The organism is Thermofilaceae archaeon, from assembly GCA_038731975.1.
GTDB lineage: Archaea > Thermoproteota > Thermoprotei > Thermofilales > Thermofilaceae > JANXEW01.
Genome location: JAVYQJ010000006.1, coordinates 1 through 57,671 on the forward strand (window position 1 = coordinate 1; position 57,671 = coordinate 57,671).

52 protein-coding genes and 1 pseudogene (1 of these 53 running past the window's edge) are annotated in these 57,671 nt (G+C 61.5%); 22 read left to right on the forward strand and 31 right to left on the reverse strand.

The annotated features are described in order from the left end of the window. The first annotated feature begins 390 nt into the window (after positions 1 to 390). The 3 genes from QXF46_04325 (at position 391) to QXF46_04335 (ending at position 5,478) form a co-directional block, all read left to right on the forward strand. Positions 391 to 1,692, forward strand: coding sequence for an MATE family efflux transporter (locus QXF46_04325; GenBank protein ID MEM0226079.1), 1,302 nt, complete (start codon positions 391 to 393; stop codon positions 1,690 to 1,692). 153 nt (positions 1,693 to 1,845) lie between these two features. Continuing rightward, entirely contained in the window at positions 1,846 to 2,901 is a 1,056-nt protein-coding gene (locus QXF46_04330; GenBank protein MEM0226080.1) for a PmoA family protein, read from the forward strand. Positions 2,902 to 2,976: 75 nt separating this feature from the next. Then, positions 2,977 to 5,478 (forward strand): glycoside hydrolase family 2 protein, encoded by a 2,502-nt coding sequence (locus QXF46_04335; protein ID MEM0226081.1) that lies wholly within the window; start codon positions 2,977 to 2,979, stop codon positions 5,476 to 5,478. Between the two features lie 72 nt (positions 5,479 to 5,550). On the opposite strand, the gene speD (QXF46_04340) is transcribed toward QXF46_04335, so the two are convergent. After that, complete coding sequence (gene speD / locus QXF46_04340) at positions 5,551 to 5,955, reverse strand: adenosylmethionine decarboxylase (protein ID MEM0226082.1); 405 nt, start codon at positions 5,953 to 5,955, stop codon at positions 5,551 to 5,553. Between the two features lie 84 nt (positions 5,956 to 6,039). Between speD (QXF46_04340) and QXF46_04345 the strand changes: the two genes are divergently transcribed. Further along, complete coding sequence (locus QXF46_04345; protein MEM0226083.1) at positions 6,040 to 6,780, forward strand: ThuA domain-containing protein; 741 nt, start codon at positions 6,040 to 6,042, stop codon at positions 6,778 to 6,780. Here the strand turns inward: QXF46_04345 and QXF46_04350 are convergent. After that, on the reverse strand, positions 6,777 to 7,943 hold the full coding sequence (locus QXF46_04350) for a DUF2341 domain-containing protein (GenBank protein MEM0226084.1): 1,167 nt from the start codon (positions 7,941 to 7,943) through the stop codon (positions 6,777 to 6,779). The genes QXF46_04345 and QXF46_04350 overlap by 4 nt on opposite strands. 64 nt (positions 7,944 to 8,007) lie before the next feature. Further along, positions 8,008 to 8,922 carry a ribose-phosphate diphosphokinase gene (gene prs / locus QXF46_04355; GenBank protein ID MEM0226085.1) on the reverse strand — a complete coding sequence of 305 codons (915 nt, stop codon included), beginning with the start codon at positions 8,920 to 8,922 and terminating at the stop codon, positions 8,008 to 8,010. Positions 8,923 to 8,999: 77 nt separating this feature from the next. Here prs and QXF46_04360 point away from each other — a divergent pair, with 77 nt between their 5' ends. Further along, complete coding sequence (locus QXF46_04360; GenBank protein MEM0226086.1) at positions 9,000 to 11,378, forward strand: glycoside hydrolase family 31 protein; 2,379 nt, start codon at positions 9,000 to 9,002, stop codon at positions 11,376 to 11,378. Between the two features lie 27 nt (positions 11,379 to 11,405). Here QXF46_04360 and QXF46_04365 read toward each other — a convergent pair whose 3' ends face one another. The 3 genes from QXF46_04365 to QXF46_04375 are packed head-to-tail and all read right to left on the reverse strand — an operon-like array spanning position 11,406 to position 15,704. Continuing rightward, complete coding sequence (locus tag QXF46_04365) at positions 11,406 to 12,383, reverse strand: hypothetical protein (protein MEM0226087.1); 978 nt, start codon at positions 12,381 to 12,383, stop codon at positions 11,406 to 11,408. Between the two features lie 49 nt (positions 12,384 to 12,432). Beyond that, complete coding sequence (locus tag QXF46_04370) at positions 12,433 to 14,226, reverse strand: hypothetical protein (protein ID MEM0226088.1); 1,794 nt, start codon at positions 14,224 to 14,226, stop codon at positions 12,433 to 12,435. A gap of 5 nt (positions 14,227 to 14,231) precedes the next feature. Continuing rightward, positions 14,232 to 15,704, reverse strand: coding sequence for a radical SAM protein (locus tag QXF46_04375; protein MEM0226089.1), 1,473 nt, complete (start codon positions 15,702 to 15,704; stop codon positions 14,232 to 14,234). An 85-nt stretch (positions 15,705 to 15,789) separates the two neighbouring features. On the opposite strand from QXF46_04375, the gene QXF46_04380 reads away from it, so the two are divergent. Beyond that, positions 15,790 to 17,850 carry a DUF6785 family protein gene (locus tag QXF46_04380; protein MEM0226090.1) on the forward strand — a complete coding sequence of 687 codons (2,061 nt, stop codon included), beginning with the start codon at positions 15,790 to 15,792 and terminating at the stop codon, positions 17,848 to 17,850. Positions 17,851 to 17,911: 61 nt separating this feature from the next. Here the strand turns inward: QXF46_04380 and QXF46_04385 are convergent, their stop codons facing one another. After that, entirely contained in the window at positions 17,912 to 18,400 is a 489-nt protein-coding gene (locus QXF46_04385; GenBank protein ID MEM0226091.1) for a hypothetical protein, read from the reverse strand. A 50-nt stretch (positions 18,401 to 18,450) separates the two neighbouring features. On the opposite strand from QXF46_04385, the gene QXF46_04390 reads away from it, so the two are divergent. Then, entirely contained in the window at positions 18,451 to 20,364 is a 1,914-nt protein-coding gene (locus QXF46_04390; protein ID MEM0226092.1) for a hypothetical protein, read from the forward strand. Beyond that, positions 20,247 to 24,824, forward strand: a complete 4,578-nt coding sequence (locus tag QXF46_04395; protein ID MEM0226093.1) for an FtsX-like permease family protein — start codon at positions 20,247 to 20,249, stop codon at positions 24,822 to 24,824. Before QXF46_04390 ends, QXF46_04395 begins: the two co-directional genes overlap by 118 nt. Before the next feature lie 13 nt (positions 24,825 to 24,837). On the opposite strand, the gene QXF46_04400 is transcribed toward QXF46_04395, so the two are convergent. Further along, positions 24,838 to 25,881, reverse strand: coding sequence for a hypothetical protein (locus tag QXF46_04400; GenBank protein ID MEM0226094.1), 1,044 nt, complete (start codon positions 25,879 to 25,881; stop codon positions 24,838 to 24,840). Positions 25,882 to 26,003: 122 nt separating this feature from the next. On the opposite strand from QXF46_04400, the gene QXF46_04405 reads away from it, so the two are divergent. Then, on the forward strand, positions 26,004 to 26,279 hold the full coding sequence (locus QXF46_04405; protein ID MEM0226095.1) for a hypothetical protein: 276 nt from the start codon (positions 26,004 to 26,006) through the stop codon (positions 26,277 to 26,279). Here the strand turns inward: QXF46_04405 and QXF46_04410 are convergent. Together QXF46_04410 and QXF46_04415 are read right to left on the reverse strand one after the other, a co-directional pair. After that, positions 26,254 to 26,469 carry a hypothetical protein gene (locus QXF46_04410; protein MEM0226096.1) on the reverse strand — a complete coding sequence of 72 codons (216 nt, stop codon included), beginning with the start codon at positions 26,467 to 26,469 and terminating at the stop codon, positions 26,254 to 26,256. The genes QXF46_04405 and QXF46_04410 overlap by 26 nt on opposite strands. Then, positions 26,450 to 26,920: a phosphoribosyltransferase family protein gene (locus QXF46_04415; protein MEM0226097.1), complete on the reverse strand. Its 471-nt coding sequence runs from the start codon at positions 26,918 to 26,920 to the stop codon at positions 26,450 to 26,452. Before QXF46_04415 ends, QXF46_04410 begins: the two co-directional genes overlap by 20 nt. Before the next feature lie 59 nt (positions 26,921 to 26,979). Here QXF46_04415 and QXF46_04420 point away from each other — a divergent pair, with 59 nt between their 5' ends. Continuing rightward, positions 26,980 to 27,399: a nucleoside 2-deoxyribosyltransferase gene (locus QXF46_04420; GenBank protein ID MEM0226098.1), complete on the forward strand. Its 420-nt coding sequence runs from the start codon at positions 26,980 to 26,982 to the stop codon at positions 27,397 to 27,399. A gap of 24 nt (positions 27,400 to 27,423) precedes the next feature. Then, positions 27,424 to 28,170, forward strand: coding sequence for an AN1-type zinc finger domain-containing protein (locus QXF46_04425; protein ID MEM0226099.1), 747 nt, complete (start codon positions 27,424 to 27,426; stop codon positions 28,168 to 28,170). Here the strand turns inward: QXF46_04425 and QXF46_04430 are convergent. After that, positions 28,167 to 28,913, reverse strand: a complete 747-nt coding sequence (locus QXF46_04430) for an alpha/beta fold hydrolase (GenBank protein ID MEM0226100.1) — start codon at positions 28,911 to 28,913, stop codon at positions 28,167 to 28,169. The two genes, QXF46_04425 and QXF46_04430, sit on opposite strands and share 4 nt — an antisense overlap. A gap of 266 nt (positions 28,914 to 29,179) precedes the next feature. Between QXF46_04430 and QXF46_04435 the strand changes: the two genes are divergently transcribed. The 5 genes and pseudogenes from QXF46_04435 to QXF46_04455 all read left to right on the forward strand — a co-directional run bounded on the left by QXF46_04435 (position 29,180) and on the right by QXF46_04455 (position 33,966). After that, positions 29,180 to 30,466 carry a hypothetical protein gene (locus QXF46_04435; GenBank protein ID MEM0226101.1) on the forward strand — a complete coding sequence of 429 codons (1,287 nt, stop codon included), beginning with the start codon at positions 29,180 to 29,182 and terminating at the stop codon, positions 30,464 to 30,466. Continuing rightward, positions 30,463 to 31,902, forward strand: a pseudogene (locus QXF46_04440) (acyl-CoA reductase). The gene QXF46_04435 and the pseudogene QXF46_04440 overlap by 4 nt, the downstream one beginning before the upstream one ends. Beyond that, on the forward strand, positions 31,899 to 32,894 hold the full coding sequence (locus QXF46_04445) for an NAD-dependent epimerase/dehydratase family protein (protein MEM0226102.1): 996 nt from the start codon (positions 31,899 to 31,901) through the stop codon (positions 32,892 to 32,894). Before QXF46_04440 ends, QXF46_04445 begins: the two are co-directional and overlap by 4 nt. Positions 32,895 to 33,307: 413 nt before the next feature. Then, entirely contained in the window at positions 33,308 to 33,538 is a 231-nt protein-coding gene (locus QXF46_04450; protein ID MEM0226103.1) for a type II toxin-antitoxin system CcdA family antitoxin, read from the forward strand. A 2-nt stretch (positions 33,539 to 33,540) separates the two neighbouring features. Then, positions 33,541 to 33,966, forward strand: a complete 426-nt coding sequence (locus QXF46_04455) for a type II toxin-antitoxin system VapC family toxin (protein ID MEM0226104.1) — start codon at positions 33,541 to 33,543, stop codon at positions 33,964 to 33,966. Positions 33,967 to 34,306: 340 nt separating this feature from the next. Here QXF46_04455 and QXF46_04460 read toward each other — a convergent pair whose 3' ends face one another. The 7 genes from QXF46_04460 to QXF46_04490 all read right to left on the reverse strand — a co-directional run bounded on the left by QXF46_04460 (position 34,307) and on the right by QXF46_04490 (position 42,000). Next, entirely contained in the window at positions 34,307 to 35,047 is a 741-nt protein-coding gene (locus tag QXF46_04460) for an alpha/beta fold hydrolase (GenBank protein MEM0226105.1), read from the reverse strand. A 95-nt stretch (positions 35,048 to 35,142) separates the two neighbouring features. Then, positions 35,143 to 36,165, reverse strand: coding sequence for a hypothetical protein (locus QXF46_04465; protein MEM0226106.1), 1,023 nt, complete (start codon positions 36,163 to 36,165; stop codon positions 35,143 to 35,145). Positions 36,166 to 36,659: 494 nt separating this feature from the next. Continuing rightward, positions 36,660 to 38,312: a beta-N-acetylhexosaminidase gene (locus QXF46_04470; protein ID MEM0226107.1), complete on the reverse strand. Its 1,653-nt coding sequence runs from the start codon at positions 38,310 to 38,312 to the stop codon at positions 36,660 to 36,662. A 105-nt stretch (positions 38,313 to 38,417) separates the two neighbouring features. After that, the gene (locus QXF46_04475; GenBank protein ID MEM0226108.1) at positions 38,418 to 39,086 is read right to left on the reverse strand and encodes a ThuA domain-containing protein; all 669 of its coding nucleotides are present in this window, start codon (positions 39,084 to 39,086) and stop codon (positions 38,418 to 38,420) included. Between the two features lie 63 nt (positions 39,087 to 39,149). Beyond that, positions 39,150 to 39,713 (reverse strand): ATP cone domain-containing protein, encoded by a 564-nt coding sequence (locus QXF46_04480; protein ID MEM0226109.1) that lies wholly within the window; start codon positions 39,711 to 39,713, stop codon positions 39,150 to 39,152. A gap of 38 nt (positions 39,714 to 39,751) precedes the next feature. Beyond that, positions 39,752 to 40,489 (reverse strand): ABC transporter ATP-binding protein, encoded by a 738-nt coding sequence (locus QXF46_04485; GenBank protein MEM0226110.1) that lies wholly within the window; start codon positions 40,487 to 40,489, stop codon positions 39,752 to 39,754. Continuing rightward, entirely contained in the window at positions 40,486 to 42,000 is a 1,515-nt protein-coding gene (locus tag QXF46_04490) for an ABC transporter permease subunit (protein MEM0226111.1), read from the reverse strand. Before QXF46_04490 ends, QXF46_04485 begins: the two co-directional genes overlap by 4 nt. A gap of 53 nt (positions 42,001 to 42,053) precedes the next feature. Here QXF46_04490 and QXF46_04495 point away from each other — a divergent pair, with 53 nt between their 5' ends. After that, positions 42,054 to 42,611 carry an AAA-associated domain-containing protein gene (locus QXF46_04495; GenBank protein ID MEM0226112.1) on the forward strand — a complete coding sequence of 186 codons (558 nt, stop codon included), beginning with the start codon at positions 42,054 to 42,056 and terminating at the stop codon, positions 42,609 to 42,611. Here the strand turns inward: QXF46_04495 and QXF46_04500 are convergent. After that, positions 42,586 to 43,821, reverse strand: a complete 1,236-nt coding sequence (locus QXF46_04500; protein ID MEM0226113.1) for an Nre family DNA repair protein — start codon at positions 43,819 to 43,821, stop codon at positions 42,586 to 42,588. The genes QXF46_04495 and QXF46_04500 overlap by 26 nt on opposite strands. 50 nt (positions 43,822 to 43,871) lie before the next feature. Here QXF46_04500 and speD (QXF46_04505) point away from each other — a divergent pair, with 50 nt between their 5' ends. Continuing rightward, entirely contained in the window at positions 43,872 to 44,261 is a 390-nt protein-coding gene (gene speD / locus QXF46_04505; GenBank protein ID MEM0226114.1) for an adenosylmethionine decarboxylase, read from the forward strand. Positions 44,262 to 44,283: 22 nt separating this feature from the next. Here the strand turns inward: speD (QXF46_04505) and QXF46_04510 are convergent, their stop codons facing one another. Continuing rightward, positions 44,284 to 44,835, reverse strand: coding sequence for a TMEM165/GDT1 family protein (locus tag QXF46_04510; GenBank protein MEM0226115.1), 552 nt, complete (start codon positions 44,833 to 44,835; stop codon positions 44,284 to 44,286). Positions 44,836 to 44,885: 50 nt separating this feature from the next. Here QXF46_04510 and QXF46_04515 point away from each other — a divergent pair, with 50 nt between their 5' ends. After that, positions 44,886 to 45,656, forward strand: a complete 771-nt coding sequence (locus tag QXF46_04515; protein ID MEM0226116.1) for a sugar phosphate isomerase/epimerase — start codon at positions 44,886 to 44,888, stop codon at positions 45,654 to 45,656. Between the two features lie 38 nt (positions 45,657 to 45,694). On the opposite strand, the gene QXF46_04520 is transcribed toward QXF46_04515, so the two are convergent. From QXF46_04520 to QXF46_04545, 6 genes are all read right to left on the reverse strand, one after another. After that, positions 45,695 to 47,725 carry a transglutaminase-like domain-containing protein gene (locus QXF46_04520; GenBank protein ID MEM0226117.1) on the reverse strand — a complete coding sequence of 677 codons (2,031 nt, stop codon included), beginning with the start codon at positions 47,723 to 47,725 and terminating at the stop codon, positions 45,695 to 45,697. A 100-nt stretch (positions 47,726 to 47,825) separates the two neighbouring features. Continuing rightward, positions 47,826 to 48,473, reverse strand: a complete 648-nt coding sequence (locus tag QXF46_04525; GenBank protein ID MEM0226118.1) for an ABC transporter ATP-binding protein — start codon at positions 48,471 to 48,473, stop codon at positions 47,826 to 47,828. After that, the gene (locus tag QXF46_04530; protein MEM0226119.1) at positions 48,464 to 49,207 is read right to left on the reverse strand and encodes a hypothetical protein; all 744 of its coding nucleotides are present in this window, start codon (positions 49,205 to 49,207) and stop codon (positions 48,464 to 48,466) included. The genes QXF46_04525 and QXF46_04530 overlap by 10 nt, the downstream gene beginning before the upstream one ends. Before the next feature lie 15 nt (positions 49,208 to 49,222). Further along, the gene (locus tag QXF46_04535) at positions 49,223 to 49,720 is read right to left on the reverse strand and encodes a hypothetical protein (protein ID MEM0226120.1); all 498 of its coding nucleotides are present in this window, start codon (positions 49,718 to 49,720) and stop codon (positions 49,223 to 49,225) included. After that, positions 49,717 to 51,012, reverse strand: a complete 1,296-nt coding sequence (locus QXF46_04540; GenBank protein MEM0226121.1) for a hypothetical protein — start codon at positions 51,010 to 51,012, stop codon at positions 49,717 to 49,719. Before QXF46_04540 ends, QXF46_04535 begins: the two co-directional genes overlap by 4 nt. A gap of 61 nt (positions 51,013 to 51,073) precedes the next feature. Next, a complete protein-coding gene (locus tag QXF46_04545) occupies positions 51,074 to 51,508 on the reverse strand; it encodes a hypothetical protein (GenBank protein MEM0226122.1) in 435 nt (144 codons plus the stop codon). A 129-nt stretch (positions 51,509 to 51,637) separates the two neighbouring features. On the opposite strand from QXF46_04545, the gene QXF46_04550 reads away from it, so the two are divergent. Both QXF46_04550 and QXF46_04555 read left to right on the forward strand, forming a co-directional pair. Then, positions 51,638 to 51,925 (forward strand): acylphosphatase, encoded by a 288-nt coding sequence (locus QXF46_04550; GenBank protein ID MEM0226123.1) that lies wholly within the window; start codon positions 51,638 to 51,640, stop codon positions 51,923 to 51,925. Further along, positions 51,903 to 52,853, forward strand: a complete 951-nt coding sequence (locus tag QXF46_04555) for a hypothetical protein (protein ID MEM0226124.1) — start codon at positions 51,903 to 51,905, stop codon at positions 52,851 to 52,853. Before QXF46_04550 ends, QXF46_04555 begins: the two co-directional genes overlap by 23 nt. Here the strand turns inward: QXF46_04555 and QXF46_04560 are convergent. The 5 genes from QXF46_04560 to QXF46_04580 are packed head-to-tail and all read right to left on the reverse strand — an operon-like array spanning position 52,840 to position 56,301. Beyond that, on the reverse strand, positions 52,840 to 53,526 hold the full coding sequence (locus tag QXF46_04560) for a metal-dependent hydrolase (GenBank protein ID MEM0226125.1): 687 nt from the start codon (positions 53,524 to 53,526) through the stop codon (positions 52,840 to 52,842). The two genes, QXF46_04555 and QXF46_04560, sit on opposite strands and share 14 nt — an antisense overlap. 32 nt (positions 53,527 to 53,558) lie before the next feature. After that, the gene (locus tag QXF46_04565; GenBank protein MEM0226126.1) at positions 53,559 to 54,521 is read right to left on the reverse strand and encodes a 2-hydroxyacid dehydrogenase; all 963 of its coding nucleotides are present in this window, start codon (positions 54,519 to 54,521) and stop codon (positions 53,559 to 53,561) included. A gap of 22 nt (positions 54,522 to 54,543) precedes the next feature. Further along, positions 54,544 to 55,050 carry a ribonuclease HI gene (rnhA, locus tag QXF46_04570; protein ID MEM0226127.1) on the reverse strand — a complete coding sequence of 169 codons (507 nt, stop codon included), beginning with the start codon at positions 55,048 to 55,050 and terminating at the stop codon, positions 54,544 to 54,546. Then, positions 55,047 to 55,403, reverse strand: a complete 357-nt coding sequence (locus QXF46_04575) for a hypothetical protein (GenBank protein ID MEM0226128.1) — start codon at positions 55,401 to 55,403, stop codon at positions 55,047 to 55,049. The genes rnhA and QXF46_04575 overlap by 4 nt, the downstream gene beginning before the upstream one ends. Beyond that, positions 55,384 to 56,301: a helix-turn-helix domain-containing protein gene (locus QXF46_04580; protein ID MEM0226129.1), complete on the reverse strand. Its 918-nt coding sequence runs from the start codon at positions 56,299 to 56,301 to the stop codon at positions 55,384 to 55,386. The genes QXF46_04575 and QXF46_04580 overlap by 20 nt, the downstream gene beginning before the upstream one ends. Positions 56,302 to 56,431: 130 nt before the next feature. Here QXF46_04580 and QXF46_04585 point away from each other — a divergent pair, with 130 nt between their 5' ends. Further along, on the forward strand, positions 56,432 to 57,671 hold the 5' portion of the coding sequence (locus QXF46_04585) for a putative sugar nucleotidyl transferase (protein ID MEM0226130.1). The gene runs 47 nt beyond the window's last position; the window shows 1,240 of its 1,287 coding nt (coding positions 1-1,240); the start codon lies at positions 56,432 to 56,434; the stop codon falls past the right edge of the window.

Sequence of the window (57,671 nt, forward strand, 5' to 3'; positions counted from 1 at the left end):
ACGTGGCTTCCGCTTCTTTAACGGCTTCAAGAACCCTATCAACTTCTCTTCTAGCACCCTCCCCCCTCGGTACGAAGACGTAGGCAGCTACGATGGGATCCCGGTAGTAGTCCCTAGGGAGCATGCCGGTCACTGCGGAGCAGGGAAGGGGAAATAATATGCCTGCGCTTACAGCCTGATGTTACCGCTATCGCGCGCCCAGTAAAGCCTTCGGAACCCCATGAACGGCTTAAAGCTACGGGCGCCCCCAGAGGGTAAAGTAATGATCTTGGAGTGAGGAGTGATCAACTTGCCGCCGGGATAGAAATTGACCGCTGCGATACTTTAAGAATGTGGAGCGCTACATGTAGTTAAAGTTTTAACGAGGGGTGTCGAGGGTGCCGGCGTTCCATGAGGCCTGGCAGGGGTTCGAGGGGGATGGCTGAGCTGGAGAGTTACAGGGATCGCATCGTCAGCGGCCCCCTAGTGCCTACTCTGTTGCGCTTGGGGGCTCCTCCGATGCTCTCCCAGATGATCAACCTGACCTACAATATCTTGAACTCGCTGTGGCTCAGCCTCTTCAGCGAGAGCGCGATCGCTGTGCCCCGGCAGGTCTTCCCAGTCCAATTCTTCTTCATGGCTCTGCTCAACGCGCTTGGCACTGCGGGGACGAGCATCGTGTCGCAGTACGTTGGCGCAAAGATGTTTAAGGAGGTGAAGAGGGAGTTCTCGAGGCTCTTCACCGCTGCGGTTCTCCTCGGCTCGCTCTCTTCCGCGACGTTCTTCGCCCTTCGTCCCTTGATCTTCGGGTACGTTGTAGCCACTCCGCCGGAAATCTACGATTACGTGATGGGCTACACCGCGGTCACTTCTTTGAACATGATGATATCGGCGGCGACGATGACTCTAACGACGGGGCTCACATCCGTGGGGGAGACGAAGCTACCCTCCTTGATCAACTTCGCCGGGATGGCTGTGAACACCGCGCTAGATCCCGTCTTCATCCTAGGCATCGGCCCGGTTCCCAGGCTGGGACCCATAGGATCCGCGCTTACGGACACGATTGGCCTGCTCATATCGCTCTCGCTGCTCATGGCAGTCTTCAACCGAAGGTTCAGCGAGATCCGACCCAGCTTCACGAGGGACTACAACGCGGCCTGGGTGAAGCTGGTCGCGAGGATCGGAGGTCCGGTTGCCTTAATGTCGATGCTCAACAGCTCCGCCTTCATGATGCAGCTCCGCCTCGTCAACAGCTTCGGCGTTGAGGTGGCGACAGCTTACTCGATCGGCTTCATCGTCTTGGACATCGCCGACGCAGCCATGTGGGGGCTCTCCGGCTCGATCGCGATAATCGTCGGGCAGCTGCTCGGGGCGGGGATGCTGAGCAAGGCTAGGAGCAGCGCGATCAAAGGCTCGCTCTTCATCGCATCCATCGTCGCCGTCTCATCCTTCGTCATCTACTTCGCCAGGGAGCCCATAGTCAGAGTCTTCACCTCGAACCCGGTCGTCATCGAGGAGAGCTTGCGATTCCTCGATACGATCCTGCTCGGCCTACCCTTCTTCGCGTTCTTCATGTGCGGGTTCTCAGCGGCAAGGGGCGCCGGCCGCACCCTAGCTGCCACCCTCATCAACATCGGGCGCCTCTGGGGCATCCGCGTCGGCCTCTCCTACGTCCTCGCCTTCACGATGGCTCTCGGCCCGCTCGGCGTATGAATCGGGATCATGCTGAGCAACATTGCGGGAGGGCTGCTCATGGGAGCGTGGCTCGTCCACGGAAAGTGGGCTAGGCCCGTGATAACGGAGCTCAACGGCAATCCGAGCGCGTAGCAACGACACAGATTATTGCCTGTGGAGCACACCCAGCGTGTGCCGCGCTTAAGGCTATACGCGGGACCCCGCGACGCGATCGAAGCGCCCTGTGAAGCCCGCGTGGGGCTTTCAGATGGCTCCTACGTGCTGAGAGACGAAGCTGGCTTCAAACTGCCCGCGCAGGTTCACGGCGGCGTCCTTTCGTTCGTCACCCCCTTCCTCAGGAGGGGTGAGATCAGAACCCTTGAGGTGATCGACGAGGTACCCGACTCCACGCTCGAACTGAGGGATACTGGAAGCGAGGTGGTTGTTGCGAGGAGGGGCTTCCAACTGGCTGCTTACAAGTATTCAGGCGGGAGGATGCCGTACGTCTACCCTCTCAACGTGCCCGAAGGCGTGAGCTTGACGGAGGACTCGCCGCGAGACCATCCACACCATCACTCCCTCTGGACCGCGCACGGCGATGTGAACGGGGTGGACTTCTGGGCGGGCGACGGCAGGATCAGGCACTTACGCTTCAAGCGCTTGACAGCTGGCCCCGCTTACGCGGAGATCGTGGCTGAGAACTCGTGGGAGGCAGAGGGGGGTAGGCTGTTGGTGGAGGAGAGGAGAATCCGATTCTGGAATGTCCCGAGCGGAGAGTGGCTGATCGACTACGAGGTCGTCCTGCAGCCCGAAGGCGAGGTAGTGCTAGGTGACACGAAGGAGGCTGGAATGGTCTCGCTCCGCGTTGCAAGTTCAATGACGGTACTCAAAGGTGGCAGGCTGACGAACAGCTGGGGCGGCGTGAACGAAAGGGAGGTCTGGGGTAAAAGAGCGGAGTGGTGCGACTACAGCGGCCCCCTTGCGGGCTCGGTGTGGGGTGTAGCGGTCTTCGACCACCCGACGAACCCGAGGCACCCAACCTACTGGCACGCGCGCGACTACGGTTTGATGACCGCCAATGTCTTCGGGATCTCCCACTTCACCGGGAGGAGGGAGGGCGAAATGAGGCTTGCTTCGCCCACGCGCTTCCTCTACCGCCTGCATGTGCACAGGGGTTGGGTTTGCGAGGCGCATGTTGGGCTCAGGTACCTCAACTGGCTCTACCCGCCCACTGTCGAGCCTGCTTAACCGGTGGTAAGAGCTAGCGGTTGACCCGCGCGGCGTTACACGTTTTTACCGGCGGCTGTACGAGTGCTCGATAGCATGAAGGTAGTTGTAAGCCTCGATGGCGCGTGGAAGCTGAAGTGGTTCGAGTTCGGCCGTAGCGAGGGGCAGTTCTCGAAGGACTACGACGACAGCTGGTGGCTCGACGCGAAGGTGCCCGGCGAGGTTCACGAGGAGCTGCTCAAGCGGGGGTTGATCGAGGACCCGTTCTACGCCAGCAACTGCGACAGGAGGGAGTGGGTGGAGAGGGTCGACTGGTGGTACCGCAAGCGATTCTTCGTTCCGAAGGAGCTTCAGGGCAAGAGGGTCGAGCTGGTCTTCGAGGGGCTCGACACCTTCGCGACGGTTTGGCTGAACGGGGTGAGGGTCGCGGAGTCGGAGGACATGTTCCTGCCGCTGCGGGTCGATGTCTCCGACAAGCTGGAGTACGGCGGCTGGAACGTGATCGCAGTCCGCTTGGGCGCACCCTGGTACGAGACTTTGAGGAGGGCTGGCGGCTTCAGCGAGCGGACGGTCAACTGGAACGGGAGCTACGCCCGCCTCTACGCGAGGAAGGCGCAGTACCAGTACGGCTGGGATTGGGCGGTCAAGCTTCTGACGGTCGGCATCTGGCGGAGCGTGAGGCTGGAGGCCTACGACAAGGCCGTCATCAGGGACGCGTTCGTGTGGACGCGAGAGCTTCGCGACGGGAGGGCGATTCTGGAGGTGTGGGTGGATGTCGAGTCGCTGGCCGAGTTCGCGGGCGAGCTGGTGCTTGAGGCGAGGTGCGGCGACTCCCTGATCAGCGCGAAGTGGCCCGTGCGCGTCGCGAAGGGTTGGAACGAGTTTAGGTACCAATTGGAGGTTGAAAACCCGAAGCTATGGTGGCCTCGCGGCTACGGCCCCCAGAACCTCTACGAGGCTAGAGTGGCTCTGCTCGTTGACGGCGAGCGGGAGGACGAGCGTAGCTTCCGCTTTGGGATCCGGACGGTGGAGCACGTGACGCACGCCCCCATCACCCCAAACGGCAGGGTCTTCTTCTTCAGGATCAACGGCGTCCCCGTCTTCCTCAAGGGCGCCAACTGGATCCCGGCGGACTTGCTCATCTCGAGGATCACGCGCGAGAGGTACAGGGAGCTGCTGGAGCTGGCAGTCGAAGGGAATCACAACGCCCTAAGGGTGTGGGGCGGGGGCCTCGTGGAGTACGACGACTTCTACGACCTGTGCGACGAGCTCGGCATCCTACTCTGGCACGACTTCCAGTTCGCCTGCGGCCACTACCCGGAGGACGAGAAGTTCCTCGCGCTGGTGGAGAAGGAGCTGGAGGCAACCGTGAGGAGGCTGCGCAACCACCCGTCGATAATCCTCTGGTGCGGGAACAACGAGGACGAGGTTCTGGAGTTCTTCAGCGGCTTCGGAGTCTACAGGCACAGGAAGGACTTCGAAGTGGCCCCCAGGGTGGTGTCCAAGCTCGACCCGTCCAGGCCCTACTGGCCATCGAGCCCGTGGGGGGATGCCGGCCCGACCGACTCCTCGACGGGTGACGCGCACAACTGGCTCGTTTGGCACGGGATGGTGCCGATCGAGGACTACCTGAAGGACGAGTCGCGCTTCCTGAGCGAGTTCGGGATGCAGGCTGCCCCGCACGTGAACAGCTTGAGGAGGTTCCTGCCTCCGGAGAAGCTCTGGCCGATTAACGAGCTGTGGGTCTACCACTACCACGTGCCGGACAAGATGATCCCCTACCTGAGGGACTTCGGGGACCCGAGGTGGCTGCTGGAGTACGTCTTCCTGACGCAGCTGGTTCAGGCGGAGGCCTTGAGGACGGCGATCGAGCACGCGAGGCGGAGGAAGTTCGCCTGCGGCGGAGCCCTCTACTGGAGCTTTAACGCGCCCTGGCCCAACATGTGCTGGGAGACCGTCGACTACTACGGGAGGCCGAAGATGGGCTTCTACGCCGCGAAGAGGGCTTTCGCGCCCGTGCTCGTCTCCCCCCTCAAGTCGGGTGAAGCGATCGACGTGTACGTGGTCAACGACCTTCTAACGAAGGTTTCCGGCACGCTCACCGTGCGCGTTGTAAACGTCGGAGAGCACAGAGTCGTGAAGGAGCTCAGGCTGCCGGTCAGCGTCGAAGCCAACGCTTCGAGCGTTGTAGCAAGGCTCCACGCAGGCGAGCTGGTAGGAGACCCTGCGCGCGAGGTGGTGCACTTCACGCTCGAGCACGAGGGCGGGTCAAGCCGGAACGTGCTGCTCCTCGCCAGACCGCGGGAGGTAAGCTTCGCCCCCACGGAGCTGGAGCTGAGCGTCAAATCGGTTGAGCGCGGGGAGGGCTACGTAATCGTCGAGGCTGAGGTGTCGAGCAGGGGCTACGCCAGGCTCGCGCACGTTGATGTGGTCGAGGACTACGTGGCGATAGCCGACGACAACTACTTCGACCTTCTACCCGGAGAGAAACGGACGGTTAAGCTGAGAGTGAAGGGCGCAGACAAGAGCTTCACCCTGCTGGCTGCAGCTCAAAACGCGAGAGCCGTCATGAAAGTCGTGGATCCACCCCCGCTTTAGAATAAAATCCTTGGAAATGTTTTTCTTCTTTTAGTAGCGAGAGTTCAACGGTCTCGACAGGTTCAAAAAGTATTAGGCATGATGGATTGCCGTTTTCAGGCTGGGTTGGCTGCTCCTGTCAGCGTAGTTGAATGTGTAGAACCTGGGCTTCAGGGCTTTGACGATGTGCTCGAACGCTTTGAAGGGGTCGCTCTGCTCGCCGCACGTATAGACGTCGACGGTCGCGTACCGGTACTCGATCCACGTGTGGACGGCGATGTGGCTCTCAACGACGAGCGCGATTACGGAGATCCCTCCCTTATCGCCTCCGAAGCTGTAGGATCTGAGATCCCACACCCTCATTTTCCCGAGCTGAGCGGCCTCGAGCACAACCTTCTTCAGCTTCTCCTCGTCCGCGGCGACCGATAGGTCCACATCGTACAGGTTCCCGTACACGTGCTTCCCAACTACCCCATCTCTACGCTCCTCACTGTCCATCTCTTTCAACCTACGGGGGCTTCGCTACACTTCAGGGGGTTTAAGAACCTTATCCTTTTTATAAGAGCCGAAAGCAAGGGCATTGTGGAAAGGAGGATCCGTGTAACCGTATGGGGTGAGTTTATACAGGAGAGGACGGAGGAGGCGGTTGCACGCGTCTACCCCCGGGGTATTCACGAGGCGATCGCGGAGCACCTAAGGCAGATGCCCGACCTGATCGTCAGGACGGCCACGCTCGAGCAGCCGGAGCACGGGCTCAGCGATGAAGTCCTCCGGGAAACGGACGTGCTGGTCTGGTGGGGTCACGTGGCTCACGATAAGGTGAAGGACGAAGTCGTCGAGAGGGTGTACAGAAGGGTTCTCGACGGGATGGGCCTGGTCGTCCTCCACTCAGCCCACTACTCGAAGATCTTCCGGCGGCTGATGGGGACCTCCTGCAGCTTGAAGTGGAGGGAGGCGGGCGAGAAGGAGCGGATCTGGGTTGTCGCACCCTGGCACCCGATCGCCGAGGGCCTGCCCGAGTACTTCGAGCTCGAGCACGAGGAGATGTACGGCGAGTACTTCGACATCCCGCCGCCGGACGAGCTCGTCTTCATCAGCTGGTTCGAGGGGGGTGAGGTCTTCCGAAGCGGCTGCTGCTTTTACCGCGGTAGGGGGCGGATCTTCTACTTCCGGCCGGGGCATGAGACGTACCCCACGTTCTACAACCCCCACGTCCGTAAAGTCATCTACAACGCCGTCAGGTGGGCAGCCCCCACGGGCGGCCCAGCTCCGCGCTACGGCAACGTTCAAGCGCTGGAGCCCATAGGGCGGAGTAGCCGCTAGCTTCTCTTCCTCACCTTCGCGAAGATCAGCGTAACTAGGATGGCTGCGAGAGCGCCCCAGGTGACTAGGATCAGGTTCGTCGGCTTGCTTAGGAATTCGAGAATTGGTGCCAGCGGGCTCTCTTCCACCCTCTCCGCCCCAACGGCGATCTTGGGCTCGGGCCAGACGAACGGCCTGACGAGAACCCAGTGAAAGACCGCCTTCTGCGTGAAGTTGTAGGCTCCGCCGCATTCCTGCCCCAGCGCGATGACCGTCTCGTTCGTTATCCCGAGGTTGGAGAGGTGTCCCAGCAGCTTGACGGGCCCCTCGTCCCTGAGCTGCCAAACCTCGTACCTCACGGCCTCCGGTGCTACACCGATGCGGAAGAGGAAAGTCTCGTTTGCGTTGAAAACGGGTGACGCGCCCCCCTCGTCCCAAGTTGTCACATCCCAGTAGTAGTTCGTGCTACCCGGTGGGCCGGCCAGCCTGTACCAGGTGAACCTGCCCATGCGCCCCTCCGTTTCGCCTGACACTCCCCAACCCCAAGCGTGGATGTAAGCACCACGCGCATCGGCTGGGTGCGCGGACTCGGTGCCGTACTCGCGCACGTCGAGGCAAGCGTCGTGGTCGAAGGCCGTCATCGGCGTGATGAGGGCCTCAACGGCCAGCGGCGGAGTGAAGGGCTGAGACACGATTTGCACGTACTGGTTGGGAGCCAGGTAAGTCCCCGAGATGAAGAGGCCTTTACCGTCTAACACTCCTCCTCTTATTGTGACGTTGTAGACCATCGGGGTTGCGAAGGGAGTCCAGAACCTCGTGTCGAGCGTTTTGAAGTCGTCGAAGAAGATGAAGACCTTCCGGGGGTCGTGGGCGCAGGGGCCGGGCGTGAGCGTGATCGTTATCTGGTCTCCCGGGGCGAGGTAGGGGATCCGCACGTACACGGCCACGCTCTTCGCCTGAAGAGTCTCCGGTGGAACCCAGATTGGCAGGTACATGCCCGCTGGGTCTACCGCGCACATCGAAGCAGGCTCAATCCCTTCAGCGAGCAGCTGCTCCCTCTCCACAGTGAAGAAGACGACGTAGCTCTCGATGGGGACCCCGGCGACATTCTTCACAGCGACGGGCAGCGGGAAGGCTAAGCTCGCTGAGAGAACGACTAGAGCCAACAAAGCGACGTTCCTCACACTATCCCCTAGCTTTAATCGATTCATGGCAGATAAAGATTTTCCTAAGATTTTAATAATGATTTTAGAGCAATCCCAGCTCAGAGGTTAGGGGCTCGGCAATCGCCGGGGCGATGGGGACCCTGCTTATCGGGCTAAGCACGGTATCCGTGCCTACGAGGTCGATCAAGCCGAGCTGCAAGAGCTTCTGATAGCCCCGACCGACGAGCAGCGGGTGGACGCACGTCACGAGAACCCCTTCGCAACCCAGCTCCCTGAGCACTCTGACGGCCTCGATAATCGTGCCACCGGTGCTGATGATGTCGTCCACTATGATCGCGGTCTTACCCTTCACGTTCGCTCCTCTAGCCTCGATCCTCACCTCCGTTGCTGAAAGCCTCTTCTTCTCCAGGACGGTGTACTCGGTGTTGAGGTCGCGGGCCATGATGGCGGCCCACTGTTCGGCCTCCTCATCGGGCCCTACGACGACGGAGCGGCTCAGGATGCCCGGGTGGTTGGCTTTCACGTACTTGGCCAGCTCCCTCACCCCCGTGAGGTTCCTGAACTTCGCCCCGAAGAGTGCTGTGGGGTCGGTGATCCTGTGCAGGTGCATATCGACCGTGTAGATGCTGTCGACGTTGATTGTGCGGAAGAGCTTCGCCACAGTGGTGATGCTGACCGCCTCCCCCGGCTTGAAGCGCTCATCCTGCCTCGCGTAGGACATGTACGGGATCACCGCGTGAACCTCCCTAGCCCCCAAGTCCCTCAAAGCGTCGAGCGTCAGCAGGGTCTCAACCAGCGCCTCGTTGGGGCCCCGCTGCAGGGAGTTGACGTAGATGACCCGCCTGCCGTCAACCTCGCTCAAGACTCTAACATACGTTTCACCGTCGGGGAACTTCTCCACCTCCACGCTGCCCAGCTCCGCACCCAGGATCCTCGCGAGCTGGATCGCGATGTGCTCCCCCTGGCTCCCCCCGATCACGATCGGTTTGCCGCTCATTGGCCCATACCCTACTCGGCCTCGTATATTACGCTTACTCCGAAGCAGATTTTACTTCCCCCCGCAGCCGAGGAAGTGTGGGCGAGGCTGCACCCTTCACTTTGGGCGGCGTCAAGGGCTTTGAGCGTGGTGCAAGCTTTGTAATACTCGACTGCGGAGGTCCCAAGTTGAGGATCGCTGCTGCAACCCCTGACATCGTGAGGGTGACGCTGGCGCCCGACGGCGTCTTCCGCGAGGACTCCTACGCTGTCGTGTGGAGGGGGGAGGCGCCGGTGGAGGTCGAGGACTCCGGCGAGGCGCTCGTGGTTAAAACCCAGAAGCTCGTTGTGAGAGTACATAAGGGGGCTGCGAGCCTCGAGGTTTACGACAGTGGGGGACGGTACATCTGCTCGACTCACACGCCTGCCGTGGCGTGGACCCCATCGCGGTGGGGAGGGCACGCTGTCAAGCTGTTCATGCGCCTCCACGTCGACGACCACTTCTACGGGTTGGGCGAGAAGGCCCTCCCCCTCGACCGCCGCCGGTACAGGGTGACGATGTGGAACACCGACGCCTTCGGCTACCGGGCGGGCACCGACCCGCTTTACATGAGCATCCCCTTCGTGATCGTCCTGAGGAGGGGGCTGGCCTACGGGGTTCTCTTCGACAACCCCTACAGGTCAACCTTCGACCTCGGCGCGACGTCTGAGGAGTTTTGGAGCTTCGAAGCGGAGGGCGGCCAGCTCGACTTCTACGTCATGCACGGGCCATCGATGAAGGAGGTCGTGGAGCGGTACACCCAGCTGACGGGGCGCATGCCGCTACCACCGCTCTGGGCTCTCGGACACCAGCAGTCGAGGTACAGCTACTACCCGCAGGAGCGCGTCATTGAGGTCGCTGAGCGCTACAGGAGGGAGGGCATCCCCTGCGACGCCATCTACCTGGACATCCATTACATGGACGGCTACCGGCTCTTCACCTGGGATCGGAAGCGGTTCCCCAACCCGAAGGAGATGGCGGAGAAATTGCACAGGATGGGCTTCAAGCTGGTCACGATCGTTGACGTGGGGATCAAGCTCGACCCCGGCTACGAGGCCTTCAGGGAGGGGGTGTTGAACGACTACTTCGTCAGGATGCCCAACGGCGACCTGTACGTCGGGCGCGTGTGGCCAGGCCTCTGCGCCTTCCCCGACTTCACCAGGGCGGAAGTGAGGGAGTGGTGGGGCAGCCTCCTCAAGGCTCTCGTCGAGCAGGGGGTGGATGGGATCTGGCTAGACATGAACGAGCCCTCCATCTTCGATGTCCCGACGAAGACGATGGACGTTGAAGCCCTCCACGCCGACGGCCCCCACGCGAAGGTGCACAACGTCTACGCTCTCCTCGAGGCCCAGGCCACGTACGAGGGGCTGCTCAAGCTGAAGCCCGGCATAAGGCCTTTCATCCTGACGCGGGCGGGCTTCGCCGGCATCCAGCGCTACGCGGCCAAGTGGACGGGCGACAACACGGCGGATTGGGAGCACCTTTGGCTGCAGATCCCGATGCTTCTGAGCCTCGGCCTCAGCGGCGTGCCATTCGTGGGGGCCGACGTGGGGGGCTTCTTCGGCAGGCCGACGCCCGAGCTGCTAGTCCGCTGGTACCAGGTGGCCGCCTTCACGCCGCTCTGCAGGAACCACCAGTGCATGGGCAGCTACGACCATGAACCCTGGTTCCACGGACCCACCGCTAGGGAGGCCATCAAAAGGGTCCTGGAGCTTAGGTACCGGCTGCTCCCCTACCTTTACTCCCTCTTCTACGAACACTACGCGAAGGGGTACCCGGTGATGCGACCCCTGGTCTTCGAGTACCAGGATGACGAGGAGGCGTACCAGCTGGACGACGAGTTCCTCGTCGGGCCCTTCCTCCTCGTGGCGCCCGTTCTGAAGGAGGGGGCGAGGAGCAGGGAGGTCTACCTGCCGTCTGGCGAGTGGTTCGATTTCTGGACGGATCGGGTTTACAGGGGGCCCGCACGGCTCGTCGTTGAAGCTCCGCTGGACAGGGTCCCGCTCTTCGTCAAGGCGGGGGCCGTGATCCCCATGTGGCCGCCGATGAACCACGTCGGCGAGAGGAAGCCCGACCCGCTCTTCCTTCACGTCTACGCCGGCAACGGGTCCTTCACGCTGTACGAGGATGACGGCGAAACGCTGGAGTACACGAAGGGGGCTTACGCTCTCACGAGGATCTCCGCTAGCCTCGCGGGGGAGCGCCTTTCCATCGAAGTGGGCAGAAGAGAGGGCAAGTACCAGCCTGAGCGGAAGCACGTGGTCATAGTCGTGCACGGGGCACGAGAAGTCGTTAAAGTGTTGAAGAACGGCGTGGAGTTACCCCATCTCGTCTCACCGGAGGAAGTGGGAGAGGGGGTGCTGGAGATCGACGGTAAGGTTTTCATTAAAGTTAGGGATGCTGTTGAAGGATGCAAGATCGATGTAATATTTAAATAAAATAAAAACAAAAAATAGAAACTTTTGTTACTTTCTTCTTCTCTTGAATACGATGAACGCTAGGATGAGGACGGCTACTACAGCTATTCCTGCGTAGACGATCATCATCAGCGGTGGTCCCCGGCCGGCTCTCGCTGCTCTAGCCTCCTCTAGATTCATCTGCGATATCAGGTAACCTTTGATTATATCAGCGCTTTCGCCCCTCTGCACCATGTCGGCTATCCCTCTGATGGAACGGACGGCCTCGCTCAGCTCATCTTGGCTCCTGTAGACTCTCATGTAGACGAGGAGTCTAACCAGGATGCCCGGCGTAAACTGAAGGTTGAAGAAGAGCCAGTTCCTCAGCGAGTATGTGTTTCCTCCCCACTGCCGGTTGTCCTCCACGTGTATGCTCATCCCGCTCGGCCAGGCTTCCCCGAACACGGCGAGGACGAGCCCCATATCCTCCGTGTAGGGGACTATCCAGCCGAAACCGTTGCCGAAGGAGCTGCCCTCGACTACCCACGTCCCCGGTATATGCTCCTCCCTCAGCTTAACGCTCACCTCCGTCCCGTTCATCAGTAGTATAGTGACTCTTTTGCCGGCAAAGAGCGATATCGGTAAATCTAGGTCCCACGACATTCCGGAGAAGTTGGAGGGGTTCCGGGCTGTGAGGTTCAACTCGAGCAGTAGCGAGTCTAGGCCGATCCAAGCGACCTGACTCCACGAAACGTCGGCGAAGGCGCACTGGAAGACCCCGTTAAAGCTCGCTTCAACGTCGCCGGCCTTAGCGCTCAATGAGATCCAGTTGTCCTGCAAGCTGCACGCATCAATCCACTGCCAGTTGGGGCCCCATGTTTTAAAGTGCCCCGTGCTTTTCGTGAATCCCTCATGGTTTATCTGCATGTGACCCTTCGTGCTGAAGACCACTTGCAGGTCGGCAACATTGTATTCGGGTTGGGCGAGAGCAAAGGGTAGCAACACTACCAGCAGGAGAGGCAGTAAAGCTGGCAACCTTCTTCGCATAATCTTGGTTTATCGCGTAACTATATAAACTTTTGGCAAACTTTATAAGTCACTTTTCATCAGGATTTCCCCTCCTTTTCCTGGCACGCGCTACCAGCACGGCAGCCGCTATGAGAAGTAGCCCGACGGTGATTTGGGGTAGGTAGTCCGCAAGCGATGGCGCACACGCGCGGCAGTCGGTGTGCACGTTTATCCTCTCGAGGTTTGGAGTGAAGTGCTTCTGCAGGAGCTTCTCAGCCTCCTTAGCCCCTAGTCTGCAGATCATCTCGACCTGTGTGCTCCACGTGTGGGTGTGCTGTAGCATCGTGTACTCGATGTGGATCACGTCGCTGTTCAGCGCCATGAAGAGGGAGAACGCGGCTGCGGCGCGGATGCCGGGATCCGGGCAGGCGCGTTTTACTTCTGCGTACTTCCTCCCGGCCTCGGCAATCATGCTCCACTGCGCCGCGTTCTCGGAGCGAGACGTCCAAACCCAGTCTCCTCCGGCCCAGCTGTTCGTCGGGATCCAGCTCAAAATGCGCCGGGGCTGAGCGCGCTGCAGGGCTTCTGAAAGCGTGGCTGCCTCCAGCACTGGCTCGCTCCCCGTAACGTAACCGTACAGCTTGTCGAGGAAGACGGCTTTCAAGCTGTTGCCGAAGAGCCAGTTCTCCCCGTCGGCAGCGATCACGACGACGCGGGCCTCGGGGTGCTCAAGCCTTCGGGACACTATCAGCGCCGCCACCCTCCTCGCGAGAGCGTCGGCCTCGGCGTGGTCCCGAGGGTTGATCCCGAAGCTGATGAAGTCGGAGATCTCGCTGTCCCTAAAGAAGACAGCTAGCTTGCTGCCTCCGCTTTCCAGCAGGTACGGCTCGTAGGGGGTCGCCACATCGCCTCGCGCGCTGCTTAGGTGGTAACGTGCATCTAGAACGGTGTACTGGATGCCGTGGCTGACTAGCATCGGTGTGAGCTTCATGGAGAAGAACATTTCGGGGATCCAGGCGCCCCGGGGGGTCGTATTGAAGGCGAGCTTCGTGACTGTCAACCCCCACTCGAGCTCCTCCTCGAGCGCCTCGAGCCCCCACTCGAACTTCTCCGCAACGTAGCCGGGTATGGGGTGGTTGAAGTAGCTGGTGAGAACCTCCATCCTGCCCCCAGCGGCCAGTGATCTCAAGCGTTCGAGCAGGGCTCGAACAACCGCGACTTCTCTGGAATCGGGGGGCACTTGAACCCTCCTCAATCCGTCGTAGTAGCCGAAGCGCAGAGCGTAGAGCCACTGCCAGAGGAGGCTTGGCGACCAGTTGATCGTGGCTCTCACTCGCGGGTGCTTCTCGAGCAGAGTAGCGTGGAGGCTGTAAGCCCCCTCGGGGTAGTAGGGTGCGAACTGGCTCTCGTAGACGTGGACGAAAGCCCAGGGGCCGTGGAACGTGCCGTCAGGCATGATGTTGACACCCTGATGGTTGTGCCAGACGAAGCACACGAGCAGCGGTTCGCCCCAAGCGTCGACCCTCACAACAGGGAGCGGCTCAACAACTCTCCCCAAAACCGCTGCTTCCGAGATGTTAGCCAGCACCTCCACAGCGTAAAGGCCCTCGGCCTCCGGAAGCGTTAGAGTGACGTTTACCTGGGGGGCGGCGGGCGTGGATACCCTGTATAGGGGTTCTGCGCCCCTCAGCAGCCTAACCGTGACGCTCCTCACATCCCGCATACCCTCCAGCAGCACGGTAACAGTGACCCGGGAGCCCGGTTCGCCGTACACTCTATCGATCAGCACCACTGGTTGCCGGCTCGATTCCTGCGGGCGACTGAAGGTTAGCACCGCCAGAGCGATGGGGAGGAGTAGGGCTAGCAGCCTGCTGAGGCTCACGGGCATCACCAGGGCTGCGCGGTCAAAACGAAACCCTCGTGCTCGAATGAGTACCTTCGAGCCATGTTCTCACCGAACTCCCCCTCGCCGTATGCTCGCTCAAGCTTCTTAAAGAATTTGAGCGTCAGCTCAGCGATATCCCTCCTCCTCAAGTCCGCTGTCTCGTGGACGATCCAGTCCTCCCACTTCTCGCTCCTCGCCAGCTTCTTGTAGCACTCAATTGACGCGCACAGCTTCCTCACCCCGTAGTCGCCCGGCCGGAGAGCCATCGGCGCGTGAGGGTCCATCGTGTAGGGGAAGGGGGGCACCACGTAGACGTTCCTGTACAACCTCATCAGCTTCAGCGCGTAGTCCATGTCCCTCTCCACGTCCTCCCTCGTGGTCCAAGGTAGCCCCACGAGGAAGTAGCCGTCGAGCAGCACGTCGTACCGCTGAGCCAGCGGTAGGAAGCCCTCGATGTCGGCCAGGCTGTAGGGCCTCCCCACCCCTTCTCTAGCCCGATCGTTCGTCGTCTCGATGGAGAGGCCCCAGCAGAGCCCCTCCTCGAAGGCTCTCAGGGCCTTCTTGATCAGCTCCTCCCGGGGCAGGTAGGTGAGGTCCCAGTAGGCGCCGGCATCGATGCCCCGCTTCGCGATCTCCTCCATCAGCTCTACAAAGTAGCGCTCACCCCAGATCAGGGGGTCGTGGCTCAGCTTGACCACCTTAATCCCGTACTCGCCGGCCAGGACGGCCACGTCGTCGGCCAAGCGCTTCGGGCTCCTCACGACCGGCTCCTCCCTGCCCATTGCTGCCCTGTAACCCTCCCTTCCCCCTCCGCAGTAGGCGCAGTTGAGCGGGCAGGAGCGGGCTACCGCGAGCCAGAAGGAGGGCTTCCTCGTTGGCGTGTAGCCGCTGGGGCTGCACTTGACGTACAACTGCCATCTCTCGTAGTTTTTCAAGCAGGTGAAGCTGTACCTCTCCAGGTCGTCGACCGGCTTGCGGAAGCCCGTGAAGCGGACCCGCCCACTATCCCTGTAGGCGACCCCTCTGATCCTCTCGGGCTCCAACCCCCTCGCCAGCTCGAGGAGGGTCTCCTCCCCCTCCCCCACTACCACCGCGTCGATGAAGCTGTAGCGCTCCAGGATTTCCCTCGCGAAGAAGGAGGAGGTAAACCCCCCTAGAACCACTTTGGTGTTAGGAAGCATGGCTCTCACGATCCTCGCGGTCTCGATGGCCCCGTGGGTGTGGACGAACCAGTGGAGGCTCACTGCGGCGATATCGGCGTCGTATCCCTTCAAGAGCTGGTGGACGTCAGCGTGGGGGTGGAGGATCCGTTCGAGAGCGAGGTTGACCAGTCTCACCTCCACTCCGTTGCGGGCGAGGTAGTCGGCGATCGTGAAGAGCCCCATCGGCATCATAGGGTACTCGGACTTCGGCCGCCTACTTCGAGCGAGTGGGGTGACGTCCGCGGGCGGGTGAATAAGCAGTATTCTATGCACGCAGATGCACCTTGCTCCCCGTTGCTTAGGCAATCGCTTAAAAGCATTATGGTAAAAGTTATAAAGGAAGGGAGAAAGGGAATATGTGGCAGGGCAAGCATCGACTGAGATAAGGGTTGAAGCTCAACGCGGTTTAACGCCCCGTGTCCTAATCCTGAGCCTGATAACGATCTTCGTCTTAACGCCCGTCAGCGCGATGATCTACTTCCTGACGGACAAGACCGGTCTGTACCAGTCGCTGATGATCCCCTACTTCTTCATAATACTCCTGAACTTTCTCGTTGGTAAGGTAAACCCGAGATGGAGGCTGACACCGCCGGAGCTAGCCATCCTTCTGCTACCGTTCTTCGCGATCATTGGGAAGGCCTACCTGCCGATAGGTGCGGGTTTCGAGGGTTTCGGCAGGTTCCAGATCAACACGGTGCACTTCCTGATCTACGCGACGAACAACATGCCGATGATGCCGGTCTTCCGCGAGCTGTTACCGAGTTACATCTGGCCGAAGGACCCGACCGTGATCGAGATGGCTTGGAGGGGTAAGCTGCCCGGCGAGGTTGTGAACTGGGGCGCCTGGACGGGCGCGATAATGTTCATCTGGCTATCGTCTCTGACGTGGCTCCTACTCGCGATCTTCATCGTTTTCGGCATAATCGGCTACCAGTGGGTTGAGGTTGAACGCTTGACCTTCCCCATGGCCATCCCAACCACCTACATCATCGTGCGCAGCCAGGAGAACGGCCGCACCCCGCTCTTCGACATGAAGGAGAGCGAGAGCAGGATCTTCTGGGTGGCCTTCATCGTCGGGCTGGTGATCGGTGGAGCACCGATCATGGCTGAGGTCATACCGGCGATCCCGGTGGGAGGGGCTTTCCAGTGGGGAGAGATGCCGATGGACTTCATGTTCATACCGGCTGTCTTCGGCCCGGGAGCCCACGCCCATGCCACCTTCATCATCCACCAGGCCATGCTCTTCCTACTCGTCCCCTTCGACGTCCTCTGGACGGGCTTCCTGATCTGGGTCATCTTCGGCTTAATCTACCAGCCGCTGGGCGTGAGGATGGGCTGGCTGCCCTACCAGCCAGGCGTAGAGACGTGGAGCAACTGGTGGTTCGGCTATAGGCCACCCTTCCCGTACAGCTTCTTCGCCACAGCCGGTCTAGCGACGGGTGTAGCACTCTACTCGCTTTGGGTTGCCAGGGACAGGATTAGGAGGCTGTTCTCGACGATCAGGGGCGCGGACATCATTGAGGACGGCCTTTCGCTGAGGCTGGTGGCTATGGGCCTGATCGGCTCAGCTCTCTTCTTCCTCATCTTCTGGGCGGCGGTCGGCGTGCCCTTCGTTGCCGCCATACTACTGCTACTCACATGGTTCATCTGGCAGATAGGCCACGCCAGGGTGATGGCTGAAGTCTGGTGGCACGACCCCTGCTACTGGGCCTACGTGTTCTACTGGCTCTACCCAGCGGGCGCCGGCTGGATGTGGGGCACAGAGATTCCTACGAGGAGCGCGGGCTGGCTGATGACAAACACGGCGATCACGATCCTGGGCGAGTGGACGCCCAGGCACTTCCCGATGAGCAGCGGCTTCTTCACGAACTACTACTACGTCGTTAGGAGGACCCGAACCAACCTGAAGGACGCCTTCATAATCTCCGTCATCACAGCCGTACTCTGCTCCCTCATCGCTACGATCGTTCCGCTCTGGCTGGCCAACCACATCGGCCTTTCCAAGTCGGCGCTCGTCGGCTACGCGAGCTACATAGCGGGCTACACCTCCGATAAGGGAATAACGTCGATGGGCGCCTTCACGATACCGAACGAGCACATCGCGGCTTGGACAGTGATCGGCATCCTGACGGCCCTTGCCCTCTACTTCATCAGAATGAGGTGGCCCGCCTTCATCATAAACCCGGTAGCCGCAATACCGGCCTTCTGGCTGATGGAGTTCATGTGGCTAGCCTCGCTAGTCGCTCTCGTCGTTAAGATCGTGCTCGTGAGAGCCTTAGGTGCAGCCCGCTTCGAGAGGTACGTGACCCCAATCGCAGCGGGAGTGGCGATCGGCTACGGAGCCCTAGTCATCGTCCCGATGTTCTTCCACATAGCGACTACGATTATACCGCGCTTCGCCGCGCTGTACGTACCGTAAGGATAAATAACTCTAGAAGGGAATTATTTATTTATTTATTTTTCCTTTTTTCCTTTTCCTCCTATTTCTTGTTCAGCATCTTCGATAGGGCGGTTGCTAGTCTCCATGAGAGATCGTAGCAGTTCACCAGTGGAAGGGCGATGGGTACTGTAAGGGTCTTAACGACCTGGACGCGCACTGCACCACCTCTCACGTCCACCGCGATACGCTCTGGCATAGCGCTACGCACTAGTTGCTCAAACTCCCCGGTGAGGAGGTTTTCTAGAGCCACTCTAAGATGAGCGTTCTCCTCGGCGATGAATCTGAGGCTCCACCTCTTCCTCAGGAGGCCCCTCTGCTCAATGATAACGCTACTCTCGAAGCCTGCTTCGCAGTCGGTGACGGCCGTGAAAATCCAGGCGAGCTCGGTCGATAATCTAGTGTACCGCTCTCTACTCACCCTCACTGCGACTTGCTGGCCGGGAGGTATCAGCAGGACGGAATCGCCCATCCTCTGCACGGCTTCGACGCGCGCAGGCCCGAGAAGCTTGACCAGTTGGTCTACGTTCATTAAATACTTGGTGAGACTAGGTTTAAAAAGATCAGGCCTTGAGGCTGCACGTGGGTGAGCCTCACAGCTCCCAGCTGCTTTCGGGTTTTACTTGGAGAGCCCTGCTAGTGCTGCTGTTAGGGGCCGCCATCGTCGTGCCAGCCTCGATATACCTCTCGATGCTCGCGGGCGGAACTCTCGCGGGAGCAGCCGCGTTCATCATAGCTGTGCTAGCAAGCCAGCTTGCCCTAACCTTCGGAGCACCACTAACTAAGCAGGAGCTCCTGATCATTTACGAGGCTTCCAGCGTCATCGCATCCGCTAACGCTGCCGGTATCGGCTTCTACTGGATCATCTTCAGGATGTTCTACGTGAAGAACCCGATCACCTGGGCCTACACGATCGACGGCGTCCCCATACCGCTCCGCGTCCCCAGCTGGCTCGCTCCCCCCTTGGGCTCCTCCGCCTACCTCGAGAGGACGCTCTTCCACCCCGACATACTCGCGCCAGCTCTCGTTTACATCTCCTTCACCGCTCTCTTCCTGATCGCGGAGCTAGCGATGCTGATGATCCTCTCCTTCACCTTTCTCGAGGTGGAGAGGCTCCCCTTCCCCTTCTCGAGGATCGATGCGATGCTCGTCGACACCCTCTCGGAGCGTAGGCCGGATCGGGTGAAGTTCTTCATGGCTGCGCTGACCTTCGGCGCCATCTACGGGCTCTTCGTCGTCGCCCTGCCGTACGTCGCCGGGATAGCCTTCATCCCGCTCCCCTGGCTCGACCTGACGCCGCTAACCGAGCCATACATGCCGGGAGCCCTGCTGGGAATCGCGACCGACTTGACGCCGTGGGCGGGTGGATTAGTCGTCCCCTTCGAGGCTGGCGTGGGCATCGTGCTGGGTTCGATGGCCACCTGGGGCTTCGGGAACTGGCTTGTTCGCGAGTACCTACCGGGAGTCTTCCCGGAGTGGGTCTCTGAGTACCGGCCCGGGATGGGGATAGCCTTGATATGGCAGCGCTCAATGTTCAGAGTCTGGTTCGCCCCCCAGATCGGCGTAGCGCTAGGCCTCTCACTCGTGATGATCGCCAGGTTCAGGAGGAGCATCGCGAAGGCCTTCGCCGCGCTGTCTCGGGCCATCAAGTCGCCGGCCGAGAGCAGGGGCTACCCGTCGATGATGATCCTGATCTCGATGTACCTGGCTGGTACCACGGGGTCCGCCCTGCTCCACTGGTACTTGACCGGTTTCCCGCTCTGGATCTCACTGCTCTACTCCGTTGCGCTCAGCCTCCTCATCGGGGTGGCATCGACGGCCGCCATCGGCGAGACGGGGTTCTCCATCTCCCTACCCTACCTCTGGCACACAATCGTCTACTTCTCCGACTACCGCGACTACCCGGGCTGGGTGATCATGCCGGTCCTAGCTGGTACACAGTCGCCCGGCTTAACCAACATGATGAGCGCTGCCTACTTAACCCAGACGAAGCCGATGGATCTCGTTAAGGCCATTGTAGTGGCGTTCATCGTCACGCAGGTACTCGGCGTCCTATCGCTCGACCTCTTCTGGAGGATCGCGCCAATACCCAGTAGCGCTTACCCGTTCACCCTCTTCGATTGGGCTAGGATCGCGATAGGCGACTCCCTCCTCGTCACGAGGAGCATAAGGATAGACCCTCTCGTCCTCCTAACCAGCGCGGGCGCGGGCGCCGGCGTAGTTGCCCTCCTAGAGGCGCTCAGGCTCTACGCGGGCGTGCCGATCTCGGGCCCCGGCTTCGTCGTCGGAGTAATGACGCTGACCCCCTACGCTGCATCAGTGTTTTTATCCTCTGCGCTCAGTAACCTCGTCCTCTCGAAGGTGTTCGGGAGGGAGAGGTGGATGGAGATGCGGTCGGTGGTCGCGGCCGGCATGATGGCGGGCTACGGCATCATCATAGGCTTATCGATAGCTGGCCTGTTCATCGCGAAGTCCTCCTGGCTCTGGCCGTGGTGAGAGCTGTGAACCGCGCGCGCCTCCCGCTTCTGGTCGCCCTCCTCGCATTACTCGGCGCCAGCCTACTAGCGAAGCCTGAAGCTGACTACGGGGCTTCAGTAGCTTCCCAGCTCGACTTCGCCCTCATTGAGGAGCACGCGCGCATCCTTTCAACGCTCGGGTCCAGAGTTGTCGGCTACCCCGGCTACCTCAGAGCCCTCGAGTACATAACGGGGAAGCTGAGGGAGATGGGCCTCGAACCTGAAGTGCAGACCTTCAAGGTGGTCACACCACTCGAGGAGGAGGTCTTCATTGAAGTCGGCGGTGCCCGCTACCCTCTACATCTGGTTTGGCCGAACGCGATGTTCATGGTTTCGTCGACGCCGCCCGAGGGGGTTGTAGGGCGCCTCGTCTACGTCGGCGGGGGTAGGGCTGAGGACATGAAGGGCAAGGAGATCAACGGTAGCATCGTGCTCATGGATTTCAACTCCTACGATAACTGGCTGAGGGCTGCGGATCTCGGCGCAAAGGTTGTGGTGCTGCTCGAGCCCGAGGATACGGACAGGTACGAAGCTCTCGCCAAGTTCGTCAGCGCACCCGTCAAGTTCACGAGGGTTTACGCCACCAGGGAGGTGGCCAGGGAGCTCCTGAAGCAGGAGGGTAAGGTGGCCAGGCTCGTCGTTAAAGCCAGGATGGCGGAGGTGGAGGCCTACAACATCATTGCCAGGATCAACGGTACGGCGAACCCGAGCGACGTAATCGTGATTGCGACGAACTACGATTCCTGGTCCGTCGTCCCCGCGGTCTCGACGGGCTACACCGAGGCGATGAACACGGCGTTCCTCCTGGAGCTCGCCCGAGCTCTAGCTAGTAACCCGCCCCGCTTCAGCGTGTGGATAGCATTCCTCTCAGGCTTCTACCAGGGGCTCGCGGGCCCCAGAGCCTTCGTGGAGAAGTACTTCTACTCGCCGGAGGTGCTCAGCGGGAGCCTCAGGGTCTGGCTGATGCTAGGGGTGCAGTTGAGCGACGAGTCCCCCAAGGTGTCGACGATGTTCGTCGGCCTGGGTTTAAGGTACGGGGCCGGCTCCTCCCAAGTGGCCGGGAAGTTCACCTGGATCAAGGGGAGGCTCTACGCGTACTCCCGCTCCCCGCAGCTGCTCGAGCTCGTCAGGCGGGCTCTGGGCGCGGAGGTGAAGCCCGAGGACATCTACGAGGACTACCTCGAGGCTTCGGGCTGGTGGGGTACTCAACAGGTCCCCTACATGCTGATCAGCGAGCCGGCCACCATGGCCGGTACCGCCTCGTTCACCTTCAAGACTGCCTACTACAGGGGCCTCCGGTGGGGCACCCCGCTCGACGACTCCAAGCACTTCAAGTCGAGCAACTTCAGGGCTCAAGCCCTTGTCACAGCCTACATGGTTGCCTCCCTGGCCTCCGAGGAATCGTGGGGGCTCAGCTGGGGCTCCCACTCGCCTCTACGCTTCGGCGTGAGGGTGGGAGTGATCGAGGGGTTCGTGGAGTTCCAGGGGGAGGTCGCTCAGCTAGACCCCTCCACGGGCTGGTACAGGCCCGTGCCCGGAGCCCTCGTGAGGGTGTACCCGGAGGGGCCCATGGGGACCTTCGCCTGGCCCTTCTCGGCCTACCTTACGTTCACCGACAGTGAAGGCCGATTCAGGGCGATCATAGGTCCGAGAGGGTCTACCCCAGCCTGGCTCTTCGACGCTTGGGTGGTCGACTGGGAGACCGGCGACGTAACTCACGCTTGCGATAGAGGGCCCCTTTACGGCCAGCAGGTGCTCAAATCCTCCCTGGCGCCGCTCTCCCCAGTAGAGGGCGCCGTAGTGCCGGTGTTCGAGGCACGCTCGCTGACTGTCTTCAGGGTTCTATCCCCGAGCACATTGAGGAGGCCGGTCCTGCTCGACCCCCGCCAACCCACCCAGCTCCTCCTCTCCACTAGCGTGCGGCTTGAGGTCTACGATTTCGACACTAAGGGCTACCCGTACTTCTACGGCTATTGGTATGACCCGTGGGGTTACCCGCTCGTCGTTTTCGGGGAGCCGGGCTCCAGGTTGATCGTGAGCCTCAGAGTGGGCATCGGGTGGCCTGAGCTGGTTCTAGTTAACGCGAGCCCCGGCTTGAGCGAGGGCTCCGGCTTCCTGATGAGCCGCAACGTGGTGCTCCTCGCCTCCTACCTGAGGATGGCCAGCGACATGCTCCTTCTGGCTGAAGGCAGGTACGCTAAGCTAGCGGAGAGGGGGGTGAGGAGCGTCAGCGCCGAGAGGCTCCTTACCAAGGCTAGGGATTACTTGCGGAAGGCCGCCGAGAGCCTGGAGGCGAGGGACTACCCGGCTTACGAGGCCAACGCGCTGGCCGCGCTAGCGTACGCCTCGAAAGCCTACAAGGACGAGGTGATGCCCCTCTACGACGATACCGGGAAGAGCGGTCTGGCGATGCTCGCGCTGCTGGTACCGGCTGCCTTCCTGCTAGAGAGGCTCCTGCTCCACGCCAGCGGGAGTAAGGCGAGGCTTCTGTCGCTCCTCACCACCGGCGCCGCTCTCACCGCCGTCTTCTACGTCGTTCACCCGGCCCTCTCGGTGATAACGAGCACGGCCATGAGCATGATGGGGGTCCTCCTAGTCCTCCTCTTCGCCATCGCGATTGTCGTGCTGGGCAGCGAAGCGGGCCGCGTCATCGAGGAGGAGGCTGAAAGGGCCATGGGTGTGCACAAGGTTGGGCGGGGCCACGCCGTGGTGGTGCTGCAGAGCCTGCCGGTGGCCATCGAGAACATGAGGAAGAGGCCCTTGCGGACGGCCTTAACCCTGGCCGCCCTCGTCGCGACGGTCGTGGCGGTTACATCGCTGACGTCCGTCACCTACTACACGGACGTCGTGTTCACAAGGGTTTTAGACGAGTCCCCGGCTAGCGCTCTCCTGGTCAAGAGGGGGTATGCCGTCCCCCTCTACGACGTCCTAGACGCACCCCTTCTAGCCTACCTTAGGGCCACGGCGCCGGGCTTTCGTCTATACCCGCGAGCCTGGAGTTACCCCTCCATGGGCCTGCGGCAGGGGTATTCAGCCCCGGTTTTCGGAGCAGGTCGCCTGGAAGCGGGTGCTAGGGTAGCCGCCCTGCTCGGCTTGTCCGGGGATGAGGTGGCAGAGAAGTTCTCCAGCATCATCGTTGAGGGCCTCACCTCCGAGGCCCTAAGCAACCTCTTCGATGAAGGGTTGAACGTCTGCCTGCTCCCGCGAAGCGCCGCAAGGGCCTTAGGGGTAAGCGTGGGCGACACCATCACCTTCGCAGGCTTCGATTTAGTCGTGGTGGGGATCTTCGACGACGCATCTGCTGGAGCGCTGCTCGATCTCGACGGAACTTCGCTGGCTCCGATCAGGCCTGACCACAACACGGTGATCGCCATGGAGCCCCCTGGTGCCCCGCCCAGCGTCCCCTCGAGCGCCAGCTGGAGCGAGATCATCGTAGTGCCCTTCTCCTTCGCGCTCAAGAGCGGCTACCTTGCCTCCGTCGAGCTCACCCCAACGGGGGAGGTCAGCGAGGCGGAGCTGACGGAGGTCGCCAAGGATGTTACGCTGGCTACCGAACTCAAAACCTACGTTGGGGTGAAGGGCGTTGGGGTGAGGAGCGGAGCTAGGGTCACCAGCTACCTGTTCCTGGGCTGGGAAATCATACCCATAGTGCTGACGATCGGAGCTCTCAACATGACGGTCACTCTGCTGGGCAGCCTGAAGGAGAGGGTGCGAGAAACCTACGTTTTCACCGCGGTAGGCTTGTCGCCGCTCGGTTCCGCGCTCATGTATATGACGGAGGCAGTCACGTACGCCGTCATAGCCGTTGTAGCCGGCTACGTGCTAGGCTTCGCCGCCAATAAGGCTCTCGCAGCTGCGGGCGTCCTCCCGGCCGAGTACGCTCTCAATTACGCTTCCGCATTCCTCGTCGTCGCCTTCGCTGTCCTGATCTTGGCTACGTTGGCAGCGTCGCTGTACCCCAGCCTGACGGCGGCCACGCTCATCACGCCATCTCTGGAGCGCCGGTGGAAGCCGTCGACGAGGCCGAGGGGCGACTCGTGGAGCATACCGATACCGGTGAGGTTCCCCAGCAGGGATGAGGCTCTGGGGGCGCTCTACTACGTCTACGAGTACTTCACGGGGATGGGGAAGGAGAGGCCGTACTTCATCGTTCGCGAAGCCCAACCTCCAACAACCAGTCAGCCGGCCGTGGTGATGACCGTGGCTCTCTCCCCCTACGAGCTGGGTGTGACGCAGGAGGCGCAAATCGCGCTGCTCGGCGACGATATCCGGAGGGTTTACACTATAATGCTCCAGCTGAAGAGGCTGACCGGCTCGAGGAGCGTGTGGGAGTCCAACAACTACTACTTCATCGACGAGGTGAGGAAGCAGGCGCTCATGTGGAGGGCTCTACCACCCGAAAAGAGGACTGAGTACGTGAGTAAAGCGAGAAGCTTGTAACCCCCGGCTTCTCCTACTCGCACCAGTACTTCAGCAGTTCCTTATGGGCTTCGAGAAGCAGCAGGGGGTCGCCCGGAGTCAGGGTGAAGTACAGCCCCCCCACTTCAAGCAGCCTTAGCCCCAGGTCCCGAGCCACTGCTGGAGCAAGCCGTTTCGCGCCGCGGCCGACGAACACGAGCTTCCCTTCGCGCAGTGAAACCACCTTAAGGTCGGGGGGAGGAAGGGTGTCTTCGATCTCGGTGCCCGCGGGGGGCGAGGAGCCGACTACGACTCGGCAGGCCGACCCCCTGAGGATCTTGAACGTGAGAGGGTGGAAACGCTTTACGCCCAGCTCCGCCATCGCATCGGCCTCGCTCAACCCAACCTGCTTCAGGGGATGCGCTGTAGGCACGAGGTCGGGGTCTGCGCTCATCAAGCAGGGGGTGTCCGTCACGAGGTACAGCTCACCGGCGTTGAGAGCCGCCGCCACAAGCGAGGCGGTGAGGTCTGAGGCGCCCCTACCCATCGTCGTCGTCCGCCCATCCCTAGTGGATCCCACGAACCCGGCAACGACGACCGCGTCGTACTTGGGCAGCAGCGGCTCGAGAGCCCGCCTAATGCCGGCGAAGCAGTCCTCCACTAGAGGCCTCGCCTCGCCAAATCGATCGTCGGTCACGATCCCGGCTTCACCGCCGTCGAGAGCGATCACCCGAGAGGCTAAGCCCTCAAGGGCGGCTGCCATCGTGTAGGCTGAAACCCGCTCCCCCGTCGCGAGGATCTCGTCGAGGAGCTGGCGCGAGGGGTGGTTCGAGTAGGCCTTGAAGGCTCTCGTGCAGCGGTCCACCCACTTCTCGAACCCCTTCGCCCCCACCTCCTCAGCCACGCTGACGATCGAGTCTAACGTCTCGTGGAGCATCCTCTCGTCTCGGGTTTCGGCGGCGTGCAGCAGAGCATCCGTCACGCCCCTCATGGCTGAAACCACGATTACGCGGGCACCGAGCTCGAGCGCCAGCTTCGCGTGCCTCGCGTAATCGCTCGCAGCTCTAAGCACTGAACCCCCCACCTTCACTACGCGCACGTCCGCGCGCTTCGCGCACCCCGTTTAAAAACTTTAAGCATTAATTACCCCTGCTCATTCCGCCCAAGATATTACTCATGTTCATATAAAAGGATTAAATGGTGAGCTCTCCTGCTCCCCGCGTGGATGCCAGGCTCCTCAGAGAGGTTCTCAAGCTGGCAGCTAACGGCCCCATCACCCTACCGCAGCTGGCGGAAAAGCTGGGTGTTGGTGTTGGCGAAGCTGAAGCATTGATAGGCGCGCTGCTCGCGCACAGCTACCTGAGGGAGGTGAAGCCCTCGGATTGCACCGCCTGCCCCCTTAAGGGGGTTTGCGCGGTCAACGTCACGAGGGGCGTGCGCGTCTTCGAGTTGACCGAAAAGGGCCGCAGGGTTATCGAGCGCGGAGCTTCACTTTGATCACGTCGCCTACGACGGAGACCTCGTACCCCTCGTCTCTCAGCATGTTCAGGGCCTCGATCACTTCGTCGTAGCTGTAGCCCTCCACCTCAAGCTCCGGTATGAGCACACGACCTACGCCTCCGAACACGTCCCTAGATGCGATGCTCAGGATGCGCGCGGCCAGCTCCTCAACCCTCCTTGCTCTCATACCTCTCCCACGGGAACACGGGGCAGGAGGTCATGAAGATAGCGTAGTAGTCGGGCACCTCAACCATTTCGCGCGACCTCACCACGAGCACGGCCGTCTTCACCTCGCCAGCCCCCTTAGAGATGAGCAGCTCCCGGGCGGCTTTCAGCGTCAGTCCCGTCCTGGCTACGTCGTCGACTACCAGGACTCGCTCACCGTTAAGCTGTGGGACGCTGTCGCGCAGCAGAAGGGGTTCCCCGTGGATTTCTCGTGGCGGCTTCTCGTCGCTGTACCTCCTGAACTCGACCTCGTACACGCGGTCGATGTTCAGCCTAGCTGCGATGATTAAGGCCGGGTAGATCCCGCCCCTCATTACGGCGACTATAGCGTCAATCCTTTCGCGCCGAACCTCCTCAGCCAGCGTTAGGGAGAGGCCGAGCACGTCCGACCACGTCAACTCAGCTGTTCGCATCTCAGCTCCTGCGCCCATGGCTAGCGCCAGACTTTAAGCTTACGAGGCTCGAAGGGCTTGTGCGAATCTACCTTGCGGCACCTATGAAGGGGGTGAGGGTGGCCCTCGAGACTGTCCGCGCAATCTACGCCGCGCTGAGGGAAATCGGATGCGAGGTTTTGACGCCTCACGTAATCGACGAGGTGCTCGACGTCGACAGGGGCTTGACGCCGGAGGAGGTGTACGAGAGGGACGTGAAGCTGCTCGAGGAGGCCGACGCTTTGGTGGCGGAGGTCAGCTACCCCAGCCTCGGCGTCGGCTTCGAGATAGCATACGCGCTCCTGAAGGGTAAGAGGGTCATCGCCCTCTGCCTAGAGTCGCGCCTCGCGGAAACTTCTGCGCTCATTCGTGGGATCCGCAGCCCGAACTTCAAGCTGATAACCTACAGCGGGGTTGAGGACGCGATCGGGAAGCTCCTCGACGAGCTACGCTGCAGTTAATAACCGGTGGTGGGACACCTGCTCGTGGCTAAGTGCGACTACTGCGGCGCGGAGATCGAGGGCCTACCCTTTAAGTGCAAGTACTGCGGCGGTGTGTTCTGCGTCCACCACCACCTGCCGGAGGAGCACGACTGCCCCGGCCTGTACAAGGCTCAGAGCCCCGATGCTATCGAACGTGGCCGGCCGATACTGAGCGCTCCGGTAGAGGCCGCGCCCCGCGTCCGAGCCCGCCCCTTCTTCTACAGCGGGGAGCTAAGAGACATCGCCATTGGGGTCGCCGCGGTCACCATCGCAGCTATGCCCAGCTACAGCCTCACGGGCCTCCTCTACGGTCTGCTGATAGCCCTACTCGCCTACCTCCCCCACGAGCTCGCACACAAGCTGGCCGCCGAGTACTTCGGAAACCCTGCCCGCTACGTGATTTGGCCCTGGGGCCTCCTCCTCACCCTCATCTCAGCGATCCCCTTCATGCCCATTGGGATCATCGTGCCGGGCTACGTGTTAATAGCCAGTCCGGGGCTCTCCGCCAGGGAAGAAGAGCTGATATCGGCGGCCGGCCCGCTCACGAACATCGCTGTGGCTACGCTCGCGCTGGTGGTGGCACCCCTGACCCCCATCGCGCGGAGGCTGGCTTACTTCAGCGCGATCGTAGCCGTGCTGAACCTGCTACCCTTCGGCCCCCTTGACGGGAGAAAAGTGCTTAGAGCGAACTTCTTAACGTGGCTGATCCTGTTCGGTGCGGCTACAGCACTCCTGTTGATCGCGCTCTAGAGGTGGCTCTTTACCCAGGAGAGGATTTCGCTCTCCACTTGCCTGCGCACGTGGTAGTCGTTGAAGACGTGCCCGCTCTTCACCTCTAGGAATTTCTTCTCCACTCTGAGCTTCTCGTAGAAGCGCTTAGCTTGGCTGATGGGGACCACCTCGTCGTCGGTCGCGTGGACGATGAGCGTAGGCGCTTTCACCTGCTCCGCTATATCCATCACGGTGAACCTGGCGTTCTCCATCGCGTTCTCCGCCCTCATCCTGAAGGGCCCCATGTACACGTAGCCTTCCTCCACCTTGAAGGGCACCCTACCGGTGAGCTCGGGCCAATCCAAGGCGGGGGAGAGGAGTACGAGGGCTGCAACATCGTCCCTGCCTGCCGACAGCTTGACTGCCACGCCGCCTCCCATGCTGAGGCCGATTACTGCGAATGATGAACTGTCAACCTTCTCGAGGCTCTTCACGTACTTGACCGCGTTCTCCGCATCCTCGACCGCCATCGAGATTCTAAACTCCTCGAAGGGTAGCGGTGAATCGCCGTGGCAGCGGTAGTCGAAGCGTAGCACCGCGTAGCCTGCGCTGCAGAGCACACGCGCCAGATCCGTGTACAAACGTCCAGCCTCGCTCTTATTACCCGTGAAACCGTGCAAGAGCAAGACCGGCTTCGGCTTGACGGTGGTTGATGGAAGGTGGAGTACACCGGCCAACTTCAAACCAGCGCTCGGAACCCACACGAGTTCCTCGCTCCCCACGCCGGCATCCCTCCCCATCTAGGTAAAAATGAGTATCGCTCTCTCCCGAGAGCCGTAGCGATTCCACGCGCGGATAGCTTCCGTCTTCCCGCAGATGATTGATCCCTATGAGCTGGAACTTCGGAGGCAGGCTCTCCTGATGATTGAAGCTGCAAAATGCCGGGCGCCTTAAAACGTAACCTGATCGGCTTCCCGCATGCATCGATCGAGTATTTCGTCAAAAGTCTAAATATAATCCTTATCTGGCATAAGAGTGGAGCCAGGCTATGGAAACGCTTCCCGCCTACAGGACTTTAGAGGAGCGTAGCCGACAGAGCAGGTTCCTCAACGATCCGCACGTGAAGAGGCTGGTGGAGCTGGCCCGCGATAGAAGCCTTTTTGAAAAATCCCCCGATTACCTAGCGAAGCTTAGGAGGGATCTGCTGAGGAGCTCGCTGGAGTTTTTCGCTCGGAACAGCGAGTTCTACGAGCGGCTGCTGAACGCGCAGGGCATCGACCCGAGGGCTGCTGAGGTTGAGGATCTCGCGAAGCTGGCTGTTCCATCCGACATGCTGAGAGGGGACGGTTTCTCTAGATTCCTGTTACCCAACAGGGATGAAGGAGGCTTCGTGTTTCGCTCGAGCGGCACGAGCGGGAAGGATCCGGTCAAGGTGTACAGGAGCCCGCTAGAGCTAGTCATGATGACGGTGGCCAACGCGAACCTCTTCGAGTACGTTTACGGCAGCGTTCTCGAGCCGAACAAAGGCTTAGCGCTCTTCCTGGCCGCTGAGGAGTTGAAGAATCACTTGAACTTCGTGGCTTTCGTTGACTTGGCCCTCCAATACAAGGGGATAAGGCTTCTCTACGGCATGGATCTAGTCCCGGACTCCAATGGGAGCCTGATGTGGAAGAGGCTCGTCCCGAACAGGGAGAGGATACTTCAGTTCATCAAGAGCAAAGACGAGCCCAAGCTCTTCTTCTCGGCTCCAGCGGGCGTCTACCTTATCACCCAGCAGTTCGCCGGCTTAAGCCTCTTCAAGAAGCTGCTCTTCAAGCTGCTCGCCGGTGCACCACCGATCGACCTGGGCAGGGGAGGCGTCGTGGTCACGGGCGGAGGATCGAAGGGCTTCCAGATTCCAGAGTACGATGTGATCGTTAAAGAGGCTAGGAAGATCTTTAGGGCTAGGGACGCGTCAACGAACGAGGAGGTTCCGGTCCCCTTCATGGACGTGCTCGGCATGACTGAAACGTTGACCGCGCTCCTCGATAAGTTCGGAGTGATGCACAAGATTCCACACCCGTTGCAGGAGGCCCTCCTTCTCGATCCGAAGACCTACAAGCTCATGGACGAGTTCAACAGGGATGGCCTCCTGGTGATCTTCGATCCGCTGGCCCTATCGTGGCTGGAGGTCTTCATCCCGGGCGACGTTGTGAGGCAGGTCCCCTCGGAGAGGTACTACGGCAGGGAGTTCATCTACGTAAGGAGACTCACGGCGGAGGAAGGATGGGACCTCCAGAGGGCTTGCGGAGGTACGTTGGAGGAGCTAATGTACAAGGGGGCTCCTACGCCATGAGCAGGAGCATCAAACCACTGTATCCTGGGATTGAGGGAGGGGATCTCGAGCTCGTAAGCGCCGCAGGCGCAAGCGTTCTCGAGCCCAAAGCCGATTGGCCGTCCTCCACCCTGCGTGCCGCGGTAGGGTTGCAATGGGAGCTTTCCAGCCTCCCCCTCGACGAGAGGTTGAAGGTCATCCAACTCCTCGGAGACTCTTGGAGGGAGAAGCTGGAAGAGGGCGGACTCCAGCGGTTAAAGGAGAATCTCGCGAAAGCCACGGGGTACAGCCCATCGCTGATAAAGCTCGAGATGCAGCTCGTGGGCGAAGTGCTCAACGCGAGTAATTTACGCAGGCTTCTCGACTCGACGGTCATCGGAGGGGCGAGAAGCCTGGAACAACCGGTAGAAGTCGCGCCCGGGGAGTACGTCAGGAACCTGCCAGCGGGCCCGGTCTTAATAGTAGGCTCCGGCAACTCCATCATACCACCGCTGATTCCAGCGACGATTTCGCTCGTTATCGGTAACTTCACAATCCTTCGACCATCCCTCGCCAACTTCGAGGCGGTGGGAGAGGTTTTCCGCGAGCTCGATCAGCTGCCCGCGGACAACCCCTTCAGGCGCGCGCTGCTCGTCAGCTACTTCACACACGAGAGCAAGAATCTCGCATACCTCCTCGAGAAAGCGCCGCTGGGCGTTGTGAACTTCTGGGGTGGAGAGCCGGCGAGAACCCGGTTGGCGCGCGCCGTTTCAGCGAACCCCCATAGGCCGCGCTTCCACGTGAATGGACCCATGACGGGTTTCGCCATCATCGACTCCTCCAACGCGACGCCCGAGGTAGCGGAGAGGCTCGCACTCGAAATGGTGCTGTACGACTAGCAGCTCTGCAGCAGCCCCACGCAAGCCGCGTTCTTGGGCTCCTTCTCGGAGCTAATGGAGTTCGCGAGCGTTCTGTGCGACGCTCTCGACAGGGTGGGCAGGGAATACCCTCTCAGCTTCGAGAGCATCCCCTACCCTCTGTTCGTGATGCGAAAGAGCCTGGAGCTGGCTGGCGCCCGGGTTTACGCGAGCAGCGATCCCGCTAACCCGTGGACTCTCGTGCTATCCGATAGGAGAACCTTAATGGACAGGGTGCCCCGCGATGCCCTTATCCCGCTTCACGCCAGGAGGCGGTTCCTCGAGCTGATCGCCGTCGAGACTCTCAGCGACGCCATCAGCCTTGTGAAGAGCCTCCCCGCGAACCCCGCTTACGCGGGCGTGGATAAGGTTCAGACTCTCGCCGTGGCGGTAAGCGAAGGCGCCCTCACGCAGATTATCAGTGCTCTACCCCTGCTGGGCGTCTACCGCGTCGTGCCGCTGGGAGAGAGCTACCTTCGAACCCCCGCCGAGCCGTACGACGGCTTCTACCTACCCTCCGTCTTCTCCTACACGGCGTACGTGAGGGTGAGGAGGAGTTGAGGGTCCTCGTCACGGGGGCTTCGGGCTTCCTCGGCGGCCACTTGGTCGAGGAGCTCGTCAAGCTCGGTTACAAGGTGAGAGCCTTCGTCCGGAAAACGAGTGACACGAGGCTCCTCAGGCAGCTCGAGGTTGAGGTCGTAACAGGCGACATCACAGACCCCTCAACCCTCCCTCCAGCGATGAGAGGGGTGGACTGTGTAGTGCACTTAGCGGCCTACTACACCTTTTTCGGGAGGAAGGAGCTCTACGAGCTCGTCAACGTTAAGGGCACGGAGTGGACAGCCCGCGCAGCCCTCGAGAGCGGTGTGCGGCGCTTCATATACTGCAGCAGCACGGAGGCGATAGGGCCCGTCAAGAACCCGCCAGGCGACGAGAACAGCGAGCTCAACCCCCAGTTCGAGTACGGGAGGTCGAAGGCTAGGGCTGAGAAAGTCGTCAAAAGCCTCTCCGCGGCAGGGTTGGAGTACACGATCATAAGACCGACGGGCATCTACGGTCCGAGGAACGTAGACGACGTCGCCTACTGGTTCCTGACGAGCTACGCGAGGGGGGGCTTAGCGAGCAGGATAGCGGTGGGCTCAGGGCAGAACCTCGTACAGTTCACCCACGTCAAGGATGTGGTTCAGGGGTTCATCCTCGCCATGGAAAAAGAGGTGGCTGTGAACCAGGTTTACATCATAGGCGAGGACAGGTGGTACACTTACAACCAGGTTTACCAGATTCTGCACGAGCTGTGCGGTAAGGGTCCCCCCAGCTTTAGGCTACCGCCGGTGCTCGCCAAGCTTCTACTGCTTCCGCTGGAGCTCTACGACACTTTGACGGGCGAAGGGAACATCATGCACCGCAGAGCCCTCGTCGACGCCGTCACGAGCGATAGGGCTTACAGCGTCGAGAAGGCTAAGAGAGAGCTGGGGTTCAAGCCGAGGTACGACCTACGTAGCGGTCTGAGGGAGACGCTGGACTGGTACAGGCTGCACGGCTACCTGGATTGAAAGAGCTCGCACGCAAAACGCGCCAACATGTTCCATATAAGCTAGGCTAGAGGTGTTCCTTAATCCACGCTAGGATCTCTTTCTCCACCTGCCTGCGCACATGGTAGTCGTTGAAGGTGTAGCCCCCCACGCTTAAGCCAACGAGAGCAAAGCGCGCAATGAGCTGTAGGCGTGCTTCTCCCCATCGAACCGTTGGTGTAAATAACGTTGCAGTACCGAGCGCAGGGTGCAAGGGCAGTCGAGCGCGTGGAACGCGTGGGAGAACCCCTCGAGAGCGCTTAGTACTTCTCAAGTGAGAGCCTGCAGCAGAACCTAAGCCCGGTTCCCTACAGGCGCCCCATTTCCCACTCTTCCCTAACCCAGCATTAGCAACACTTATTAGCTACTTTATGGTGGGAATTTGAGGGTGACATATGGGTAGTTATGTCACGGTGTCCACGAAGGTTAGAAGGGAGCTTAAGGAGGAGGCGGAGAGGCTGGGCATCAACGTATCTATGGTGCTGAGGAAGGCTCTCGAGGAGGAGGTGAGGAAGAGGCGGCAGCAGAAGCTACTCGAGAAGCTGGAGGCTTTCCGCGACGTCCTGGACAGGATCGAGGTGGAGGAGCTGGTTAGGCTGGTCCGCGAGGATCGCGAGAGGAGGTAGGCTTGCCGAAGTGCAAGTACCTCTTCGACGCTTCCTCGCTCGTCCATGCTCTGAAGCTCAAGCGCCTTGACCTCCTGAGCGAGGGCTGTATCCAGTGGCTTACGGTCTACGAGGTTTTGAACGCTGTCTGGAAGGAGGCGCACCTGCTGGGTAAGCTCGACAGGAAGAGGGCTGTTGAGTTTGTCGACGCTCTAGCCGAGTTCCTTGGTACTCTGAGCATCCTAGACCCGCGCGGCTGCGAGAAGGAGGCTGTCGAAACGGCGCTAGAGTTCGGTGTGACGGTGTACGATGCCTCATACGTGGTACTAGCCAGGAAGCACGGGCTAGTGCTCGTCACCGAAGATAGGGAGCTTAGAAGGAAGGTAGGCCGTGCAGTCGAGGTGGTAAGCCTGGAGGAGCTACTCGGGCAGGCCTACCGCGCGCGGTAGAAGCTCGAAGCAGAGGGCTAACGCTACGTGTTCGTAGATCCGCACGCCCCCTTCAACTCGAGTGGCACGGAGATCGTCGTTGGCGACGTCACGGATCTACTAACCCTCACCACCACGATGGGTGGAGGACTGCGTAGTGAATTTGGTGGTTTACTACACCCTCTTTCTGGAGGAAGGAGCTCTACGAGCTCGTCAACGTTAAGGGAACCGAGTGGACAGCCCGCGCAGCGGTCTGAGGGAGACGCTGGACTGGTACAGGCTGCACGGCTACCTTTGCGAGCTCTTTCAATCCAGCACGCTAAACTAGTAAAAATAAGGCCGCCTCGAGTAAACTGCTAGGCTAGAGGTGTTCCTTAATCCACGCTAGGATCTCTTTCTCCACCTGCCTGCGCACATGGTAGTCGTTGAAGACGTGCCCGCCCTTCACCTCCACAAACTTCTTCTTAACTTTCAGCGCCTCGAAAGACTGTTTCGCGCGGTCTAGGGGTACTGCCTCGTCGTCCACCGCGTGGATTTGTAGAGTGGGTGCGCGCACCCGCTCAGCCTGGTCGGGCGTCATGAGCATCCCCTCGAAGCCCTCCGGCCGCATCCTCAGAGCACCAAAGTACACGAACTCGCCCTCCTGCCTCCTCTCCAAGCGGCGCCTCTCGAAGGGCGCGAAGGGGCTTGTGGAGAGGAGGACTAGCGCCGCCACGTCGTCCCTATCCAAGGAGATTCGGGCTGCTATGAAGCCCCCCATACTCAAGCCGACGAGAGCGAAGCGCGACGCGTCCACCCCCTCGAGGCTCTTCACGTACTTGACCGCGTTCTCCGCATCTTCGACCGCCATCGAGATTCTGAACTCTTCGAAGGGTAGGGGGGAGTCGCCGTGGCAGCGGTAGTCGAAGCGTAGCACCGCGTAGCCTGCGCTGCAGAGCACACGCGCCAGATCCGTGTACAAACGTCCAGCCTCGCTCTTATTACCCGTAAAACCGTGCAAAAGCAAGACCGGCTTCGGCTTCTCAACGCCGCTCGGAAGGTGCAGGACACCAGCCAGATTGAAGCCAGCACTCGGAACCCAGACTAGCTTTTCACCGTTCACAGGAGCGGTTGCCAGAACTCGATAAAATGGTTACCGTTACTCCTGCGACGCGGATGCAGCTTCAAGGGATGTTAAACGGGGACGCGTTGGTCCGGCTACCGCTTCTCCTCTCCACCTTTCTGCTCCCTCTCACTCGGGGGTACGACGAAGATCTCGTCTCCCACGATCATGAAGGCGAGGCGGCGCTTCTCGATCCAAGGCTTTTCGCCGAGGTACTCCTTGAACGTGTCGTTGCTGAGGATAAGAGCCCCCTGCTTCTCCGCGATGCTGATGATGAAGGCGTCCGCAGAAGTCCTGGCTGGAGCCTCGTAGAGAACGCCCCGCGCGCGCAGGCTGTCCAGCGTGAACGGATCATCGATGTGGTGCTTCAGCGAGGCATCAACCACCACGAGAGGGGTGTAACCTTTCTCTCGAGCCCAGTTAACCGCCAAGAGGATGTTCCTCGCCCGCGGCCTCCCCAAGCTGTCGCGAGCAGCGTAAGCCACGTTCGAACCATCGATCACAACCACCCAGCCGGAGATCCCGGGCACCCCAGCTCCAGCGCCCAGCTTCGGCGCCTCGACTCTCGCGCGCCCCACCTCCTCCACCTGCGCTTCAACCCGGCGGGGTGCGAGCTCTGCAGACCTCAACCTCCCCTCCAGCAGCCTCAACTGATCCTCCAGCCTCGAAGCCCTCCTCGAGGCCCTCACCGCAACGGTTAGCGAGATCAGCGTGAGCAAGGCAAGTAAGGCTAGAGCCACCGGGAAGTACTCCAGCCTCATCCTAGAGATCAAGCTAGAAAATTCGTTTTTCAAGGCAGAAACATCTCTCTCTATGTTAGAGACTCTTCTCTCTATGTTGGAGACTCCGCTGGAAAGATCTCTTTCCAGCCTGTCGATTCTTACGGTAACGTTAGAGAGGCCCCGCTCCAGGCTGGAAACTTTTGTTGAAATGCTGGAGAGCTCCTCCCTCATGTTGCCCAGCACCACGGGAGTTAGCGGCTCACCCGCGTAGGCGTCCAGCGAAGTACCAACCGCTCTGATCATCAAGTTACCCCTAAGCTTCTCATACAGAATATTGCCGCCCACGATGCCAGCTAGGTAAGATCTTCCCGCCGGAGCATCTGTGTCGACGCGCATGTATGGGTGTATTGCACCTTCCTTTTCAAGTTGGATAACTATGAAAAACGGTGTGAAATTAATCATTAAGTCTGGTATATCTACCGTAAGCCATATATTTTGTTGGAGAAAAAGTTCCGCTCTATAAACGAAATATGTTCTTAGGTTAGGATCCCAGACCTCAATACGTAAGACCCCATTTCCCCATGCATCAAGGTATACTCTTATAGCCGTCAGAACCCAGGGAAGGCTAGGCGGTGTAAATTCGACCGCGTAGACAACCCCTCTCGTGAAGTCATAATAAGTATCTGGCTCCCCGTCATCGTACTTCAGCTCGATCGCGGGGTAGGCGGAAGACTCTAAGGTCGCGGACAGAATGAGGATAATTACTGCGAAGACAGGAAACGCGCGCGACTTGACCACGCTTTCAAGTGCTCGGGCTGAAAATAAAAACTTAGCTATCGATTCTACACTTTGATGTTTTTTAACTCTCTTCAATGGATGATGGAAACTGTTTAGGGGCTTTGGAGGCGCTCTGCCCCAACCTTCTTCTCCAGCTCCAGTACTGCTGCAGCACTGTAGAAGCGCGTGTAGACTCTGGCGAGGTTTGCGGGTTTGCGCTCGCTCAGCCACAGGTCGGCGTAGAGGCTCGCTAAGCCCAGGAAGTCCGCCACCGTTGCTCTACCCTCCACCTTCCGCAACCCGACCTCTAGGCAGCGCTTGATGAACTCCAAGTCGCGGGGCAGGCTGACCCTCCCGGCCATCTCGAGCGCCTTCCTCCACTCCTCGTACACCGGCAGGTTGTGCACCTCCTCAGTGGGTGAGAAGAGCACCCGCTTGATGAAGTTCGCTACCGCACCCTTACCGAAGCTCTTCCTCACCTCGAGGATTTCGCAAGGTTCACCGGTCAAGGCCAGCCACTTCTCCTCCCAGTTGCCGGAGCCTTCGGCGTACTCCATCGCCGCCAGGATGAGCGGGTAGAGGAAGGAGTAGAGGCACTCCTCCCCGTCGTCCCCCCACGCCGTGACCATGAACCCCTTGACCCCCTCCTCTCGGGCGGCCTGAAGGAAGTTTTTCACGTTGGTGAGGGCCGTCTCGAAGTCGGGGTAGTACTTGTTCCAGTTCCACAAGCCGGGGCAGGCGATCTGCTCGTAACCCCTCTCCTTGAAGAGCCTGATCTTCTCCCTGAAGTACTCGACGGTGCCGGGGGTGTAGTCCCAGTTGGCTATCAAGCACTCCCTCCACGCCGGGTTCTCCAGGATCGCCTTCCAGAGCTCCCTCTCCGTCTCCCGCAGGTACATTCCGGCGATCATGTCCCCCCAGATGATCGGGGTCTTGCCCTTCCCCTTGGCGATCTCGATGAGCCTGGAGTGGTGCTCCGCGTAGAGGCGCGGCCCCTCGAACTTGAGGAGCTTGTCGAGGCTCCTCCCCCTGCCCAGCGCCCACGTCTCGTCGCCCCCGATGTGGATGTACTTCGAATCGGTCTTGCTGGCCGCCTCCTCGAGCAACTCCTCTGCGAACCTCCTCGCCTCAGGGTCGCTGACGTTCAGGCAGCCCTCCTCGGGGCGATGCCACTCGCTGAACTTCCAGTACTTCGGCAGGGTTAGGATCCACTCCATGTGACCGCAAAGCTCGAGGGATGGGAAGACCTCGATCCCCAGCCTCTTCCCGTACTCGACGATCTCCCTCCACTCCTCGTTGGTGTACCTGCCCCTCTTGAAACCGATGTCGGGGTACTTGTCCCACGGGAAGAGGTCCTCAACGTAGATCGCGAGGTAGTTGTACTTGAGGAGGAAGAGCCACCTCAGCAGCTTCTTCAGCTCCCCCACGGTGGCAACGCCGCCGCGGGCGACGTCCAGGTGGAAGCCCCTGAAGCTGAAGCGGAGCTGCTCGTGCACTTCGACGTCTGGGATGCGGCAGCAACCCCCCTGCAGAACGAGCTGTATCAGGGTGGCCCGCCAGATGGCTGGATCCCCCCAAGCCTCGACGTACCCCTCCCTCACGTTGATCCCGCAGCCCGGTCTCTCAACGACTTTGATCTCCCACGATCCACGCGGTATACCAAACTCCTCCATCAGGAAACCGTCCATGTTCGAGAATCCATCGAACTCGAACCATCTACCCCTGTACTCCAGCTTCACCGGTTCGGGCACAACCAGAGGCTCCATCGCTCTGCTGAGGATAGGGTCCTACAAAACGGTTGCTCTCAGCGCAACGGCGGGCTCGGTGCGGTCAGGAGGAGAGTGTGAATGGGGTTGATCCTTGAGGGGCGGCTACTCCAGCCTCATGGCCCAGAGCAGACCCCCCATCAGGTGCTTCTGGAACCACTCCTGCCTCCACGTCCAAGTGAAGTGGCCGAAGGCGGTGTAGAAGACCCTGCCCCGACCGAAGTCGTGGCACCAGGCCAGCGCGTAGTCGTTGTCGGGCCTCGTCCCCTTGCTCAAGTCCACCGAGCTGTTGTCGAGGCTGATCAGCACGTTCGTCCTGCTCCTACTCCACTCCTTGAACGTGTAAACCTCCTCGAGCGTTTCGAAGGTTTGGGGCAGGTGCCTCGTCGACGGGTGGTTGGGGTTCTCCACCCTAGCCCTGATAACCTGCGTCCACGGGTGCGCGAGGAAGTAGCCGCCAAGCATTTCGCCGTACTCCTTGAACGCGTAGAAGGTGTCAGCGGCGTTGTGGACTCCCACGAAGCCACCCCCGCTCCTGACGAAGTCTATCAGCGCGCGTTTCTGCTCATCGCTGAGCGGCAGCTCCCCCGTCGTGAGGAAGACGATACCCGCGTACTCCCTCAACCGCTCAGGGTCGAGGTCGGCCGGCTCCTCCGTCGCGAAAACCTCGAACCTTCCGCTCCGCTCCCCCAGCTTGACTAGAACCTCAACCGCCGTAGGGATGTAGCTGTGCCTAAAACCCGCCGCATGCGTAAACACGAGTACCCTTCTCACGCGCAATCAGCGGCTCCTCCCGTAAAAATGCGTAACGCGCCCCACTTGGGAGGCTGATGGAGCTCATTCTATCGGCTTTTTAAGCTCGTACGGCTTCCAACCGAGCTTCTCGCGGAACTGGTTGATCAACTCGACCGACTTCAGCTTCTCCTCTTTCGGCATCTGCCTCGACTTCAGGACGCCCATGAATAGGGCGTAGAGCCTCGCGTTGATCGTAGCCTTCGAAACGCCGAACTGCAGGTCCTCCTCGAGCTCCCTCAAAATGCCGGCCACCTCCTCGCTGTGGGACAACCCCTTCGGACCGATGTCTTTGACGCTTCGGCCCAGGTAGAGGTGCCCCTTCTCGACCACTAGGGCTTTCCCGTCCTCGAAGGTGATCCTGCCCTTCGCTACACGGTCGTAAAAGGTCCAGGCCTCGTAGGCGTGCGGAGCTAGCTCCCTAAGCCTGATTAGGACGTAGCGGCGTATCTCATCCGTGCTCATGCCGTCGTACGCCCTCTGCTCGACCTCCCTGGCGATCTCCTGTGCAACCTCTACCGGTGCACCGGCCGCAACGCACGCCTCGTAAATTTTCTGAGGGTTGAAGTCCTCCAGTGCCCCACTCCTCTTCCTAACCCTTTTCGCCATACGTATACAGCGCGCGGGTGGTTAAAATGGAAAGCGGGCTATGCAGATATCAGCTCGTAGACCTTGTCCTCCAGCTTCTGGAACTCGGGGGAGCGCCTATCTCTCGGCCTGGGAAGGTCGACCTCGATGATCCCGCGGATCTTCGCTGGCCTCGGTGTGAGGATGACGACGCGGTCGGCCATGAAGATGGCCTCGTCGACGCTGTGGGTCACCATGATTATGGCCCGGACGGTTGTGACCTTTAGGGTCCAAAGGTCGAGGATCTCGGTCCTCAGCGACTCGGCGGTGAGCGGGTCGAGGTTGGAGAAGGGCTCGTCCATCAGCAGGATCTTCGGCTCTACGGCTAGCGCGCGGGCAATGTTCACCCTCTGCTTCATCCCCCCGCTCAGCTCCCTCGGGTAGAAGTCCTCGAAGGCCTGCAAACCGGTTAGGGAGAGGTACTTGTGCGCTCTCTCTCGTGCCTCCCTCCAGCTCATCCCGTTCGCCCTCAGCGGGAGAGCGACGTTGTCGAGGACCGTGAGCCAGGGGAGGAGCGTGGGGAACTGGAAGATGAAGCCCACCCTAGGCGTTTTATCGTGAATGACGATCCTCCCGCCGTCCGGCTTCTCGACGCCGGCAATGATCCTCAGGAGGGTTGTCTTCCCGCAACCCGAGGGGCCGAGGATCGCGATGAACTCCTCCCCCACCTCCAGGCTTATGCCATCGAGCACTTGGACTACGTTCCCACCCTGCCTGAACGATTTCCTGACGTCCTCGATTGAGAGCACGGGGATCACTCCACACCACCGCCGTACCGGCTCTCAACCCACTCGAAAACCCTCCTCCAAAAAGTCTTGTTCACCGCTACGATCACGAGAGAGAGGACGAGTGCAGAGAGCGCCACCCCGGCGTAGTCCCCGGCGTAGGCAGCCCTGTTGAGCGCTGCTCCAGCGCCACCCAGGTCGATGACACGGTCGCCCAGCTCCACGTACTCAGCCGCTACCGCGGAGTTCCACGCGCCGCCCCAGGCGCTGAGGGCTCCTGCCGCGAGGGAGGGCATGAGCATTGGAGCGAATATCATCCTCATGAACCACCAGCCCCGGATTCGGTAAACCTTTGCCATCTCGTCGAGCTCCCTCCTGATCGAGCTTACCCCGTAGATGAGCAGATTGAAGAAGAGGTACCACGCCGAACCCTGGAGGAAGACGATCGCAGAGACGATGTGGGGGCCGAGAGGGCTCCCCACAGCGATGCCAGCCAAGAGCGGCCACCAGATCACAGCGGGTATGGAGGCGAGAACTTCACCGGCGAGAATGACCAGCTGGCCAGTCCACGCGCTGGCGTAGACTGCGTACGCGGCCAGCAGCGAAATCGCTACGCCGAGCGATACGATGGCTGCCACTCGGGCGAGCGAGACCGGGATCCCGAGCACAACGTCGAATACGTCCGAAGGAACGCCATGTGCCGGAGCGCTCGAGGCCGAAGCGCCCGCTACCGCGTGCAGGAGTAGGGCGAGCAGCACTGCTGCAACCGCTAGGCCTGCGTAACGCGGCAGGCTCACCCCTACCCTCAGGCTCATGATCGCGCTGCTCAAAGCCGTCCAGAGCTTCGAGACGGCGCTGCGGACAACTGCGTACGCGGCCGGTACGCCGGGGAGCTGGTAGCCTAGGATCCCCGCGCAGGCGGGGTTCCAGAGGAGCAGGTAGGTGGCCAGTATGACGGCTATGAGCGTGGCTACGCCGGCCTGGAAGCTCAGGGCGTCCCCTCGCGCGAACGCCTCCATGATGAACGTCCCGAGCCCGAGCAGCCTGTGCTCCTCCTCACCCATCGAGATGACCTCGGAGGAGGTTAGGAAGAACCAGCCGCCGGCCCACGAAACCAGGCTGTTCGCGATCAGCGAGTTCCTCGCGGCTGGAACGCAGATGTAGAAGAACGTTGCCGCCCTCCCCAAGCCGTAGACCTTCGCCATCTCGAAGAGGCCCGGCTCAAGGCTCTTAACGGACGTGTAGACGCCGAAGATCATGTTCCAGACCTGGCTAGTGACGATGAGGAACACAGCTGCAGCCTCCTGCCCCAGCCCGGGGGGTAGGGTGGCCACGAAGAAGGCTAGAGCCGCGGGGAAGAAGCCGAGGATGGGGATCGACTGCAGCACGTCCAGGACCGGTAGGAGAACCCTTTCGACACCCCTGCTGCGCGCCATCCATACGCCCACGGTGAGGGAGATCAGCAGGGAGATCAAGTAGGCTAAGAACATCCTGAACGTGCTGAGCGCCGCGCACAGCAGCAGGTAGAGCACAGTCAGCGCCACATCGGCTTTCCAGCAACCTTTAAAAATGTCACCTATATTCAGGAGGCAAGGTGGTGGAGGGGGTGGATCAGGGCGATAGCAGTAGACGGGGGAGGCAAGTCCTCCCCCCTGACGTGACCCCCGATCACGTGTTGGGCCTCGTGGAGCTGCTTCACAGTCTAGGCAGCGGGATCGACTCCATGTACGTGGGTGATGCCATAAGCGAAGACGTGAGCATGCTCCCCCACGCGATCGACGTCGCGGAAGCTCTGGGCTTGATCGCGCAGAGGGAGGGCAACCTTGAACTCACCGATAGGGGGAGGCAGGTTGCTAGTGGCAACCCGAAGACCGTCAAGAGGCTCCTCCAGGAGGTGGTTCTCCGGCTCGAGCCCTTCAACGAGATCGTAGAGAAGTTGAGAGAGAAGAGCGAAATGCCAGTGGAGGAATTCGAAGAAATCCTCGAGAAAGTGTACCCAACCCAGCTGGAGCAGGCTAAGCATAACATCCTCGTGTGGGGAGCCTTCCTCGGGCTCTTCAAGATGAGCGAGGACGACGAGAGGATTGTAGCAATCCACATACCCAGAGCGAGGGAAACGCAGGGTAGGGCTAGAGGAGGCGAGCATCAGGCTTAAGGAGCCTCTTCAGTAGTCTAGACTTCCCGACAACGATGTCTACCCTCGTTTCCAACCTTCTGGCCAGCTCTGAGAGCGCGTGCTCGACGCTGTCGAGCTTGACGGGCGGCGAGGAGAGAGCGGCTCTCACGCTCTCCCTGATCTGCCACGAGCCGACGGGCGCGTAGTAGGCCGGCGTGACTTCCCTGATCGCGACGACCGTCGCTTGCCGCCCAACCCTGTGCAGGTGCTCGAGCACCGGAAGCCTTATCGCGTGGTAGCCGCCGTCCACCTCCGGGACCCTCGCCCTCCCGTCGTGGAGCTCGTAGTTGACGGCGATGTACGGCTCCCCCGCCTTCACCCAAACGCTACGGGGCAGCCAGATCTCGATCATCTCGAAGCTCCACGACCCCGGCGCCAGAACGATGGCGTAGCGGTTCCCGATGTACTCGCTGTAGTGCAGCACCAGATTCGGGTACTCGGGCATCCGCTTCACCTCGCGCAGGAGGAGGTCGCCCAGCATCTTATCGACGGCCGTTATAGCCCACCTGGTCGGCACGATCCTCCTGGCGGGCAGCTGACCGAGCAAGCCGAGGCTCAGCAGCCTAGTCAGGTAGTAGTTGTCGAAACCGGCCCTGTAGAGCTCCGCGACCGCCTCCCTCGCCTTGACACCGTAATCCTCGACCAGCTGGTCAACCTTTCTGGGCACAGCCGGGTTGCCGACGATTCTAATGTCCTCCAGCCAACCCCTAAGACCGGTCGGGGTGATCAAGCCGTCGAACGTCAGCCGAGGGCTCGGCGGCTTGACGAAACGGTACTCGGCGTCGACGGGCTTGACGGAGAGGGCGGCCTCCCTCGTCGCTTCGAGCAGCTTGTTCCCGCCGCGCGCCATCTTAACCCTGACTGTGAAGCTCGAGTAGACCGTCGAGGCCCGCAGCGCGATGATGTCCTCGAGGGTCAGCCTACCCCACCAGGCCCTGTAATCCTCGTAGCGCTTGGCGCCCTCACCGACCTCGGGGACAGCCACCGGGCCCAGCCTGACGCTCGGGTACCCAAACTCGCCGACGATGACGGAGGGCGGGGTAGCCCCGTCGAGCTCTCTCTTCGTGAGCATTGGGGATGCCTTCACGCTCTCGATGTAGCGCTTCAGGATGGGGCACACGGGCCTCCCGCAGAGCCTGGCCGCTCCTTTGCACCTCGCGCAGAGGGTCGCGTCGAGCTTCGAAGGCACCTGGGAAAGGTGGGGGCTAAGCTTTTATCTGCTGCGCTTGCGCACTTACTGTGGAAACGGTAGGGTACCACTACATAGTGGAGGCCTCCGGCTGCGATCCAGAGATACTTGGGAGCGTTGACAGGCTGAGAGAGCTCCTGACGAGGGCGGCCAAGAACGCAAGGATGGATGTGAAGGGGAGCTACTTCTTCAAGTTCACGCCGACGGGCGTCAGCGGCACCCTGATCGTCGCGATGTCCCACATCTCGATACACACTTGGCCGGAGCACGGGTACGCCGCGCTGGACGTCTACGTCTGCGGCACAGGCTCGGATCCGGAGAAAGCCGTCAACGAGATCCTGGCGGGCTTGGGCGCTAAGCACGCCCACATCACGGAGATCCAGAGGGGTTTGAAGGACAACGACGAGTACACACACGCGATCGTCACGTGGGAACTCTAGGGCACCCCTCTTTCTCTACTTTTTAGGGTGCAATTAACATCAAGATTCCTATAGCTACGAACAGTAGGCCAACAACCTTCTTGATGAGCGCTAGAGGCAGGCGCTTCGCGATCACTGAGCCCAACGCGGTGGCCATCGCCATCAGGGTGATGCCTGCCGCGGCGATTCCCAGGGCCACTTCGGCGAGCGAGCCCGTGGAAGCCGTTAACGCCACGGCGGTCAAGTTCGTTTTATCTCCCAGCTCGGCGAGGAACATGAGGCAGAAGCCCTTCGTGAAGCTGCAGTTTCCGAGGAACCTCTCCCCCTCCTTCTTGAGGAGTGTCAGGAGGCCCACGGCGGCGAAGAGGGCCCCCACAGCTGCTCTAAGCAGATAGGGATCGAAGCAGCCGCGGAGTAGCAAGCCCAGCGGTGCAGTTAGGAGGTTGGCCGCGATGAAGCCGGTTGAAGCGGCCAAGAACGCCGTGAAAGGCTTACCCCCCGCGGCCAGCGCGAAGCCGATCAGCTGGGTCTTGTCGCCCAGCTCCGCAATCAGCATGGCCGCGAAGGTCGCGGCGAAGACTTCGAGCCTCGGCACCGTTGCGTCGGTTCGGAAGCCCTTAAATACCTTAACCTCCAGCGAACCCCGTGACCCGACCTAAAATCGCCGTTCAACTGTTCTCGGTTCGCGAGGACTGCGCCCGCGATCTCCCCGGGACGCTGGAGGCCATCGCAAAGATGGGCTACGAAGGCGTCGAGTTCGCGGGCTACTACAACCGCACGGCCAGCGAGCTTCGCGAGCTACTGGAGAGGTTCGGCCTCGAGCCCGCTGGCACACATATCGGCATCGACGCGCTCCGCGAGGCTTCTCTCGACGAAACCATCAGTTTCCACAGGGAACTCGGAGTCAAGTACCTGATCGTCCCCTGGATCCCCGATGACATGCGGAACAGCCGGGAAGCGTGGCTGAGGACAGCCCGCTTCTTCAACCTGGTCGCTGAGCGGCTGAAGCGGGAGGGCATGTACACAGGCTACCACAACCACGTTGAGGAGTTCAAGCACTTCAACGGCGAAACCGGCTGGGAGATCTTCGCAAAAGCCACCCTCCCCGAGGTCGTCCTGCAGCTTGACGTCGGCAACGCGATGCACGGCGGTGTAACGATGGAGCAGGTGCTCGGCTTCATCAGGTCGTTCCCGGGGCGGACGAAGACGATACACTTGAAGGAGTTCTCGCGCAGGGATCGCCAAGCCATCCTCGGCGAGGGAGAGGTCAGGTGGGCCGACCTCCTGTCGGCCTGCATCAAGGTCGGCGGCACCGAGTGGTTCATCGTCGAGCAGGAGAGCTACAAGTACCCGCCGCTCAAGTGCGTCGAGCTCTGCCTCAAGAACCTGAAATCGATCCTAGAGACGGTCGCGTGAACCCTGGCTAAACCGCGTCAGGCCGCGCGGGCGGGCGGCTACAATAGCAGCTTTCTCCTCCTCAGCGCGATAACGAGTAGGCCGAGGGCTAGCGCCGCGGCCGCAGCCAGCAGCAAGCCCGGGCTGTAGACGGCTGGAACCCTGAGATGCGTCGAAGCCCTGCTCGCCCCGTAGCCAGGAGCCCCCTCGAAGACGGCCGACACCGTCCACTCCCCCTCGTCCAGCTCCAGTTCAACCGTGAAGGTCCCATCGGGTGACACCGTGACCCTGCGCTCCACCCTTCTACCCTCCGAGACCGCCTCGACGAGGATCGTCGCCCCCTCTACCGCGGGCTTGAGCACCCCCCGAACGAGCGCGCGGCCCTCGCTCCAGACAGCCTCGATCTCGAGCCGCGTTGGCACCTCGACGAGGGCCTCGACTGTGGCCGCCGCGTGCTCGAAAACCTCGTTCCCCGGCCAGAAGGCTGAAACCCTGTACCTACCCGGCTCAACCGCGGGTACCGTTAGGGCGAACGTGCCGTTCACCAACCGGACAGTGTAGGGTTTCGCGAGGCCCGAGGGCGCGGTGACGATCAGGGTTAGGTTGGTGTCCACGGGTGGGTTGAGCCGCCCCTCCAGGGCCAGCTCACCGCCCCTCTGGCTGGCTTGAAGTACGAGCTCGCTGGGCCTCTTGTCGACGTAGATGGTGAATCCCCTGCTCGACGGCGCGTAGCCCGGAAGGCCGGGGAAGGTGGCGTTGAGGGACCAGGCGCCCGCTTCATCGAGGTGCAGCTCCAACGTCCACTTGCCCTCTCGATCCGTTCGAGTTTCGAGCGAGACCGTCCTCCCGCTCGGCTTTCGCACGTGGAGCAGGATGGTTGCGTTCGCGAGGCCGGGGGTGAGGGAGCCGTTCAGCTTGAGAGTTTCGAGCGCAAGGGCCCGGCTGGGGTATCGCACCTCAACCTCCGTCCTCCTAACCCATGGGAGGGGCAGGGGCCTTAGGAAGCTCTTCACCCTGGCGATGCTGTCCCCCTCTCTCACAACCGCGTACTCCTCGTAGTAGAAGAGGGGTGTGGACGCGATCTCAGCCGCCCACCTCCGGAACTCCGCGATGTAGTCCTCCCGGCAGACGTCCCCAATCCTGACGGTCACGATCGTCTGCCAGGCCCAGGCGTCCGACGGGGCCGAGGTCCTGATCGCGTCGAGGGGGTCGCCGGTCGTGGCGTGGAACGTCAGGTCCACGGGGAGCCAGCCCCAAGGGGGGACGTAGACCTCAGCCCACGCGTGGCCGTAATCGATCCCGTAGAACGCGTAGTAGTAGTGGCCCTCCGGAGACCATATGACCCGCGCCTCCCTGTAGTTGAAGTCGGCCACTAGGGCGGTCTTCAGGTAGGCTGGCACCCCCAGCGAGCGGAGCATCAGGATCAGGAGGTTCGCCTGGTCGTCGCAATCACCCCTCCCCCTCCCGGCCTCCAGCCTTTCGGGGGGCAACGTCTCGTTCGGGTAGCGGGGCCCCTTCCCCACATCGTACTCCACCTTCCTCCAGATCCAATCCACGAGCTTGGCGACGATCGTGAGCACGCGTTCCTCTCCCCCCGCAATGGCCGATGCTGCTTCAGCCAGGTACCGCATCGAAGGGTGGTCGTAGCGCCAGGGGCCTGAGGGCGCGGTCAGCCAGGCCAAGTCCCTCGGAATCTCCGCGAGCCGCCCAGAGGCTTCGAAGCTCAGCTCGGGCGCCCTGAACCTCCGCACCTCCACGAGCGCCACGACCTCCAGCTCGGCCGTGGACTTCGGCGGCAGCTGTGCCGGGCAGGCGACCTCGAGGTAGCGGCTGCCGCAATCGCCGGCGATCATGCGGCTCCCGCACTCCAGCGGGCTGCCCCCAACCCTGACGGTGAAGTTGAGCAGCCGGGAGAACTGGTGGGTATCGTTGAGAGGGAGCTCAACGAGCAGGGGCGGCAGGGGGTGCGGGCTCGTGGAGTTGTTCGCCACGGTGAGCCTCACCCACAGGTAGACCCTAACGTCGTAGGGCGAAGCGAGAGCCACCGCGCCAGCCAGGGCGACGAGAGCCAGCAAGCCCGGGAGCCTCATCTTCCCCACCCTAGCAAAACCCGCATAGCTATAAGCGCTGCGATCGACCGAAGGGCTTCGAGCGGAAGGCGTTCGCTGGGGTTGGGCAGCCGATGCCCGCCTAGGCCGGCTTCTCAACCGAAACGACTCTACCGTCCTCGAACCTGACGATAGTGTCCGCGAGGCCCTCGAAGTCTCCCGGGATGTAGTGGGTCGCGATGAGGAACGTGGAGCCCGAGTCCTTCAGCTCGGCGATCAACTTGGTGACGCGGGCGATGGTGGGCCGGTCGATCAGCGTGAAGGGCTCGTCGAGCACGTAGAGCTCGGCTTCGGCGAGGAAGGCGGTGAGCAGCAGGACGCGCTTAGCCATTCCGCTCGAGTACGTCAGGATGCTCGAGCCCCAGTACCCGTCGACACCCAGCTCGGCGGCCAGTTTCTCCAGTCTGCCCTCGCCAACGCCCTTCATCGAGCAGAGCTCGCGCAGGAAGTCCCGGCCCGTCATCCACCAGGGGAGCGGAGCCCCCTCCATGGCGAAGGAAACTCTGGCGGCCAGCTGGGGCCACTGCCTCCATGGGTCGAGGTTGAGGACCCTGATCCGCCCGCTCGTCGCCCGAAGCATGCCGACGGCCAGCTTCAGGAAGGTGGTCTTCCCTGAGCCGTTTGGGCCCAGCAGCAGGTGCACGCCCCTCCCCAAGCTCAGGTTGACGTCCCTCAGCGCCCACGTGAAAGCGAAGCGCTTGCTCAAGCCCTCCGCGCGGACTACTTCCACCTCACCTCACCCCTCAGCTGCAGCGCAAAGGCTGCGCAGGCGTGCACCAGCGCGATCGCGAACCTGTCTCCGTACTGCTGGATCGCTGCGGCGGGGCCGAATGGCTGGAAGACCGTGAAGCTGATTGGTATCAGCATGAGAGGGCCGCCGAAGAGGGTCTCCATGAGGTACGCCTCGAGGAAGGCCCCTACGAGGAAGTACATCGGCCTCCCCACCACGAGAGCCCAGAAGGAGTAGAACGAGATGAGGTAGAGCGATAGGAAGGCGGCGGCAGCGTAGACCGCCACTGAAGCCGAGAGGAATTCGGCGAAGCGGGTGAGCATCCTGTAGTCCCAGACCACGGCCATGAAGACCTTGGAGGCGGCGAGCGGGGTTGACACGAGCAGTAGGCCCGCCGCGATCTTCGCCAGGTACACCGGCGCCCTACCCACCCCGAACGAGTGCCTGACGTACGAGAAGCCCTCGCCCTCCTCGAAGGAGAAGAGCACCGCCGATACGAGGGCGGCGTGAACCGCTGTGACGAGATGGTCGCCTAAGCCCCAAGCGGAAGTGATCAGGAAGAACCAAATTCCCCCCGGCGGCTCGGGGTAGTACTCTCCGATGATGGAGATCCTGAAGCGGTCGTACAGGTAGATGTAGGCGAAGAAGACGGCCGCCGAGATGGCCCAGACGTGGAAGAGGTTCAGGTACCAGTTGACGAGCCTAAGCCACCTAGTGGCGCTTCCAGACCGCATAGCCGGCCACCCCCGTCAGGAGCAGGCCCGCGAGAGCCGCGGGTGCGTAGGCTCGAACGTAGCCGCTCTTGTCACCTCTCGAGGCCACGACCTCAGCCCTGCACTCGCACCCCCCTCCCCCCTTAGATCCCACTCCAGCAGAATCTCGTGGACTCCGCCGAGCTCCGCGACGAAAAGGGGCGGGTGCAGAGCCTCGCCCTCCACCTCCCCGGAGTGCTCGTAAACTCGGCCGGTTGAAACGTGCCTCACGCGGAGCGTGTAGCTTCCCCCCGCGAGCCTGCACCCGCTCAGGAAGACCTGGATCAAGACGGTATCGTTTGCGTGCAGCAGCAATCTCAGGCTCACAACTGTCCGCACCCACTCGGGTTTCAGCTCGAAGAGCTCGAGATCGAAGCTGTGGATCTTGGAAGATACCAGGGGTTGAGCGGTCAAGGGGTTCGGGTTGACGGCGTCGTCGATGAAGATGAGGGGTACGAGCGCTAGGGCCAGAGCGACTACCAGCCCGAGCCTCATCCCCTCACCAGCCTCTTCCCCACCTGCAGCAGGACGATCAGAGCCGCGGACGCGACAACTGCGGCGTGGACGAGCGGGTCAACCCTGCCCACTCCCCCCAGCTTCATCTCTAGCCTGTGCAGCGAGGATTCGACGAGCTTCAGCGCGAGCGGCCCCCCCGAGAGGACGCGCCACCACGAGGCTCCGAAGTAGCTTGAAACGGGTGACGGCACATGATCCATGTGCATCCAGGGTATTTCGGGCAACCCCGGGATGGCTTCAAGCAGGACTCCGGTGACCCTGTCGTAGACGAGCGTCATCGAGAGCATGGGCGTTACCTCGTAGACGGCGCCGTACTCCACCAACCCGACCACCTCCACCAGCGGCGGAAGCCCGGAGTATCTTTGCTCGCGACGAACAGTCTTCAGCGTCCACGGCTTAAACTCCTTTACCACCTCGTAGGTGTCGTAGATGTAGCTGCTCACGACCGCGTGCGTGCCGTTGCCGAAGTCTACGAACCGGGAGCCGGGCGGCAAAAGCCGCTTAAACTCCTCCACAGTGATCCCCGGCGGGAGGCCGTAGGAGATTACGGCGTAGTATCTCGAGTAGAGGGAGGTGCCGACCGCGGTTCGCACCGAGCCCACCACCACCTTACCATCGTTCAGCACGTAGTCCCTGCCGGCCAACTGGGAGAAGTTCACGTACACTATCGTTGCAATTCCGTCAATGCCCTCGCGACCCTCACCCTCAATGGGCAGCCAGCCGGCCAGCACGACCGTCGAGTTCAACCCCAGCTCCCATCGACGGAGCTGGAAGATCCACTCGCCGAGCGGAGCACCCGTCTCGGCGTCACGGACGTCGCCGGTCACCGGATCCACGGTTACGGTGACGGGCCTGGTGAACGTTTTCGAGAGCCAGAAGACGTACTCTCCAATCTCCACCGGTTCGTCCGCCCAGCGGGTCAACCACTCGAAGTACTCGACGCTCCTCCTTCGGCAGGCGAGAGTAAAGTTTGCGAAAACGTAGCTTATGTTAGCGCGCGCATCGAACTTCTCCACCACAACCTCGAGCGAGTCGAAGCCGAGGAAGCACTCAGAGAACTCGAAGCGTCCAACCTTCACCAACACCTCTGTAACGACTCTGGGCGAAGCGTTAACGAGCCTGAACACTTCTCGTGCAATCCCCGCATAATGCGCGGCCAAGCTAGATCTTTCCCAAAACTCGAGCTCGACCGGCTGAACCACGTACCTCAACCTTACGATGGGGGGCGCGAAGGCCGAGTGAGCTGCGCAGAGTACGAGAGCGAGAGCCATGAAAGCAAAAAAACCTCATTCCGCTCCCAATTCCCTCGGGAATCAACCATATAAGCTTGCTCTATCCTTCGGTTCGCGAAACAGCGTAGTACCCGTACAGAAACGCTGCTACGCTCGTCTCCGCGCCATCGCACCAGCTCTTAACGTACGAGAAAACGTAGCCGCCAGCCGATCCCCGTTGATATACTTGGCTGTTTTCACCATATGGGCAGGCACTAAAGAATTTTATGATCCTTCCAGTCCTTCCAGAGTACGTTTCGAGGAAGGCCGTGTTAACAATGCATAAATTACAAGATTTAATACCACTGCTTACCCCCTTGGCGTAACCGGAGGAATTGTCGGGGTTTGTGCCCTCAATCTGCGCGCAAGCGGTTACGGCTGTTACGATTCTACTGGCTGATCGGCAGCAGGATATGGACAGCGCGTAGCTAGCCAGGAGGATGACAGCTAACGCGGTGGAAAGCAGGAGTGCCACCCTGAGGATTTTAATTCGCACAGTTACACTGCGCGTCCTTCCTCTTTTTTCGGTGTGCCCTGAAAGTTTCGCGATTCTTCTCTGCTGGCGTTGTGGGCTGCCTCCCGAGCGGGGTTGGGCTTTTAAGATTCCCAGAGTACTCGTTCATCGATGAGCGGCCCGGAGATGGTGAGGGCGCACATCTTCATTCGCGGTTTCGTGCAGGGGGTCGGCTTTAGGTGGTGGATGCAGCGGATGGCCCGCCGCATCGGCGTGAAGGGCTGGGTTCGCAACCTGCCGGATGGTCGAGTCGAGGCTGTGCTGGAGGGGCCTAGGGACAGGGTGGTGGAGCTGATCAAGCTGGCTAGGCGCGGCCCTTCGAGCGCGTGGGTGGAGGGCGTGGACGTCTACTGGGAGCCGTACAGGGGGGAGTTCGATGACTTCGACATCCGCTACTAGGCACAGGGTTCACCCGGCTTGGCTCCTCCTCATTGCTTGGCTAGCCTTCCTCGTCCTCCTGCTCGCAGCGACGGGTGTGAGACCCGCGCGCTACATCAAGGTGCACGACGGCAGGTACTGGACCTGGTACGCGCCGGAGCACGTATGGAGCCGCTACGGGGACGAGATCTCCAGGTTCTTCGATTACGCCGACAGGGTCTACGAGGCGCTGAGGGAAGACCTGGGAGTTGAGCCGCGCGAGAGGGTGTACCTGCTCGTGCACCCCGGCGGCGCCGGCTTCGCGGGCTTCGCGGTCGGTGACATAATGGAAATACGGGCGGTCACCGGCAGGCGCAGCCCCGGTATCGGCGTGGTCTACGACGCTTTCATCGGGGAGGCCTACGGGGTGCGCGGTTACTGGGCCTACGTCCTGATCGCGCACGAGGCGACGAACCTCTTCACCGGCGAGGGGGTTACCGGGGGCTGGCCGTGGGCGGATGGGACCGACATCTGGGGTCGCGGCAGCCCCTTCCCCTACGCCGTCGCGGTGCTCGTGACGAGGCAGCTCGGCCTGGAGCAGGTATCCTCAACCCACTACAGGATCCTCGACCCGCGAGATCGGCCCTACGTGGACCTCTTCATCAGGATCGTTGAGGAGAGGGGCTGGGGCGCGATCAGGAGGATGTTCCACCTGATGCTCGAGGACGGCGTCCGCCTTGACGCGCAGGGCCCCATCTCAAGCGAGCCGCTGAAGAGCCACTACGTCTTCCTCTACCTCAGCCTCGGCTACGGCAGCGACCTCGCAGAGGTGCTGGCGGAGCACGGCCTACCCGTGAACAGGACTCTGCTCGCGGAGCTCTCCGAAGCCTACGCGAACCGGTCGTGCGACCCCGAGGGCTGGCGGCTCGGGTACTACGAGAGGGTTTTGAAATGCGCTAGGGGTAACTGAAGCTTTCGCCGGGCTTCAGGACGACTACGCGGGTCCTGGTGACCTCCTCCACAATGCTCTTGAAACGCCCCGGGTCGGCCCTGATCAGGGGGAAGGTGTCGTAGTGCATGGGGACAGCCACTCTCGGCCTGATCAGCTGAACGGCCTTCACGGCCTCCCTCACACCCATCGTGAAGTGGCCGCCGATGGGGAGCAGCGCGATGTCGGGCTGGTAGAGCTCGCCGATGAGAGCCATGTCGCCGAACAGGCCGGTGTCGCCAGCATGGTAGATGCTCGCGTCCCCGCCGCGGACGACGACCCCCGTGGGGCACCCCCTCTCGCTGCTGTGGACGGCTGGCGTCAGAACCACCTCCAACCCCTCCACGGCTAGGGGCCCGCCCACGTTGCCTCCAACCGCCTTGACCCCCTCGCTCGCCAACCGCTCGGCCAGCTCGTAAACCGCCAGCACGACGGCTCCGGTGAGCTTGGCCAGTTCAACGGCGTTGCCCAGGTGGTCGCCGTGGTCGTGCGTGACGATGATGTAGTCGACCCTCCTCCCCCTGTAGTCGGACGGCTTGACGGGTGACAGGGGGTTCTCGAGCCAAGGGTCGATGAGGAGGGTCTTCGCGGAACCGTCAAGCCCCTTGATCTCGATCTCGAAGGCCGCGTGACCGAGGAACTTGACTCTGGCCACGCCACGGCGTGGGCGTGGAGGCTAAAAAGGTTTCAGTATGGGTTATCGTAGTCGACCAGGTTCAGCGGCTTCTCACCCCTCAGGTAGCGCGCAACGTTCTCGGCTGCGAACTCGAGGCAGCTCCTCCTCGCCGACCGGGTCCAGCCGGCCTTGTGGGGGGTGGCGATGACGTTGGGGAGCTTGTGGATTCCCAGCCTCGAGGGAGCCCCCTCGGCCGGCGGGTACAGCCACCAGACGTCTACCGCCGCCCCAGCGATCCAGCCCTCCGTTAAAGCCCTGTAGAGCGCCTCCTCATCTACGACGGGCCCCCTCCCGACGTTCACTAGGTAGGCTGTCGCCTTCATCGCTCTCAGAACTCTCTCGTTGATGAGCCCCCTCGTCTCGGGAGTCAACGGTAGCGCCACGACGAGGAAGTCTGCTTCGCCAGCTACGCGGGGGAGCTCCTCTGGCCCTACGACGAGATCGGCGAGCCCGTCGGGCTGCGGGCGCCTCTTGACGCCCACTACCCTCGCGCCCAGGCACTTGCACATCCTCGCCAGCTCCCTCCCGATCTCGCCGTAACCCACGATCACCACGTTTTTCCCCGCGAAATCCTCGAGGAACGTGGACTCGCTCCACGGAACCCAACCCCCCTCCCTAACGGTCAGGTGCATCTGCGCCACCCTCTTCGCGAGCGCCAGCATCAGGGCGAGAGCGTGCTCGGCGACGGCCCGGGCGTTGCAACCCTTCGCTGAAGCCAGGAGAATCCCCCTGCTTTTCAGCAGCTCCAGGTCGTAGCTGTCGACGCCGGCGGAGACCGCCTGCACGAACTTCAACCGCTCGGCTCCCGCAATGGCTTCGGGGGGTGGGTTCCCGACGGCGACTTCAGCGTCCTTCAGCTCCTCGACGATGCCTTCCCTCCCGGCCGCCGCCACGCGGGCTAGCCCTCCCAACCGGCTCCGGAAGAGCTCGAGCTCCCACTCGCGCGCGGCCCACGCTAGGACCACCTTTCGCATGACGCTAGCATAGGGCTCTCCCTTATAACCTTTCGAGGCCACGGCTCCGCAGGAAGGCGCGCCAGCGACGCTCGCTGTAGGCTGACAGAGCCTCGGGGTGCTCCCTGATGTACTCCCTCAGGGCTTCAAGGCTGAGAGCGTCGGCCTCCCGGTTCCCCTCGCGGGGGATCCAGACGTACCTCCGCCTCGGGAAGCGGGAGAGCAGCTCGACAGCCCTCCTGTAGAGGGGGGCGATGCGCGGGCTTCTCACTGCGTAGCGGCCCTGCAGCTGCCGTATGACGAGCTGGCTGTCGCCCTTGACGACGAGCTCGCTGCCCGCGCAGCCGTTGGCGATGAGCCACTCGAGCGCCCTGATGAGGGCGGTGTACTCCGCGACGTTGTTCGTCACGTCGTCGCCCTTGTAGCCGGCGCCCACGATCCCCTTGCCGGCCGCGATTCTCTCCCCATCCCTGTAGACTACGAAGCCGTACGCGGCGATCCCTCCCGGGTTGACCGGCTCGCAAAGCCCGTCGAAGTAGACGGTTATCATCGACGCGCCCCCCGCTCCTTGAGGAGCTCGATGAGCGCCAGCACGCGCTGGATCATCTCCTTGTTCGCGGCGAGCTCCTCCCGTATCTCGTCCACCTCGTTCGCCAGGGCGAAGATCGTGCTGTACACCTCCCTAACCCTGTTGCGCAGCTCGGCGGGCACGTGTCCCAGCGCCCTCATCTTATCCATCAGGGACTGAACCATGAGGAACTGCTGCTCGAGCTTCCCGGTCAAATCGGCTATCATCCGCTCCCTCTTCTCCACCTCCCTCAACAGTGCCTGCAACCTCTTCTCCACCAACTCGAGGATCGGCGGAGCCTCCATCGTGCTACGGCTACTCGAGGAGGACGGCATCGTCGACTTCACCGTCCCCGTCGGTGTCCACGCCCTCGACGACGTGGGCGACCGCGCTGTCGTCGTGCGCGTTCGGCTCGGCGAGGCGGGCTCCCTGCTTGAATAGGGCTGCGAAAGCGGCCTTCGTCCCCGGCAGGTGGACGCCGGCGATCAGGAGGACGCGCCCACTGCCGAAGGGGTTGTCGATGAGCTCGACGACGCCGTGGTTGTCGTCGCTGTACACCCTCCCGCTGCACCTGGAGACGAGGGCGAAGCCCCTCCTTTCGTCGAAGTACACGGGCAGGTGCTCGTTGAGCCGCGCTGCCAGCATGTTGGCCGCGGGCCCTCCCACCACGATGACGCCCCCCTTCGAGAGGTCGAGTCGGGGGTCGGTGTCCAGCGCGATCTCCAGCTCGACCGTGGAACCGTAGGATGCCCCGAGCGCGTAGGCGAGGCGGGCTGCCAGGTAGTGGTCGCGCCCCCTACCCCTGAAGGGGCCGTGGGGCTCCGGGCTTCCGAGCACCATCACGACCCGGTTGCCGTTTCGGAGGAGCTCCTCGAGGATGGGGGATGGCGAGGGCGCGGCCAACCCCAGCTCCCTCCTCCTCAGGAGGACGACGAAGCCGTCAGCGGCCAGGGAGTACCTCGTAGCGGTCGCCCCCCTCCGCCGCTCGACGCCCGCCTCGACTACGAGCCCGCACTCCTTCAGTTTGGCCATGTGGTAGTAGACGAGCTGCTCGTTGACGCCGAGCTCCCTGGCGACGTCCATGGGGAACTTCGGCTCGGCCGCCAAGCTCCTCAGGATCGCGAAGCGGGTTTCGTTTGAGAGTGCCTGCAGGGCCTCCGGGCCGTCGACCTGCCTCACGTAACCGACGAGCCTGCCGCTCGAGGGGTCCACTAGGGCGAGCAGATCATCCATCACTAAAACCCTCCTTTTTATGGTCAATAAATCCCTTTCTGCAACGCAGGCTGGAACCGGCGCAACCCGGTTGAACCCCCCGGATGACTTTCCCAGGAAAGGATAAGAGCGCGGCCGCGGGGCGCACTCGATGAGGATCGCGGTCTTCGAGGATGGCGCCGTCAGCAACCTCTCCCCTCTGACTCTCACGAGGGCGGTCTTCGACTTGAGGGTGGGCCGCTACACCCTCCTCGAGAGGGTGCAGATGAAGTTCGGCACAGCCGACCTTGCCCTTGTCAGGGGGTACCTGGCCGAGTACTACCGGGAGGTTCGTAAACTCGAAGTGGAGGTGGGGGACGCGGATGACGACGTCCTCCTCGTCAACCCGCGCTTCGTTCTCGACCCGCGCGCGATGGGTGCCCTCGAGAAGCTGTGCTCGGAGGGGAGGCGCTTCATCCTGCTCAGCGGCGCCGACGTTGTGGGGGCTCTCCTCCCGCGGCACGTCGGGCTGGAGCGCCTCCACGTCCCCGTGGATAGCTCCGATCTGGTGAGGAGCGTGAAGGGCAGGGTGGAGCCGCTCTACATCGAAGGATCCCCCATCGACTACCCCTGGCAGCTGGTCGAGCTCAACAGCCGAATCCTTCCCGACGACGCTGCTTGCGGAGGCGGGGTTCTCGGGGAGGTCGACGAGACCGTGAAGGTGCTTGGGAGGGGCGGGCTCGCCGTAGGGGAGGGCGCCGTTGTGGAGCCTTACGTCGTGCTCGACACGAGGAAGGGGCCGATCCTCATCGAGAGTGGGGCGGAGGTGAAGGCGCACGCGTACGTCGAGGGCCCCTGCGTCATAGGCCGGGGAACCGTGGTGATGCCGGGAGCCCGAGTGAGGGAGGGGTGCTCGATAGGCCCCGTCTGCAGGGTTGGTGGTGAGGTGGAGGAGTCGATCATCCACGGCTTCAGCAACAAGTACCACGACGGCTTCCTCGGCCACGCTTACGTCGGGGAGTGGGTCAACCTCGGCGCTTTGACGACAAACAGCGACCTGAAGAACACGTACGGGACGGTCAGGGTCGGCGTAGGGGCGCGGAGGTTGGATACGGGCCGGGTGAAGGTGGGGGCCTTCATCGCCGACTTCGTGAAGACCGCGATTGGGACGCTCATCTACACCGGAAAGCGGGTCGGCGTATCCAGCCACCTCCACGGCGTGGTCGTGGAGGACGTGCCCTCCTTCACGATCTACGCCAAATCGCTGGGCCAGGAACCGGTTGAGCTGAGGTTGGAGTCCGCGGTTGAAACGGCTAGGAGGATGATGGCGAGAAGGGGCGTTTCAATGCCGAAGGCGCTGGAGGCCCTGCTCGAGCGGGTCTTCGAGCTCACGAGATCAGAGAGAGCCGCTG

What these genes read in the sequence shown, in the direction of transcription:
- QXF46_04465 (MEM0226106.1), bottom strand. Translation starts at nt 36,165, where the DNA reads ATGCGCGTCGACACAGATGCTCCGGCGGGAAGATCTTACCTAGCTGGC.
- QXF46_04435 (MEM0226101.1), top strand. Translation starts at nt 29,180, where the DNA reads ATGGAAACGCTTCCCGCCTACAGGACTTTAGAGGAGCGTAGCCGACAG.
- QXF46_04565 (MEM0226126.1), bottom strand. Translation starts at nt 54,521, where the DNA reads ATGCGAAAGGTGGTCCTAGCGTGGGCCGCGCGCGAGTGGGAGCTCGAG.
- QXF46_04580 (MEM0226129.1), bottom strand. Translation starts at nt 56,301, where the DNA reads ATGGATGATCTGCTCGCCCTAGTGGACCCCTCGAGCGGCAGGCTCGTC.
- QXF46_04410 (MEM0226096.1), bottom strand. Translation starts at nt 26,469, where the DNA reads ATGAGAGCAAGGAGGGTTGAGGAGCTGGCCGCGCGCATCCTGAGCATC.
- QXF46_04385 (MEM0226091.1), bottom strand. Translation starts at nt 18,400, where the DNA reads ATGAACGTAGACCAACTGGTCAAGCTTCTCGGGCCTGCGCGCGTCGAA.
- QXF46_04520 (MEM0226117.1), bottom strand. Translation starts at nt 47,725, where the DNA reads ATGAGGCTCCCGGGCTTGCTGGCTCTCGTCGCCCTGGCTGGCGCGGTG.
- QXF46_04470 (MEM0226107.1), bottom strand. Translation starts at nt 38,312, where the DNA reads ATGGAGCCTCTGGTTGTGCCCGAACCGGTGAAGCTGGAGTACAGGGGT.
- rnhA (MEM0226127.1), bottom strand. Translation starts at nt 55,050, where the DNA reads ATGATAACCGTCTACTTCGACGGGCTTTGCGAGCCGGTCAACCCGGGA.
- QXF46_04555 (MEM0226124.1), top strand. Translation starts at nt 51,903, where the DNA reads ATGACTTCGACATCCGCTACTAGGCACAGGGTTCACCCGGCTTGGCTC.
- QXF46_04415 (MEM0226097.1), bottom strand. Translation starts at nt 26,920, where the DNA reads ATGCGAACAGCTGAGTTGACGTGGTCGGACGTGCTCGGCCTCTCCCTA.
- QXF46_04365 (MEM0226087.1), bottom strand. Translation starts at nt 12,383, where the DNA reads ATGCGAAGAAGGTTGCCAGCTTTACTGCCTCTCCTGCTGGTAGTGTTG.
- prs (MEM0226085.1), bottom strand. Translation starts at nt 8,922, where the DNA reads ATGAGCGGCAAACCGATCGTGATCGGGGGGAGCCAGGGGGAGCACATC.
- QXF46_04325 (MEM0226079.1), top strand. Translation starts at nt 391, where the DNA reads ATGAGGCCTGGCAGGGGTTCGAGGGGGATGGCTGAGCTGGAGAGTTAC.
- QXF46_04530 (MEM0226119.1), bottom strand. Translation starts at nt 49,207, where the DNA reads ATGCGGTCTGGAAGCGCCACTAGGTGGCTTAGGCTCGTCAACTGGTAC.
- QXF46_04480 (MEM0226109.1), bottom strand. Translation starts at nt 39,713, where the DNA reads ATGGCGAAAAGGGTTAGGAAGAGGAGTGGGGCACTGGAGGACTTCAAC.
- QXF46_04575 (MEM0226128.1), bottom strand. Translation starts at nt 55,403, where the DNA reads ATGCCGTCCTCCTCGAGTAGCCGTAGCACGATGGAGGCTCCGCCGATC.
- QXF46_04335 (MEM0226081.1), top strand. Translation starts at nt 2,977, where the DNA reads ATGAAGGTAGTTGTAAGCCTCGATGGCGCGTGGAAGCTGAAGTGGTTC.
- QXF46_04535 (MEM0226120.1), bottom strand. Translation starts at nt 49,720, where the DNA reads ATGAGGCTCGGGCTGGTAGTCGCTCTGGCCCTAGCGCTCGTACCCCTC.
- QXF46_04540 (MEM0226121.1), bottom strand. Translation starts at nt 51,012, where the DNA reads ATGGCTCTCGCTCTCGTACTCTGCGCAGCTCACTCGGCCTTCGCGCCC.
- speD (MEM0226082.1), bottom strand. Translation starts at nt 5,955, where the DNA reads ATGGACAGTGAGGAGCGTAGAGATGGGGTAGTTGGGAAGCACGTGTAC.
- QXF46_04550 (MEM0226123.1), top strand. Translation starts at nt 51,638, where the DNA reads ATGAGCGGCCCGGAGATGGTGAGGGCGCACATCTTCATTCGCGGTTTC.
- QXF46_04450 (MEM0226103.1), top strand. Translation starts at nt 33,308, where the DNA reads ATGGGTAGTTATGTCACGGTGTCCACGAAGGTTAGAAGGGAGCTTAAG.